This window comes from Streptomyces sp. SID12501 (assembly GCF_010550245.1).
Classification (GTDB): Bacteria; Actinomycetota; Actinomycetes; order Streptomycetales; family Streptomycetaceae; genus Streptomyces.
This window is the reverse complement of record NZ_JAAGLU010000012.1, coordinates 115,344-173,014: the sequence shown is the minus strand read 5'-3', so window position 1 is coordinate 173,014 and position 57,671 is coordinate 115,344. Positions and strand designations below refer to the sequence as shown.

Genomic DNA, 57,671 nt, shown 5'->3' with positions numbered 1-57,671 from the left:
CGGTCCATGATGCGGTCCGACAAGCGGATGCGGGAGCTTCTGGGCTTCTCGCTCGTCGAACAGCTGCTGGCGCCCGACGGCCGCATCGACGACATGGACGTCTTCCAGCCGCTGCTGTTCTGCATGCAGGTCGCCCTGGCCGACGCCTGGCGCTCCCTGGGAGTGGAGCCGGACGTCGTCGTGGGACAGAGCGTCGGTGAGTTCGCCGCCTCCCACATCGCCGGCGCACTCGACTTCGACGACGCCGCCCACCTGGCCGCCCACCACGGCCGGCTCCTCCAGCAACTGGCCGTGGGACACGGCGACGGCATCGTCGTCATGACCGCCGCGGACGAGGTCGGGCAGCACCTGACCGGCGGGCTCACCGTCTCCGGCTACAACGGACCGAACTCCACCCTGGTCACCGGTACACCGCAGGAGATCGACGACCTCGTCCAGCGGCTGACCGACAAGGGCGTCACGAACCACCGGGTACGGATGGGCCACGCACCGCACTCCGCGTTGGTCGACCACGTCCTCGCCCCTCTGAAGGCCGAACTCGCCGGCATCCAGCCCCGCACCACGCGCCTCCCGATGATCTCGACGGTCACCGGCGAACCGGTCGACGGCGCGGAGCTCGGGCCGGACTACTGGGCGGACAACCTGCGCCAGGAGATCCGGGTGGTCGACGCCGTCGAGGCCCTGCGCGGCCACGACATCGACGCGGTGATCGAGCTCAGTCCGCACCCCGTACTGCTCAAGTCCGTGAGCGAGATCCTGTCGGCGACCACCCTGCCCTCACTGCGGCGCGGCGCCGACGAGGCCTCGACCCTGCTGGGCTCGCTGGGCGCGCTGCACGTGGCCGGCCACCCCGTGACGGTCGGTCCGTTCCTGGCGGGTGACCGGGGACGGCATGTCGCACCCGTCCCGGGCGACGTCGCGGCGGACGAGCCGATGCGTCTCGTACCCGTCACGGGGCACTCGGCGGTCGCGCTGACCGACACCTGCCGTGAGCTGTCCAACCACGTCGAACGCAACACGGCCCTGCGGGTGTCCGACCTCGCCCACACGCTCGCGACCAGGCGTACCCACCACAACCACCGGGTGGCACTGTTCGCCCGCAACCGTCAGGAAGTCCTTGACGGACTTGCCCGGGTCGCCGCCGGCCAACCGCACCCCGACGTCGTCACGGGCACGGTCGTCGGCAACAGCGACCGGCGGGTGGCACTGGTGTTCTCCGGCGGCGGCACGCACTGGGTGGGCATGGGACGGGAACTCATGCGCTCGCACACCGGCTTCCGCGAGTGGATGCACGCCTGCGACACCGCCGTACGCGCGGCGGGCGGCTGCTCGGTGCTCGATCAGCTCGCCGCCCCGGCCGAACTGTCCAGGTTCGACGAAACGGACGTCCAGCAACCCGTCCTGTTCGCCCTGCAGGTCTCGCTGGCGAAGGTCTGGCTCGAACTCGGTCTCCGGCCGGCCGCCGTCGTCGGTCACAGCATGGGTGAGGTCGCGGCCTCCTGCGTCGCGGGCGCGCTGTCCCTGGAGGACGCCGCCCGCGTCGTGGTCGCGCGGTCGCACCTGATCGAACGGAAGGCCGCCACCGCCGCCGTGATCTCCGTCGAACTGCCCGAGCAGGAGCTGCTGCGCAGGATCGGCCCGTACGCCGGACAAGTGACCGTCGCCGCGGTGAACAGCCCCACCAACGCGGTGGTGTCCGGCCCGCCCGACGCCATCCACGCCTTCGACACCGATCTCAAGCAGGCCGGTGTCTCGACCAGGCACGTCCAGATCGAGCGGCCGGCGCACAGCCCCGGCATGGATCCGCTGATCCCGCCGCTGCGCGAGATGATCGACGGCATCACCCCCCTGACCGGCACCGTCGACTTCTACTCCACGGCGCTGGCCGGCACGGTGAACCCGGTCCCCGACGTGGACTACTGGGCACACAACCTGCGCGACCAGGTCCGGTTCGCCGAGACGGTCGGTGCGCTGGTCGAGGACGGCGTCGGCACCTTCATCGAGATCGGCCCGCACGAGACCTTGCGCGGCGCGGTCGAGGAGATCGCGCTGGACCGGGGCACCCAGGTCCACGCGGTCAACTCTCTGCGGCGGGGCGAAAGCGACGTCCGGTGTCTGCTGGGGGCCGCCGCGTCGCTGTACGTCAGGGGCGTCGCGTTGGCCTTCGACTCGTTGTTCGCCGACGACGTCGAGGTCGTGGAAACCCCGCTCGTGCAGTGGCAGAAGGACCGCTACTGGCTGGACACCCCGCCCCGGCGCGACGTCGCCCCGGCCCCGGCCGCCGTGATCGTGGCCGACCCGGCGGTGAAGCAGGTGGAGAGCCCGCCGACCGCCGACAGGTCGGTGGCGGAGGTCGTCCTCGCCGAGCTCGCCGACGCGCTGGGCGTGCCGGTGAGCAGGTTCGACGAGAACGCCGGCCTGCGCGACTTCGGCCTGGACTCGATGCTGGCGATCCGCCTCGTCAACAGGTTGCAGGCGTTGTTCGGGCACCGCGTGTCGCCGGTGGTGTTCCTGGACGGGCGGCCGATATCCCAGGTCCTCGCCCACTTCGTCGAGATCGTCGGCGGGCCGGCGCCGAAGGCGGTGGCCGGGCCCGCGCCCAAGGCCAAGTCGCCCCAGGCGTTCCTCGACGACCTGTCCGACCTGGATGCCGAGGACCTGGTGGACGAACTGGCCGCGCGCGGGTTGCTCGAGCTCACCGACGCACCGGCGTCGGAGCAGCTGCGGGCCGACGGTCTCGGTTTCGAACTGGCGCAGGCATCGCACGGCCAGGCCTCGCTGTGGTTCATGCAGCAGGTCGATCCGGACGCGGTGCCGTACAACCTCATGATGACCGCCCGGATCCGGACCACCGTCGACGAACAGAGGCTCGATCACGCCGTGCGGGCCGTGATGGAGCGGCATCCCGCGCTGCGCACGATCTTCGTCGAGGCCGGCGGCCACCCGCACCAGGTCATCCTGGACGAACCGGTGTACGAGTTCATCGTGGTGGACAGTTCGGACCGGGACGACGAACAAGCCCGCGAGGAACTGGCCGAGTACGGGCACCTGCCCCTCGACCTGGACAACGGGCCACTGGTGCGGGTGGTCCTCATGACCCGCGGGGCGGCGGACCACTACCTGCTGGTGCTCGTGCACCACATCGCGTCGGACGCGGCCTCGGCCGACGTGATGTTCCGTGAACTCCAGGAGTTCTACGAGGGTGCCGACCCCGCCGCCGCCAACCCGATCCCCCCGTACACGGACTTCGTCGAGCGGGAGCGGCAGTGGCTGGCCGGCCCGGCGGCCGACGCGGCACTCGACTGGTGGTCGCGGCAGCTGGCCGACCCGCCGGCCCACGTCGATCTGTCCACCAGGGAGCGCCCCTCCGGGGTCACCTACGAGGGCCGCGACCTCCGGTTCCGCTGGAGTGCCGACGAGACCCGTCGGCTCAGGGAGTTCGCGGTCGGCGAAGGCGTGTCGATCAGCACCGTCGTACTGGCCGGTTTCTTCGCCACGCTCAACCGCGCGGCCGGCGTCAAGGACTCCGTGCTGGCCACCGCCATCGCCCAACGCGGTGAGCCCGGCTGGGAATCCGCCATCGGCTACTACCTGAACACGGTGCTGATACGTGCGAATCCCGCCGGCGACCGCGGTTTCCGAGACCTGCTGCGCGAGGTCCACGCGTTCTCGCTCGGCCTGCTCGAACACATGAACTATCCCCTGGATCGGCTGGCATCCGTCCTGAAACCGCCGAGGGCCGAGGGCCGGCCGCCGTGGTTCGACGTCGCGGTGAACTGGCTGTCCTCGGACGCCTTCCCCCGCGCCACCAAGCTCTTCCACGGCATCGGCGACACCATCGCGCCCGACAGCGCCCTGCCGTTCGAACCGCTGCCGGTGCGCAGGCACTTCGCCAAGTTCGACCTGGAGATATCCATTGCGGACATCTCCGGCGAGGCGTGCGGCCACGTCCAGTACAAGCCCAGCTACTTGGAGGAGGAGACCGTGACGGCACTGCTCACCCTCTACCGCACGGTGCTCTTCGACTCGATCGCCCAGCCCGACCTGGCACTTGAGGACATCACGCCGAGCACCGGTCCCGAAGAGACAGACCGGTGACACGGACCCCGCACGCCCGGTTCCTCGATCAAGCGGCCAGGGCCCCCGAAGCGGCCTCCGGGGTGGCCAGGTCGGCCCGCCGCCGCACCACGCCGCGCGACCGCACCACCCGCACCGGAAACTGCGCCCCCACTCAACCCCTCAAGGCAGGAGCCTTCCATGTCCGACAGCCCTGAGCAGACCTACGACCCGGGTGACGTGGCCATCATCGGCATGTCCCTGCGGGCCCCCGGGGCCCGCACGAAGGAACAGTTCTGGGACAACCTCGTACACGGCAGGGAGTCCTTGACCATCCTCGACAAGGACGACATCCACGTCGACGAGACCTTGATCCACAACCCGTTCTACGTGCCTGCCTGCGGCGTCCTCGACACACACGACAAGTTCGATCCGTCGGTGTTCGGTATCAGCGACCGGATGGCGGCCGCGATGAACCCCGAGAACCGGCTGTTCCTGGAGAGCGTGTGGGAGACGCTCGAGGACGGCGGCTACGACCCGAACCGGGTCGACGGCGAAGTGGGCATGTACGGCGCCAACAACGCGCAGACCGCCGCGCTCTACAGTTCCCCGCCGGACCGGGTGTCCACCGGCCCCGAGGCGATGGAGGCCGGCGCGGCGTGGTCGCCGGACACCATGACGTCCAACGCGCTGTACTACATGGGGCTGAAGGGTGAGGCCATAACCCTCGCGGCCGTCTGCGCCGGCTTCCACTATGCGGTGCACCTGGCCTGCCAGTCGCTGCTGCTGGGCCAGACCGACATGGCTGTCGCCGGTGGCGCGATGGTCCGTCTGCCGCACCCCCGCGGTCATCTGTGGGAAGAGAACCGCATCCTGTCGAAGGACGGCCACTGCCGTCCGTTCGACGCCAACGGCACCGGCACAGTGCTGTCCAGCGGCATCGTCACCGTGCTGCTCAAGCCGCTGGCACAGGCCGTCGGGGACCGCGACCACATCTACGCCGTGGTCAAGGGCTCGGCGGTCAACAACAACGGCGTCAGCGCGGTGGCCTACGGCATGGCACAGCCCGAGCGGCTGAGCGCGTGCATCGCCAACGCCATGGAAGTCAGCGGGGTCACCCCGGACACCGTGTCCATGTACGAGGCCAACAGTCTCGGCATGCCGATAACCGACGAGCTCGAGATCAACGCGGCGAGCATGGCGTTCGGCAAGCAGACCGGCATCACCTCGCTCGGTGGGGTCAAGGGCAACGTGGGCAACGCCGGTGTGGTGTCGGGCGGTTTCGGCGCGGTGAAGGCCGCGCTGGCCCTTTTCCACAAGAAGCTGCCGGCGACGATCAACCTGACCGAGATCAACGAGGACCTCGGCCTCTCCAGCACCCCGTTCGTGCCACAGGTGGAGACGGCGGACTGGGAGACCGCGTCCGGCATCCGCCGTGCGGGCATCACCTCGCTCGGTGGCGGTGGCTACAACGCGCATCTGGTGCTGGAGGAGGCGCCGACCCTCGCCGAGCGTGCCCCCGAGGCCGAGGGCAGGCCACGACTGGCCACGCTGTCCGCCCTGGACGACGATGCGCTGGCCCGTCAGCGCGCGAAGCTGAAGGACTGGCTGGTCGCCAACCCCGAGCTGCGCCTGGACGACGTCTGCTTCAGCCTCAACCTGGGTCGCAAGGTGATGGCTCGCCGCTGGGCGGCCGTGGTCCGCAGCCGTGCGGAGCTGATCGCCGCGCTGTCCCACGACGCCCCCCGCGGCGCGGCCACCGAGACCGCCGCCGCGCCTTTGGTGAAGGCCGATTCCCTCCGGCGCAACGACGACGGGCTCGTGCCGTCCGGAAACGACGGACAGGCGCTGTCCGATCTGGCTGTCGCCTGGGTGACCGGCCAGCGGGTGGACTTCGCCTCCCTGCACCTGGGCGAGGCCAGCCATCGCGTGCCCCTGCCCACGTACCCGTTCGAGCCGCGCCGGTTCTGGCGTACGAACTGGTGACCACGAGTACACCGGCGCCGGCCGCCCCGGACCCGCCTCCTCTCACCACCTGAGACGAACGCTGTCGGTGCGCACCCGCCGTACCGACGGTGAGCGCGCGCCGACCGCTGTTCCGGACATGGCGATGACCGGGTCGGGCGCCCTCCAGGTCCGGAGCCGCCCTTGAGCCGGTTCCGCGCCTTGGACGAGTTCCTACCCGTACTGAACAGACAGCCGACCAGCGATCGCCGGGAGTACGAGTGAACATCTACCTTTCAGGACAAGGGGGATTCGCAGTGGAGGTCGCGGATGCTCTGCTGGACGAAGGCCACAAGATAGTCGGCGCGGCTGCCCCCCGCCTGCGCAAGGGGCATTCCGACGAGAGCAACGCGATGTCCTGGGACCGCCTGCGTGCCTGGGCGTATCCCAGGAACATCCAGTGGACGGACTCCGCCGAGCTGCGCGCAATGCATATCCCGGACGGGGTGGACATCATCATCGCCGCGCATTCGCATGCCTTCATCGGCCGCCGGACGCGTGCCAGGGCGGATGTCACCATCGGCTATCACCCCAGCCTGCTGCCGTTGCATCGCGGCCGGGACGCGATCCGGTGGACGATCCGCGACGGTGACAAGGTAACGGGCGGGAGCATCTACCACCTGACCGAGCGTACGGACGCCGGCCCTGTCGCCGCGCAGGAACACCTGCTCGTGCCCCCTGGCTCGACCGCGCGGAGCCTGTGGCGCGATCACCTGGCCCCGCTGGGCGTGCGGTTGCTGCTACGGGTGGTCACCGACCTCGCCGAGGGCAGGCGGATCGAGGTCCCGCAGGACGAGAAGCTGGCGACCTGGGAGCCTGCGATGGACTCGGCACCGCTGTTCAAACCCGAACTCATCGCACTGCCCGGAGCAACGCCCGTCGACGGCAGCAAGTGGGCACTTCACGCACGGTGAAGCCAGGCGTGGCATGGAACCCCCGCTCAAGGAGGGGGAACCAGGCACCGAGACCGCGCCCCGGGAGGCGTCGGTCGGCGGCCTTGAGGCCCTCGGCCGGCCCGGCAGACCGCACCAGGGGCATGGCCGACGCACCCGCCACGGCACTCACCGGCCATCGGGACTGTCGCGGGACAATCCCGGCGGCCGGTCGACCGGGCCGGCTCCTGCCGTCGGACGAGGGACACACAAGGAGGGACCGCTGCTCAGACGGTGGCCGTCGGGGTGTAGATCTGCTGGGCCGTCATACGGAGGGCTGTCACGAAGTTCCGCGCACGCTGGGTCGGTTCGGCGCTCCGCAACATCTGCACGCCGATGGACAGCGGGGGAAGGTCGTCGGTGATGGTCACCAGGGCGGTCCGGCTTCCGTCCGGCGCGTCTCCCGACGGGGGCTTGGCATAGGTCAGCATGAATCCGAGGCCGGCCCCGGTCAAAGCACGCATGGCCTCCAATCCGGTTGCATAAATAACCTTGGGCATGGAGATGTTCGCTTTTTCGAAGGCCTTTTCCACGTACACGCGAATATCGACGAAGGAAGGCGAATCCGACATCAGAAGCGGATACCTCGCCAGATCGGCCAACCTCACCCTTTTTGAATCGGCCAACGGATGATCCTGTGCGGTGAGTGCGTACAGCGTGGGCTCGACCAGTCCCGTGAAAACGGTCTTCTCCGACGAAGTGATGCTGTAGGTCACCGCTAACTCGCAGGTGCCGTTCACCAGCAGGTCTAACGGCGAGTGGACGTCATGGACGTTCACCGTGAGTCGGGGGTCGGAATCGGCGACGCGGGAGATGACTCCCGGCATCAGGCAAGAGGTGATCATGTTGTAGGACGCGACATCAAGGCACTCCGCAGACTCACCCTGGAGCCTGCTGCTGTGTCGGTTCAGGGCGTAGGCCTGCTGCAATATCGCCTGCGCATCCTTGAGGAGTAACTTGCCGGCCGAGGTCAGACTGACCCCCTTGGCGTGGTGGCGTACGAGCAACTGGTTGTCCAGCTGCCGCTCCAGCCGTTGGATCGCGGTGGAAACCGCGGACTGGGACGCGTAGAGGCGCTCGGCGGCTTCGGATATGTTTCCTGTCTCGGCGATGGTGACGAAGTAGAGAAGCTGAGTGAGGCTGAACTCCGGCCGACGGCTCATTCAGGGTCGTCCTTTCATTTCCCAAGCAGAGCGTAGACCGCCGATTTCCACGTGCCGGAAAAGGCGGCCACAGGTTATCCATCAACATTCAACTGTCAGGATGTTCCAGTGTCTACTGGTGAAATCGGGCCGGATCTGGCTGGAACTTTTCCCTATCGGGCCACCAGTGATCGACCGTGGCGATGTCAAACCCGTGGGTGTATAGGAAGGTTGAATAGGCGGTCCGGTTTTCCCGGGCGGTCCGGACTCGTGCTTCCTGGCGGAGCCGCCCGAGAAGTGGAAGGAGGAACCGGTCCGCACGGCCGACGGCACTCGCCCGGCGGCGACATCTGTAAAGCCGTGGATCACAGTGGATCACAATCGTGATCGCCTCGGACCGGGCGGCGAAGTCGGCATCGGCGCCGGGTTCATTGGCGACCAGAGGCTGAACCGGCAATCACCCGTGCCGCGGAATCACTTGTGCAACGGTGGGGAATCGGCAACTCCTGTCCCCTACCGGCACCTCAGGGAGCACCCCATGCTTCGCGGCATAGACGTGAGTGCGTACCAGTCCTCCACCTATGACACGGACGGACTCTCCTTCGTCTTCATCAAGGCGACGGAGGGCCGTTCGTACGTCAATCCCAAGCTCGCGGCGCAGACGGAGCGGGCCCGGGACGCCGGCTGCGTGGTCGGCTTCTACCACTTCCTCTGGCCCGGAAATCTGACCGCCCAGGCCGAGTACTTCCTCAGCAAGGCCTCGGCGAGGGCCGACGCCGACATCCTCGCCGTCGACTGGGAGACGACGGGCGACGGCACCCACGCGTCGAACGCCGAGAAGGACACCTTCATCCGCGAGCTGAAGGAACTGCGGCCGGACAACCGGGTCGTCCTCTACTGCAACAGGAACTACTGGCTGAACGTCGACGTGACCTCCTACTCCGGCGACGGACTGTGGATAGCCGACTACGTGACGGCCGGTGAGCCCCGTATCCAGGCGACGTGGCGCTTCCACCAGTACACCGACGACCCGGTCGACACGAACGTCGGCGACTTCGCGACCAAGAAGGCGCTGCAGGAGTGGGCGGCCTTCGCCTGACGGGTAGGACCGGCATGTCCTCCGCTCCTCCAGCACAGCCGCACAACCCGGACCGGGGGCGCTCCCTGGCCGAGACGGGCACAGGCAGCCGTCGTCCGGCCACCTTCCGGGCGGCCCTGGCGTCCGCGGACCGGGCCGCCGCGCCCCGGGTGGCGACCCGTGTGTCGCTGCCCGCCGACGAGCAGTTCCTGGCGCAGGGCGAGGACTCCGACCATCTGGTGGTACTGCTGTGCGGTCCCAGTGAACTCCTCGGTGAGCAGGCGGGGTTGGAGGGAAGACGCCGCCCGGCCTCGCTCCGCACGACGACGCCGGCCGACCTGCTGCACCTGCCGGCCCGTTCCAGCACCGGGGTGACCGCCGCGCCGGAGCAGACGCTGTCGGGGCGGCTGCGCGAGGCCGACATACAGCGCACGGGCATCACTGAACCGGTCCGGGGCTGGTGCTCAGCTCGCGGGCACGGTGAGCCGGGGGCTGGAGCAATGGCGGGGCGCACCCGCGAGGCGGAGGCCGGCGCGGGAGTCCTGGACACGTTCGTGACCCGCGCGCTCGCGGGGACGTGAGAAGGCGCCCGCCGACGATCCGGCGGGCGCCCCGAACACGTACTGATCAGCGCTACTTGTTCAGGTACGTCCAGAACTCGTCGAACGACAGGAGCTTGTCGCCGTCGAGGTCGCGGGAGGCGATGATGACCTCGGCCACGGACTCGGTGACGTTCCAGTCGCCTGCCTGTGCCAGGGCGGTCTTGAACTCGGCGGCCGTGATGGCCCCGTCACCGTTCGTGTCGATCCGATCGAACTGCTTGCGTGCTTCCTCGATGTCCGCCACCGGGACCCGCCCCTTCATGTACGTACTACTGACGAGGTCAGATTAGCTGGCCGAGCGGGCACGCAGCGCCGCGACCACCCACGCGAACTCCTCACGGTGCGCGGGCAGCGGGTCCGTGCCGCGGACCAGCGCCTTCAGCTCCCGGAAGCGGGCCATTTCGTCGTGCGCCGCGAACTCGACCCGTTCCAGTACGGCGGCCCGGTCGGCGTTGCCGAGCAGCCCGGCCAGCACCTCCTCGGCCTCCGGCTCCCCGGGCTCGACGCCCCGCTCCCGGGCCTCGCCCGCGAGCTGTACCAGCCGGCTCATCAACCACAGGGAAGTACCGGCCCGCGCATCCGGGCCCCGGTCCCCCGCGTTGAACTCGATCATCCGCCGCATGCGCGTCCTGAAACCCTGGTCCTGGATCAGCTCGGCCAGCTCCACCCAGGCGTCCACCTGCTCGGGCGTGGGGTCCTCGGGCAACTCACCGAGACCGAACCGCAGCCGGTTGCGAATGTCCGGGTCCGCGGTGTCGAGGCCCCCGAAGGTCTCCTCCATGAAGTCGTCGGTGATCCGCTTGCGTTCGGCGGCCGACAGCCGCGCCAATTTGTTCATCAGAGTCATCTCCTCAGCGGTCGAGCCGCGTCTCGCCACGGACGACAGCACCGCGCGGGTCACCCGCAGCGTCCGGATCTGCGCGTCCAGCGCCGCCACATGCGCGGCGGCCACCTCCGCGACCGTCGTCTCCCCGGCAAGCACCGCGCGTACGTGGTCCAGGCCGAGGCCCAACTCGCGCAGGGTGCGGATCAGTTCGAGGCGGGCCACGGAACCGGCGTCGTACAGCCGGTAGCCGCCGGACGACCGGGTGACGGGCGGCAGCGCGCCCTCGTCGGACCAGTAGCGGATGGTCCGTACGGTCAGTCCGGTGGCCCGGGCCGGCTCGCCGATGGTGAGATGTCCGGTGCCGTCATCGATCATGATGGCCAGTCTGGGCCTTCCAGTGGGTGGAGACTCAAGAGGCAGGGAGGGGCACTGTGGGGGAAACGCTGAAGGACATTCTCGACTCCGTGGCGCGGGGCGTCTTCCCGCCTCCCGACGGCCGTACGACGATCGTGCCCCAGGCCTCCCACCGCGACGCCGGGGTGCTCTCCTTCACCGCGCACGCGGTCGTCTTCACGGACGAGGACCCCGAGTGGGTACGCCGGACCCTGGCCGGCGTCGACAGCGACGCGCTCTCCGCGCCGATGAACCCGCGCTTCCTGGCCGCCCTCATGGACCGTACGGGCCGCTCGAACGAGACGATCGACCTCCTCGCCGTCGCCTCCCCGGTCCCGGGGGACCCGCCGCTGACGCTGACGGAGATCGACGACCCCGGGCATCACCGGATCGCCCGGGCCCACAAGCACCGCGACGACGTCCGGGTGTGGGCGGCCGACGGAGGGGTGCTCATCCTCGGACGCGGGGTCGCGGGCCGGCTGGAGGCCGCGGTGGAGGTGACGGAGGCGGTACGGCACCGGGGGCTCGGCCGGTCGCTGGCGTCTGCCGCGCGGCAGCTGAGCGGTGGGGAGCCGGTGTGGGCGCAGATGGCTCCCGGGAACGCCCGCAGTGTGCGGGCGTTCCAGGCGGCCGGGTTCGTGCCGGTGGGTGGGGAGGCGCTGCTGCTCGCCCCGTAGACACGGGCACGGCACCCTGGGTGGGCCAACCGGGCGCGGATCAGCGGAAGATGCCCGTGTGGCCGAGTGAATAGCGGCCGGGCTGCGGGTAGACGGCGAGGCCGTGCGGGCCGCGGCCGACCTGGATGCGGGCGAGCTGCTTCCCGGTGCGGGTGTCGATGGCGTACACCTCGTCGTCGTAACGCCCGGACAGCCAGAGGACCTTGCCGTCGGCGGAGACGCCGCCCATGTCGGGGCTGCCGCCGTCGGGCAGCCGCCACTTCTTCGTGACCTCGCCCTTCTCGAAGTCGAAGACGGAGACGGTGCCCTCGCCCCGGTTGGAGACGTACATCTCGCGGGAGTCGCGGCTGACGTACAGCCCGTGGGTGCCCTTGCCGGTGGGCAGGAGGGTGGGCCGGGTGAATGTGTCGCCGTCCAGGACCCACATGCCGTCGGCCATCATGTCGGCGACGTAGAACCGCTTCCCGTCCGGCGAGATCTTGACGTCCTGGGGCATCGCGCCCTCGAAGGGCAGCTTCTGCTGCGCCACGACCTTCATCTTCTCGGTGTCGACCTTGAGCAGTTCGCCGCTGAACTCGCAGGACACGATGAAGTACCGGCCGTCGAGGGAGAAGTCGGCGTGGTTGACGCCGTAGCAGCTGACGGGCACGGTCTTGGCGATCTTCATGGTGTGCGGGTCGCGGAAGACGAGCTCACGGTCGAGGGAGGCCATGACGACGGCGTACTTGCCGTTGGGCGTGAAGTAGAGGTTGTACGGGTCGTGGACGTCGACCGGTTCGCCCGCCTTCCCGGTCCGCGGGTCGATGGGCGTGAGGGTGTGGCCGCGGTTGTTGTTGACCCAGAGGGTCTTCAAGTCCCAGGAGGGCACGACGTGTTGGGGCTGGCGCCCGACGTGGATCGTGTCGACGACCTCGTATGTCTTCGGATCGATGACGGAGACGGTGTCGGACTCGGTGTTGGGCACGTAGACGCGGGACGGGAAGTCCCGGACGACCGGCGACAGCCTGCCCGGCCGGTCGGCGGCGTACACATCACGCGGGTGGAGGACGGGCGGCATCCCGGGCAGTCCCCGGACGACGGGCTCGGCAGGCTTGGCGGGGACGGCGGGCCTGGCAGGCCTGACCGTGCCGAGGGGCCGGTCCGGCTGGTCGCGGGCCTCGGTGCCGCAGCCGGCGAGTCCGGCGAGGACGGTGAGAGCGGCCCCCGTGACGAGGGCGCGGGCGATGACGGTGGTGGCGGCGGGCATCAGGTCAGCAACTCCGTGGTGGTCACCGCGCGCAGGCCGCAGCGGTCGAGTTCGTGCAGGAGGCCGGGGAACGCGGCAACGGTGTCCGCGTAGCCGAAGTGCAGGCTCACGATCGATCCGGCCCGGATGCCGGCCATGACGTTGCGTACGACGGCAGGGGCGCCCGGCGAGGTGAAGTCGAGGGGGTCGACGTCGTAGGACAGGACGTGCGGGTAGCCGGCCCGCTGGGCGAGCCGTTCGACGAGCGGGGAGGCACGGGCGGCCCGCGAGGGCCTGAACCAGGTGCCGATGGACCCGGTGAGCCCCTTCAGCCGCTCGGCGCACCCCCTGATCTCGGCGTCGGCGTCCGCCTCCGGCATGGCGTTGATGTCGAGGTGCCGGAGGGTGTGGTTGCCGAGTTCGTGACCGCCGTCGAGGACGCGGCGAGCGAGGCCGGGATGGGCGTCGAGCCAGGTCCCGACGGCGAACACGGTGATGTGGGAGCCGTGTTTCTCGGCGGCGGCGAGCAGCGCGTGCGCGGTGGCGGGGTCGCCGTTGCCGTGGAAGGTGAGGGCGACCCGGGGGCGGTCGCGCGGGCCGTGGAGGATCTGGGCGGGGTAGCGGAGGAGAGGCGCGGGAGCGGGGGCGGGAGTACGGGAGGCCGGTGCTGGGGAGGAGGCGGCGACGGGGTGAGCGGCGGTACCGCCGGTCGCGGTACCGGTCGCGCACCCGGTGGTCAGCACCCCCGAGGCAACGATTCCGGCGCCCGCGCGCAGCACCGCCCGACGGTCGGTCGTGGTCACCCGCACCATTTAAGGGGAGTTGGTCCGGAAAACGGGCGATTAGCCCGATCGACGGCCCGCCATACGGTCACCGCACATACGGTCAGGCAGCCATACGGTCAGGCGGCACCGCGCCCGGTCACGCGCTCTACCGGTCTGCGACCCGCATCTCGAACCACGTGGTCTTCCCGCGCGGCAGCAGGTCGACACCCCACCGGTCGGAGAGCTTGTCGACCAGCATCAGCCCCCGCCCGCTGATGTCCATCTCCTGGACCGGCATCAGACACGGCAGCCCTCGCGAGGGGTCCCGGACCTCCACCCGGATCCAGCCGCGGCGTCGGCGCATCCGCAGGCCGAACACCCTCGCGCCGGTGTGACGCACCGCGTTGCCGACCAGTTCGGAGACGAGCAGTACCGCGTCTTCCGTCATCTTGGGGGTCAGTCCCCACTGCCGGAGCACGACGACCTGGGTGAGGCGCCGCGCGGTCGCGGCGGACTCGGGGCGGGACGGCAGCGGAACCTCGGCCTCCGTCGGGTTTCCGAACAACTCGAGCGCCTTGAGCGCCCGTTCGTCCTCCACCGCAGGCGACCAACGCGCCGCGGTCGCACGGCCGTGTCCCCGCGGCTGTTCCATGCCCTCCAGCCCCGCCATGCCCCCATCATGGCGGCCCGAGCCGCCCCCGGGGGCCGTTCCGAAGGAATACGCCCCCCGGAACACATCATTCCGAATGAGCCGTTCGGCATATGCCGTTGGCATCGAATCGACCCCTGGAGGCCCTCCGACCTGCGACGGAAGCTCACTTTCGGGCAAGCGACAGGCCCCCTCGACAACACAGACTTAAGGTTGCCTTAAGGCTCCCATAAACCGCCCGATCGAGGGACCCGGATAAGACACCGCGTCAACTGCAAGTACTTTGTTCGACGAAAATCAGTGAAACGCGGTGGAACTCGCTGTAACTCGGTGGAACCCAGCGGGAGTCAGCAGGGGGCAGCGGGAGTCAGAGGAACTTCGCCTTGCCGGGGCCTTCCTTCACGAAGCTTCGCATCCCGATCTCCCGGTCCTCCGTCGCGAACAGGCCCGCGAACCAGTTCCGCTCGATCGCGAGCCCTGTCTCCAGGTCCGTCTCCAGACCCGCGTCGATCGACTCCTTCGCCGCGCGCAACGCGATCGCCGGTCCCTGCGCGAGCTTCGCCGCCCACGCGTGCGCCTCGGTGTACACGTCGGCGGCCGGTACCACGCGGTCCACCAGACCGAGCGACAGCGCCTCGTCGGCCTTGACCATCCGTCCGGTGAAGATCAGGTCCTTGGCCCTGGACGGGCCGATCAGCCGGGCCAGCCGCTGCGTACCGCCCGCGCCGGGAATCACTCCGAGCAGGATCTCCGGCTGACCGAGTTTCGCGTTGTCGCCGGCGATGCGGTAGTCCGCGCAGAGCGCCAACTCGCAGCCGCCGCCGAGCGCGTAGCCGGTCACCGCGGCGACGACCGGCTTGGGGATACGGGCGACGGCGCTGAAGGAGTCCTGCAGGTCCCTGGACCGGGCGACCATCGCCGCGTGGTCCATGGCCTGCATCTCCTTGATGTCCGCGCCGGCCGCGAACACCTTCTCCCCGCCGTACACGACGACCGCCCGTACGTCCTCTCGACGGGTGACCTCCTCCGCGAGTTCCTTGAGGCGGTCCTGGGTGGCGACGTCCAGCGCGTTCATGGGCGGCCGGTCCAGCCGGATCGTGCCGACGCCTTCGGCGACTTCGAGATGCACAGTCATGTACGCAGGTTAACGGGGGCTAACGACAACGGGCCCGGTGCTGTCAGTCACACCGGGCCCGCAGAACGTCGTGGCGAAGGAAAGGAAGGAGGTTACGCCTTCCACTTCTCCCAGGACATGTTCCAGCCGTTGAGCCCGTTGTCCGGGTCGACGATCCGGTCGTTGGAGTTCTTCACGATCACCACGTCGCCGATCATCGACCGGTCGAAGAACCAGGCCGCCGCCACACCGCTGTCGTAGCCGCCGCGCACGTCCCGCAGGCCGATGCAGCCGTGGCTGGCGTTGTAGTTGCCGAAGGCGTCGCCGCCCCAGTAGTTGCCGTGGATGAAGGTGCCGGAGTCGGTCAGGCGCGCGGCGTGCGGGACGTCCTTGATGTCGTACTCGCCGCCGTAGCCGACCGTCTCGCCGTTCATCCGGGTCACTTCGAGGCGCTCGGTGATGACCATCTGGCCGTTCCAGGTGTCGTAGCCGGGCTTGCCGGTGGTGACGGGGATGGTCTTGATGACCTTGCCGTCACGTCGTACGACCATCTTCTTGGTCTTGACGTCGACCGTGGAGACCTGGCTGCGGCCGATGGTGAAGGAGACCTGCTTGACCTGCTTGCCGTAGACGCCGGGGCGTCCCTCGACACCGTCGAGAGCGAGGGCGACGGTGACCTTCGTACCCGGCGCCCAGTACTTCTCCGGGCGGAAGTCGAGACGGTCGTTGCCGAACCAGTGGCCCTCGACGTCGACGGCCGGCTCGGTCTTGACCGTGATGGCCTTCTCGACGTCCTCGGGGTGCGTGATGCCCCGGGTGAAGCGGATCGAGAACGGCATGCCCACGCCGACCTTCGAACCGTCCTCGGGGGTGAACGTACCGACGAACGTGTTCTTCGGGGTGAGGGTGGTGAAGGAGGACTCCTCCGCCGCCGTGCGCCCCTCGGTGTCCTTCGCCACGACGTGCACCTTGTACGTGGTCGACGCGGCGAGATGCGCCGCGGGCGCCCACTTGGTGTTGTCCGCGGTCAGCGTGCCCGCGACCGCGTTGCCCTTCGAGTCCTCGACCTTGACCTCGGTCAGCTTGCCCTTGGCGGCGCTGACGTTGAGGGCACCGCTGGTGTCCACGGACTTCGCGCCGTCCTTGGGCGCGATGGTGACGACCGCCTGCGACTGCTGGGTCGTCGCGGTGGTGGAGTCCTTGCCCTTCGGCTTGGCGTCGTCGGACCCGGAGTCCGAGCCGCTGCTGCCGCCCCCGCCGCACGCGGTCGCGGCGACGAGCACGACACCGGCGAGCAGCGCCAGCGGCCCTCTGCTGCCCCGTATGCCCCGTATGCCTCGTGTGCCGCTTACCCGTACCCCGTCCCGCCGTGCCGCAGCCGAAGCCCCCGATATCGGTCGCGTGTTCAAGCTTTCTCCCCTCCCCGTGGCCTGACTCAGGCCCGCTTCCCCGGCGCGTCCCGCGCACCAGGGCGCATATTAAGCACAAGGTCACGCCCTATGGCGGCCCCTGAAGGTCACCATTCCGTCCCAACATCATCAGATTGTCGGACCCGACTGTTTACGTCGCTCCGGTGACCGTTGCAGCACTTCGGTGATCGCTACATCGTTCGACTTCCCGCTACTTCACGGCACTGCCCGCCGTCCACTCCTTCCAGCCCATGTTCCACCCGCCGAGTCCGTTGTCGGGAGCGACCTTCTTGTCCTTGCTGTGGACGACCTCGACGACGTCCCCGACCAGGCTCCGGTCGAAGAACCAGCCCGCCGGACTGTCCGAACTGCCGCCCTTCACATCCTTCAGCCCGACGCAGCCGTGGCTGACGTTGGTGTTGCCGAAGGCGTCCGGCGCCCAGTAGTTGCCGTGCAGGAAGGTGCCGGAGGTGGTCAGCCGCATCGCGTGCGGCACGTCCGGGATGTCGTACTCACCACCGAAACCGACCGTACGGCTGTTCATCCGGGTCACTTCGAGCATCTCCGTGACCACCATTTTCCCGTTGTACGTCGTGTTCTTCGGCGACCCCGCCGTGATCGGCACCGTGGCCAGCAGGTCGCCGTCGCGCCGCACCTCCATGGTGTGCGCGGCGGCGTCGACCAGCGACACCTGGCTGCGGCCGACGGTGAAGGTGAACGTCCTGCGCTGGATCCCGTACACCCCCGGCGCCCCCTCGACGTCCCGCAGCGCCAGATCGACGGTGACCCTGGTGCCCGGCGCCCAGTACTCCTCGGGCCGGAAGTCGAGGCGCTCGGCGCCGAACCAGTGCGGCCGGATGTCGACGGCGGGTTCCGCGGTGACATGGATGGCGCGTTCGACGGCCGCCCGGTTCCTGACCTCGCGGTTGAACTCCAGCGACACGATCATTCCGGTGCCGACGGTGGCGCGGTTCTCCGGGGTGACGTATCCGATGAACCGCTCATCGGGCACATAGGTGGTGAAGGTCGTGTGCCGGGCCGAACGGCGTCCGTGGGCGTCGAGCGCCACGACATCGACCGTGTACCTGGCGGCCAACGCGAGCCGCGCGTCGTCGGGCCGCCAGGACAGCCCGTCCTCGGAGATCCGCCCGGACACCGCCGAATCCTGCGCGTCCTGGGCCCTGACGACCTTCACCGACTCCAGGCGCCCGCTGGGCACCCGTACGAGAAGGGGGTTGTCGGGGCGTACGGAACGGCTGCCGTCGTCGGGCGAGACGCGGATCACATCCTGCGGCGCCCGGGGTTTCCCGAACACCGAGTCCGCCCCGCCCACCCCCTCCGAAGTGCAGCCGGCGGCTCCGGCCAGCAGTCCTGCCCATGTCAGTACGGCGACCAGCCCGGCTCTCGCGCGCCCAGCGCGCCCTTGTACGTGCCTCACACAGGACCCAACGACGCGGCACGTCCTGGGGAAACGTGAGTGCGAGCCACGCTCTGGGCAGAACAGGGGGAGAAACGACGCGAAGCACGGCACGAAGACCGACACGACAGGGCGCCGCGGCCGGGACGCCGCACACTTGTTCTAGCTGTACTCGCTTCGTTTCACTCGTTCTACTCTTTCCACGAGTCGCGGGAGGCGGAGAGGTGTCCAGCGCAGCTGAGCAGAAGGCGGTCGCGAAACAGCGCACCGTCGAGGAGAGGCACCCCGAAGCCATGATGCCCGACACCGATCTCACGACCGGTACCCATCCGGACACCGAAAGCGACAGCGCGCCGAACAGTGCGCCACGCGCCGCGCTGCCCGCCGTTCCCGTGTGGCCGGGGACGCCGATGCCCCTGGGCGCACGTTTCCGCACGGGCCCGGACGGGGTGTCGGGCACCAACTTCGCGCTGTGGGCGGGCGGGGCGGAGGCGGTGGAGCTGTGCCTGTTCGGGGAGGTGGAGAAAGGCGACGGGGGCGGTGGAGAGGTGGAGACCCGTGTCCCCCTCACCGAGCTGACGCACGAGATATGGCACGGCTTCGTGCCCGGGGTCATGCCGGGCCAGCGCTACGGCTATCGCGTGCACGGCCGCTGGGACCCGTGGACCGGCGCCCGCTGGAACCCGGCGAAGCTGCTTCTCGACCCGTACGCGCGCGCGGTGGACGGCGATTTCGATCTGCCCCCCGAGGTGTACGGGCACGTCCGCGACTGGCCCCAGCAACAGGTCGCGGACACCGTGCGCGACGACCGCGACTCGGCGCCGTTCGTCCCGAAGGGCGTCGTCGTCCACGACGACGCCCCCGACGACGAGTGGGCGGACGACCGCCGCCCGAAGACGCCGTGGTCGGACTCGGTGATCTACGAGGTCCACGTCAAGGGCTTCACCAAGCTGCACCCGGACATCCCGGAGGAGCTGCGGGGCACGTACGCCGGCCTGGCCCACCCGGCCGCGATAGAACACCTGACGAAGCTGGGCGTGACGGCGGTGGAACTGCTGCCGGTGCACCAGTTCGCGCACGAGGACCATCTGCTGCGCCGGGGCGTGAAGAACTACTGGGGCTACAACTCGATCGGCTACTTCGCCCCGCACGCGGGATACGCGGCGACGGGTACGGCGGGCCAGCAGGTCGGCGAGTTCAAGCGCATGGTGCGCGCACTGCACGCGGCGGGCATAGAGGTCATCCTCGACGTGGTCTACAACCACACGGCGGAGGCGGACGAACACGGCCCGACGCTGTCCCTGCGGGGCATGGACAACCGGGGTTACTACCGGCTGCAGAGCGACGCACGCCGGTACACGGACTACACGGGCTGCGGAAACACGCTCCACGTGGTCCAGCCGCACGTACTGCGGCTGATCACGGACTCGTTGCGGTACTGGGTGACGGAGATGGGGGTGGACGGCTTCCGCTTCGACCTGGCGGCGGCCCTGGCCCGCTCGATGCACGACGTCGACATGCTCTCCCCCTTCCTGGCGGTGATCGCGCAGGACCCGGTACTGCGCCGGGTGAAGCTGATAGCGGAACCGTGGGACGTCGGTTCCGGGGGCTACCAGGTCGGCGCGTTCCCACCCCTGTGGACGGAGTGGAACGACCGCTACCGCAACGCGGTCCGGGACTTCTGGCGGGGGGCGCTGCCGGACGTACGGGACCTGGGATACCGGTTGTCGGGGTCGAGTGACCTGTACGCGTGGGGCGGTCGCAGGCCCTACGCCTCGGTCAACTTCGTCACGGCGCACGACGGTTTCACGCTGCGGGACATGGTGTCGTACGAGCGCAAGCACAACGAGGCCAACGGGGAGGGCAACCGCGACGGCACCGACGACAACCGCGCCTGGAACTGCGGCACTGAGGGCGAGACGGACGACGAGCACGTACTGGCCCTGCGGCGCCGTCAGTTGAGGAACCTGCTGACAACTCTGCTGCTGTCGACGGGCGTTCCGATGCTGGTCGCGGGCGACGAGCTGGGGCGTACTCAGGGGGGCAACAACAACGCGTACTGCCAGGACAACGAGATCAGCTGGGTGGACTGGAGCCTGCTGGAGGACCCGGGCTGGCGCGCGCTGACCGAACTGACCGCCCGCCTCATCGACCTGCGGCACCGCCATCCCGTACTGCGCAGGCGGGCGTTCTTCTCCGGCCGGGCCCATCCGGTCGACGGACTGAGGGACCTGGCCTGGTTCACCGCCCTGGGCACGGAGATGACGGAAGGGGACTGGTACGCCCCGGCGGAGACCCTGGGCATGTATCTGTCGGGCCGCGACATCCCGGGCCGGGACGCCCGGGGCGTCCCGATCACCGACGACAGCTTCCTCGCGATCCTCCACACGGGCGACCTCCCGACGAACTTCGCGCTGCCGGGGGCCCCTTGGGCGCAGCGGTACGAGGTCGTCGTCGACACGTCACGGGAGGAGCAGGGGGAGGCGCCGGGGGTGGAGTACCGGGCGGGGGACGAGATCGGTGTGCCGGGGAGGGCTGTTCTGCTGCTGCGGGTGGTCAGGTGAGGGTCGGCCCCGGTGTCACCCGCGTGAGGCGTTGTTCGAGGCCGGCCCGGCAGTCCGGCCACTCCTCCGCGGTGATCGAGAAGATCGCGGAGTCACGGAGCCGGCCGTCCTCGCCCGGTACCCATGAGCGGGACCAGTTCCGCAGTACGCCCTCGAAGCGGGCTCCCGCTCTTTCGATGGCGGCCCGTGAACGGCCGTTGCGCGCGTCCGTCTTCAGGTCGACGCGTGCCACGTCCCAGTTCTCGAACGCGTGCCGGAACAGCAGGTACTTGGCCTCGGTGTTCAGCCCGGTGCCCTGGGCGGATGCCGCGAGCCAGGTGAAGCCGACCTCGATCGCGCACAGGCCCTCGCCCTCCGGCCACGGCCGCGGGTCCCAGTAGGCCGTGACCCCGACCGCACGTCCCGACGCCCGGTCCACCTGTGCGTACGGAGCCAGCTTCCCCTCGGCGGCGCGGGCGAGCTGGGCGTCGATGTACCCGCCGACCTCCGCCGCCGTCGGCACCCAGGTGAACCGGTACGAGCCACGGTCCTCCTCCGCCGCGGCGGCGAGATCCGGCGCGTGACGCCGGTCCAGCGGCTCCAGGCGCACGAGCGAGCCCTCCAGAACTGGGCCGTCCAGCGTGAAACCCATCGATCACCCGTCCAGTGCGCACACGTTGTCGGGGCCCGGCCGGACCCGGCCGCCCACGGTTCCAGAGTCGTGGCCGTCCTGTCGCGCGAATTCAGCGTGGGTTCCGGTCCGTGGACACCTTCTTGACGCCCCCGTCGTCCCCCTGGCACCGTCCATGACCATGAGGACTTCCGCCGATCACCGCTGCGCGTACGTCGCGCTGGTGGAGCGGCGCCATGTCGACCTGTGCCGGCAGTCCAGCGCCATCTGTCGCTGAGCCCACGGTCTCCCCACCTCGTTTCCTCCGTTCTCCCCTTAGGTGTCCCCTTCGCGGGCCCCCTCTGCCCCAAGGAACCACCGCATGCCCGAAATATCCCGCCGTACGTTCGGTGGCCTGGTCGGTGGCGGTGCCGTCACCGCCGTTTCCGCCGCCGGTGCCGCCCCCGCCGCTGCCGCCTCCGCCGAGCGCCCGTTCCAGGCCCGTGACGCCGGACAGCACGGCAGGCGCCGCCCCAACTTCCTGGTCATCCTCGGTGACGACCTCGGCTGGGCCGACCTCTCCTCCTACGGCGCCCCGCACATCAGGACGCCCCACCTGGACCGGCTGGCCCGGCAGGGCGTCCGGTTCACCGATGCCTACTCGGGGTCCGCCACCTGCTCGCCGACACGGTTCAGCCTGTACACCGGGCGCTATCCGGGCCGTACGCCGGGCGGGCTCGCCGAGCCCATCGCGAACAGGACGCAAGGACTCGACCCCGAACACCCCACACTCGCCTCCCTGTTGAAGAAGTCCGGCTACGCCACCGCGCTAATCGGCAAGTGGCACTGCGGCTGGCTGCCCGACTACAGCCCCACCAGGTCGGGGTGGGACGAGTTCTTCGGCAATCACGGCGGTGTGCTGGAGTACTTCTCCAAGCTGGGGCAGCTCGGCGACCACGACCTCTACGAGGGCGACGCCGAGTACCAGGACCTGCGGTACTACACGGAGGTCCTGACCGAGCGGGCCGTCGAGTACGTCGGCCGGGACCACGGTGCCAAGCCCTGGCTGCTCAACCTCAACTTCACGACCCCGCACTGGCCCTGGCTCGCCGAGGGCGACGAGGCGACCGGTGCCGAGATCGCCGCGAAGATCCGGGCCGCGAAGAGCCAGGCCGACGTCACCAAGGCCCTCAACCACTACGACGGCGGCTCGGTCGAGAAGTACACGCAGATGGTGCAGAGCCTGGACGCGGCCGTCGGCGAGGTGCTCGCCGCCCTGCGCCGGTCGGGGCAGGAGGAGAACACGCTGGTGTACTTCGCCAGCGACAACGGCGGGGAGCGCTGGTCGTACCTGTGGCCGCTGAGCGGTGAGAAGTTCGTGCTCCAGGAGGGTGGCATCCGGGTGCCGACCATCGTGCGCTGGCCTGCGGGAATCGACGGCCGTCAGGTCAGTCACGAGCCGAACCTCTCCCCCGACTGGACGGCGACCTTCCTGGAGCTGGGCGGCGCCCGGCCCGACCCTGCCTACCCGCTGGACGGGACGAGTCTCGCCGGGTACCTGCTGCGGGGCCAGGAGCTGCCCGAGCGGGACCTGTTCTGGCGGGTGCGGGCCAACCGGGCGCTCCGGCGCGGGGATTGGAAGTACTACCAGGACGCCGCCAAGACCGACCACCTGTACAACCTGGCCGCCGACCAGCGCGAGCAGGCCGATCTGGCCCCCGACAAACCCGAGTTGCTCGCCGAGCTGAAAGCCGCGTGGGAGACGATCGCGAACGGGCTGCTGCCGTATCCGAGTTAGGGCCTGTGCAGGTTGGTCAGGGTCTGTGCGGGTCAGGTCCTCTGCGGGTCAGGTCCTCTGCGGGTCAGGGTACGACTTCTCGAACACGCAGGTCGTAGGACCTTCGGCCGACCGGGTTCGGGTCAAAACTCGGTAGGCACTGTCAGTGGTGGTTTGTAGGCTCGGATCGATGCCCACGACACGTGCAACCGCAAAGGACCCCGAGGTCCACGCCGGCCGTTCCGCCGTACGCACTCTGCTGCGCCTGTGGCCCTATGTGCGGCCGGTGCGCGCACGGCTGTTCACAGCCGCCTTCGTCGCGGTCCTCGCGTCCTGTATGGGGTTGGTGATCCCGCTCGTCCTGAAGTGGATGGTGGACGGGCCGATCGCCGACCGTGACTCGCGCGGTGTGTGGTTCGGGGCGCTGTGGCTGCTGCTCCTCGGGCTCGGGGAGGCGCTGTTGTTCGGGCTGCGGCGGTGGCTGGTGGCCCGGCCGCTGGCCGGGGTCGAGGCAGCGATGCGGGCGGCTCTGTACCGGCGGCTCCAGCGGCTGCCTGTCGCCTTCCACGACCGGTGGCCGTCAGGGCAGTTGCTGTCCCGGGCGACGTCGGACCTGATGCTGCTGCGGATGTTCCTCGCGTTTCCGCTGACGTTCCTGTTCGTCAACGCGGTGACGATCCTCGTCGGCGTGATCATCATGCTGGCCCAGGACTGGTCGCTGGGGCTGGTGATCCTGGGGCCCGCCATCCCCGTCCTGATCGTGTGCATCGTCTTCGAGCGGCGCTACCACCTCGTGGCCCGGCGCGCACAGGACCAGGTGGGCGACCTGACGACGGTCGTCGAGGAGAGCGTGCTCGGCATCCGGATCATCAAGGGGTTCGGACGACACAGGAGTCAGGCGCGGGCGTTCCGTGAGCTGTCGGGGACGTTGCGCGGGACCGAGTTGCACAAGGCCCGGCTGCTGTCGGCGATCTGGGCGGTGATCGTCACGCTGCCGGAGCTGGCGATCGGGTCGGCGCTCGTGCTGGGGACCGTGCAGGTCGCCGACGGTGATCTGTCGGCCGGCACGCTGGTCGCCTTCCTGTCGACGGCCCTCGCCCTGCGCTGGCCCGTCGACTCCATCGGCTTCCTCCTCGCGATGAGCCAGGACGCGGCCACCGCCACGGAACGGTACTTCGAGGTGATGGACGAGGATCCGGAGGGTGAGGGGGAAATGCTCCACCCCGGTGCTCATCACCCTGCCTCTGCCTCCGATTCCTCGGGCGCCGACCGCGGGCTCCGCTTCCACGACGTCTCCTTCCGGTATCCCGACGCCCCCGCCGACTCCCCTCCCGTCCTCGACCGCGTCGACCTCCACATCCGGCCCGGCGAGTCCATGGCCCTCGTCGGCACGACCGGCAGCGGCAAGACCACGCTCACGGCGCTCGTCCCCCGGCTGCACGAGGTGACCTCGGGGCGCATCACCCTCGACGGGCACGACATCTCCGCCCTGCCCAGGGAAGAGCTGCGTGCCCTGGTCGCCGTCGCCTTCGAGGAACCCACCCTCTTCTCGGCGAGCGTCGGCGCCAACGTCCTCATGGGGGCCCAGGATTCCGCCGGCGAGGCCGAGTTGCGCCACGCGCTCTCCGTGGCGCAGGCCGATTTCGTGCACTCGCTTCCGCAGGGGTCGGACACCCAGGTCGGTGAGCAGGGCCTCAGTCTGTCCGGCGGCCAGCGGCAGCGGCTCGCGCTGGCCCGGGCGGTCGTGGGCAAGCCCCGGTTCCTCGTCCTCGACGACCCACTGTCCGCGCTGGACGTGCACACGGAGGCCGCCGTCGAGGCCGCGCTGCGCCGGGTCCTCGCCGACACCACGGCCCTGATCGTGGCGCACCGCCCGTCCACGGTCCTGCTCGCCGACCGCGTCGCCCTCCTGTCCGGCGGCCGGATCGCCGCCGTGGGCACGCATCACGAACTCCTGCGGACGAACGCCGAGTACGCCTGGCTGATGGCCGGCGCGGACGAGAGGACCGACCGCGGCGACACCCCCCACGGCACCGACAGCACCGACAGCTTCGAGGAGGCCGCCCGATGACGGCGCCCACGACCACCGCGCCGACCCCCGACGACGAACAGCCCCCCGGGCCGAACACTGGCCCGGGCACCAGGCCGGACACCAGGCCGGACGCCGATCTGAACGCCGACCCGGACACCGGCCAGAACGCCGCGCCGAGCACCAGGCCGGACGCCGGACCGGACAACGGGCAGGACGCCGCGCGGCACGCAGGACCGGATGCCGCGCCGAGCGCCAAGCCGAACATCGGACCGAACACCCAGCTGAACGCCGACCCGGACACCGGCCAGAACGCCGCGCCGAACGCCAGGCCGAACACCGCCCCGGACACCATGTCGGACACCCAGCCGGACACCGACCCGGACGCCAAGCTGGTGTCCGACACGGGCACCGCGCCGGACGCCAAAGGCGCCCCCGCCGCTCCCCGGCCCTCCGCCCCCGCCGACCCCTTCGACCAGGACGACCTGCCCACCCCCAAGGGCGCCACCGCGAACCTGCTCCGGTCCCTCCTCGCCCCGATGAAGGGGCGCGTCGCCCTGACCGCCGTACTTCTGCTGCTCCAGCAGGCGGCCGTCCAGGCGGGCCCGCTGCTCGTCGCGTACGCCATCGACCGTGCCGTACCGGCCCTTCGCGACCACGACAACGGGCCGCTCGTCGGCGTCGGGGTCGGTTATCTGCTCTGCGCGCTGGCCTCGGGCGCGCTGCAGTACTGGTTCGTCTCCGCCGCCGCCCGGGTGAGTCAGGACGCGCTGCTCGATCTGCGCGGGCGTATCTTCCGGCACGCGCAGGCCCTCAGCCTCGACTTCCATGAGCGCTACACCTCGGGCCGTCTGATCTCCCGTTCCACGGCGGACGTCGAGTCGCTGCGCGAGCTGCTGAACGACGGGCTCCAGGAACTCGTCACCATCGCCCTGTCGTTCGCCTACATCTCGGCCGTCCTGCTCTGGCTGGATCTGAGCCTCGGCGCGCTCGCCGTCGCCTCCTTCGTGCCGCTGTACCTCCTCGTCCGGCTCTACCGGCGCCGGGCCGGCCGGGTGTACGGACTGCGGTCCACCGCGATCGCCTCCGTCATCGTCAAGTTCGTCGAGACGATGAACGGCATCCGGCCGGTGCGCGCGTTCCGCCGCGAGGCCGCCAACGACGCGGAGTTCGAGGCTCTCAACCGGCATCACGAGCGGAAGAACGGCGACGCGATCCTGGAGATGGCCCGCTATGTCGTCGGCTCCCGGGTCGTCGCCAACTCCGCTGTCGCCGCGATGGTGTTGTGGGGCGCCCACCGGGTCGCGGACGGCACGCTGGAGCTGGGTGTGCTGGCCGCCGCCGTGCTGTACCTGCGCCGGTTGTACGACCCCATCGACCGGCTCGGCATGTTCCTCAACTCGTACCAGTCGGCCACCGCCTCCCTGGAGAAGATCTCCGGGCTGCTCGCCCAGGTGCCCTCGGTCCCGGAGCCGTCGACTCCGCGCGAGCTTCCGGTACTCGAGTCCGAGCACCCGGGTCGTGAGGTCGTCTTCGACGGGGTCCGGTTCGCCTACCGCACCGGCGGCGAGGTGCTTCCCCGCTTCGACCTCACCCTCCCGGCCGGGCAGACCGTCGCGGTCGTCGGCTCGACCGGCGCCGGCAAGTCCACCCTGGCCAAGCTGCTCGCCCGCTTCTACGACCCCACCGAGGGACATGTCCGCCTCGACGGCGTCGAGCTGCGCGACCTGTCGGGCACCGATCTGCGGCGCGGGGTCGTGATGGTGACGCAGGAGGCCTTCCTGTTCTCCGGCAGCGTCGCCGACAACATCGCCGTCGGCGCCCCGGACGCCCCGCGCGAGGAGATCGAGCGCGCGGCCAAGGCGATCGGCGCCCACGACTTCATCACCGCGCTGCCCGAGGGCTACGACACGGACGTACGCAAGCGAGGTGGCCGTATCTCCGCCGGGCAGCGCCAACTGGTCGCGTTCGCACGGGCGTTGCTCGCCGATCCGGCAGTGTTGATCCTCGACGAGGCGACCAGTTCGCTCGACATCCCGGGTGAACGGGCCGTGCAGCGCGCGATGTCGACGGTCCTGAAGGGGCGTACGGCCGTCGTGATCGCACACCGGCTGTCGACCGTCGAGATCGCCGACCGGGTGCTGGTGATGGAGCACGGGCGGGTCGTCGAGGACGGCGCCCCGGCCGAACTCATCGCCGGTACGGGCCGGTTCGCGGACCTGCACCGGGCCTGGCGGGACAGCCTGGCGTGAGGTCGTGAGTGTGTGCGTGATCTTGCAGGCGCAGGACGGGACGGGGACAGGACGGGGGACGAGAAGGTAATGATCGACGCGTACGAGGATCCAGGCACGCCCGACTCCCGCGGCCCCGCCCGCTATCTGGTGTGGCTGGTGCGGCAGCAGTGGCGGCGGTCCGCGGTCGGGGCGCTGCTGGCCAGTACCTGGACGACGTTGATGGCGCTGTCGCCGTATCTGATGTCCCGGGCCGTCGACGACGGTCTCGAACCGGGCGACCAGGCCGTGCTGGCCGGCTGGGCGGGCGCGATGCTCGCCGCCGGGACGTTCAGTGCGTGGCTGAGCATCATGCGGCACCGCACGATGACCCGCATCCGGATGGACGCCAACTTCCGTACGGTCAAGGTCGTGGTCGGGCAGGCCGTGCGGCTGGGGGCCGCGCTGCCCCGGCAGGTCGGGGCAGGGGAGGTCGTCACGATCGGCGTCGGCGATGTGACGACGATCGCCCAGTCTCTGACCTTCGTCGGGCCCGGCATCGGCTCGATGGTCTCCTACAGCGTGGTAGCCGGACTGCTGTTGTCGGTGTCGCCGACGCTCGCCGCCGTGATCCTGCTCGGGGTGCCCGTCCTCGCCGTGCTCGTCGGACCGCTGCTCGGGCGGCTCCAGGGCGTGGAGTCGTCGTACCGGGAGCGGCAGGGCGTCCTGACCGCCCGGATCGGGGACCTCTCGGGTGGACTGCGGGTCCTCAACGGCCTTGGCGGGAAAGGGCTGTTCGCCGACGCCTTCCGGCGTGACTCGCGCCGCCTCCAGGAGCAGGGGTACCGGGTCGGGGCCGTGAGCAGCTGGATCCAGGCGCTCGGGGTCGGGCTGCCCACGCTGTTCCTGGCCGTGGTGACCTGGCTCGCGGCCCGGCTGGCCGCCCAAGGGGCCATCACCGTGGGCGAGTTGGTGTCGGTGTACGGCTATGTCGCCGTGCTGATCATGCCGGTGGCGTTCTTCATCGAGTGCGGTTTCCAGATCAGCCGCGCCCTGGTGGCCGCCCGACGGGTCGTACGGTTCCTGGCACTTGAGCCGGACGACGACAGCGGCGGCCCGGGGGTGGACGCGCCCGCGTCGCCGTCCGAGCTGCACGACCCCGACTCCGGCGTGACCGTCGTGCCGGGGCGGCTGACCGCGCTCGCCGGTGCCCGGCCCGCCGATGCCGCCGCGGTCGTCGACCGGCTCGGCAGGTTCGCGCCGTCGGCGGCGACCTGGGGCGGCGTACGGCTCGACGCGGTCGCCCTCGCCCAGGTGCGCGCCCGCATCCTGGTCGCCGACAACGAGGCCGACCTGTTCGCCGGGACCCTGCGCGAACTGGTCTCCGGGCGCGGGGAGCCGGGCGAGGAGGCCATCGCGCGGGCGGTGCGCGCGGCAGTCGCCGACGACATCGTCCTCGGGCTGCCGGAGGGGCTGGACTCGGCGATCGACGCGCAGGGCCGCAACCTCTCCGGTGGGCAGCGCCAGCGCGTACGACTGGTGCGGGCGCTGCTCGCCGACCCCGAGGTACTGCTCGCCGTCGAGCCGACCTCGGCGCTGGACGCGCACACCGAGGCCGCCGTCGCGGACCGGCTGCGCGCGGAGCGGGGCGAGCGCACGGACCGGACGACCGTCGTGGCCTCCACCTCACCGCTGATGCTGGACCGGGCGGACACCGTGTACTACCTGGTCGACGGCAAGGCGGCGGCCGTCGGCAGTCATCAGCGGCTGCTCGCGGAGGAACCGGGATACCGGGCCCTGGTGGCGCGCGACACGGACGAGCCGGACGAGCTGGACGAGGAAGAGGGCCCGACCGACCTGGCGGGCGACGAGGGCCTGGCGAGTGTCGAGGAGTCCGTACGGTGAGTGCCCAACTGCCCATCGCCTCGGCGGCCGACGTACGCCGGGCCGCCGTCCGGCTGATCCGCGCCGACACCCGTGCCTTCGTCGCGCTTCTGCTGTTGAACTCGCTGGCCGCCGGTGCCGGGCTCGTCGCGCCCTGGCTGCTCGGGCGGATCATCGACGAGGTGCGGGCGGGTGCCGGGGTCTCGGTCGTGGACCGGCTCGGGCTGGTCATCGTGGGGTGCGCGGTGGGCCAGTTGCTGCTGGCGCGCTGGGCACGGAACGTGGGCTACCGGTTCGGGGAGCGGACGCTCGCGCGGGTGCGGGAGGAGTTCGTGGACCGGGCGCTCGCGCTGCCCGCGTCGGTGGTGGAGCGGGCCGGGACCGGCGATCTCACGGCCCGGGGGACGGCCGACGTCGGCACGGTCGGCACGACGTTGCGTGATGCCGGGCCGGATCTGCTCATCGCCTCGGTGCAGTGTCTGTTCATCGTCGGCGCCGTGTTCGCGCTCGATCCGCTGCTCGGCCTGGCCGCTGTGCTCGCGCAGAGCGGCATCTGGTTCGCGCTGCGCTGGTATCTGCGCCGGGCGCGCACCGCCTATCTCGCGGAGGGTTCCGCGAACTCCGAAGTGGCTGAAATTCTCTCGGCGACCGCGTCGGGGGCGCGCACGGTCGAGGCGTTCGGGCTGGCGGAGCGGCGGGTGGCGGTGAGCCGGGAGGCGCTGGACCACTCCCGGCTCAGGCGTCTGCACACGCTGTATCTGCGGACCGTGTTCTTTCCGCCCGTGGAGGTGTCGTACGTCCTTCCCGTGGTCGTCGTGCTGGTGGTGGGCGGCGCGTTGCACGGGCGGGGGGCGATCAGTCTGGGCGCGGTCGTGGCGGCTGCCCTGTATCTGCGGCAGTTGGAGGCGCCGCTCGACGAGGTGCTGACGTGGATGGAGCAACTGCAGTCCAGCAGTGCCTCGTTCGCGCGGGTGGAGGGACTCGGGCGGGCGCCGAAGGGCGGGTCGGAGGCTTCCCCTGTGCCGGTGGGCGACCGGATCGACGTGACGGGGGTGCGGTACGCGTACGACCGTGGGGGCGAGGTCCTGCGCGGGGTCGATCTGACGGTGCGGCCGGGTGAACGCCTCGCGGTGGTGGGGCCGTCGGGTGCGGGCAAGACGACGTTGTGCCGGTTGCTGGCGGGGATCGACGAGCCGCGTTCGGGCACGGTGACGGTGGGCGGCGTACCGATCTCCTCGCTCGGGCCCGAGGAGCTGCGGCGGCAGGTCGTGCTCGTCACGCAGGAGCACCATGTCTTCCTGGGCACGGTCCGGGAGAATCTGCTGATCGCCGAACCGGACGCCACGGACGCCGAGTTGTGGGCCGCGCTGGCCGCTGTCGGCGCGGCCGGCTGGGTGCGTGAGCTGCCGGCCGGGCTGGACACCGGGCTGGGCCCCGACGGGGAGTCGACCGACGGTTCGCGGGCCCAGCAACTGGCGCTGGCCCGTGTGGTGCTGGCCGACCCGCACACGCTGATCCTGGACGAGGCGACGGCGTTGCTCGATCCGGCGACCGCACGTCATACGGAGCGCGCGCTGGCCGCCGTACTCGAAGGGCGGACGGTGATCGCGATCGCGCACCGGCTGCACACCGCGCACGACGCGGACCGGGTGGCCGTGATGGAGGGCGGGCTGATCACCGAACTCGGCACGCACGAGGGTCTGGTGGCGGCGGACGGGGCGTACGCGGCTCTGTGGCGGTCGTGGCACGGGGAGCAGTAGCCAGGCTTCGGCAGAGAAGATCGATTCAATGCAAAGATTGAATAGCCCGTATACCGAACATGACCAACCGGACAACGAACCTTTTCCAGCCAACTTATTGACGCGGTCCTGACAGCGTACGGCCCCGCCTGCCACTCTTCCCACGGCGACTTCACAGCAACTCCACAGCAACACCGCTGTGTTCGTCGTCGCGATCCGCACGCACCTGTTCTGCCCCGAACGGACGACCACCGTTCGGTCCCCCCTGGCCGTTCGACCGGCGGCCACGCAGAAGGAGTCAGTGTTGAGACGCCAGCCCCACAGACGCGCCCCCCACGCCACCTCCACCGAGTTCTCCCGCTCCGCCCAGCGACGGATCGCCACCGGCGCCCTCGTCGCGGTGACCGCCCTACTGGCAGCGGCAGTCCAGTCCGGTGCCGCCACCGCAGCCCCGGTGAAGGCACCGTCGGCCGCGGGCAAGGTCATACCGGGCGCCGAGTCCGTCAAGCTGTCCCCCGCGCAGCGCGCCGCACTGCTGGCCGAGGCCAATTCCACCAAGGTGGAGACAGCCCGGGAACTCGGCCTGGGCGCCAAGGAGAAGCTCGTCGTCCGTGACGTCCTCAAGGACGGCGACGGCACCGTGCACACCCGGTACGAGCGCACGTACGACGGACTCCCCGTCCTCGGCGGCGACCTGATCGTCGACACCGCCAAGTCGGGTGTCACGGAAGGCGTCGTGAAGGCGGCCCGGGCCACCATCAAGGTCGCGACGACGAAGGCCTCGCTGCCCGTCGCGAAGGCGGAGAAGCAGGCGCTGACCGCCGCGAAGGCCGAGTCGAAGAGCCCGAGGCTCACCAAGGAGCCCAGGAAGGTCATCTGGGCCGGTTCGGGCACCCCGGTGCTCGCGTTCGAGACGGTCGTCGGCGGTCTCCAGCACGACGGCACCCCGAACGAGCTGCACGTCATCACCGACGCGGCCACCGGCAAGAAGCTCTTCGAGTACCAGGGCGTCGAGACCGGCACCGGCAACACGGTGTACAGCGGCGCGGTCGCCCTCACCACCACGCAGTCGGGTTCGACGTACAACCTGACCGACGGCGCGCGCGGCGGCCACAAGACGTACAACCTGAACCGCGGCACCTCCGGCACCGGCACCCTCTTCTCGGGCCCGGACGACATCTGGGGCAACGGCCTCGCGTCCAACCTGGAGTCGGCCGGCGCCGACGCCCACTACGGCGCGGCGCTCACCTGGGACTACTACAAGAACGTCCAGGGCCGCACCGGCATCAAGGGCGACGGCGTGGCCGCGTACTCGCGCGTCCACTACGGCAACGCGTACGTCAACGCCTTCTGGCAGGACAGCTGCTTCTGCATGACGTACGGCGACGGATCGGGCAACACCAACCCGCTGACCTCGATCGACGTGGCCGGCCACGAGATGACGCACGGCGTCACCGCCAACACCGCGGGCCTCAACTACAGCGGTGAGTCCGGCGGTCTCAACGAGGCCACCTCGGACATCTTCGGCACCGCTGTCGAGTTCTACGCGAACAACTCCTCCGACGTCGGTGACTACCTCATCGGCGAAGAGATCAACATCAACGGCGACGGCACGCCGCTGCGCTACATGGACAAGCCGAGCAAGGACGGCGGCTCGGCGGACAGTTGGTACTCGGGCGTCGGCAACCTGGACGTGCACTACTCGTCCGGCCCGGCGAACCACTTCTTCTACCTGCTGAGCGAGGGCAGCGGCGCCAAGACCATCAACGGCGTCAGCTACAACTCGCCCACCTCGGACGGGCTCGCGGTGACCGGCATCGGCCGGGACAAGGCGGAGAAGATCTGGTTCCGCGCGCTCAGCACGAAGTTCACGACGACCACCAACTACGCGGCGGCCCGCACCGGCACCCTCGCGGCGACCGGTGAGCTGTACGGCACGACCAGCGCCGAGTACACGGCCGTGCAGAACGCGTGGGCCGGTATCAACGTCGGTACGCGTCCGGGCGGTGGTGGCGGTGGCACCGGCACCTCCTTCGAGTCCGCGACCGTCGTATCGATTCCGGACAACGGCGCTGCCGTGACCTCGTCGCTCGCGGTCACCGGCATCACCGGGAACGCGCCGACCAACCTGGTGGTCACGCCGAACATCACGCACACCTGGCGCGGCGACCTCGTCGTCGACCTGGTGGCGCCGGACGGCTCGGTCTACAACCTGAAGCCGTTCAGCTCCTCGGACTCGGCGGACAACGTGACCGAGGCGTACACGGTCAACGCGTCCTCCGAGGTCGCCAACGGGACCTGGGTGTTGAGGGTCCAGGACAAGGCGGCGCAGGACACCGGCAAGATCAACGGCTGGAAGATCACCTTCCCGTCCGCCTGAACACACAGCGGTTAAGGGCCCGTTCGAGCCCCGTTCAGGACCCGTAATCGGCAGGGCGCCGTCCCGGTGGATCAACTCCCCGGGGCGGCGCTTCCTTTGCGGCCCTTGTACTGCGCTTTTGTTGGCACCGTGCTCGATCTTTGTTCTCGCTTTACCACGATCGCGTCGTGTTACATGCATGAAACGTTCGGCTGACAGTCGATTTTCGGCCAACATCACTTTGGGGTCCTGACATGTACGCGGCCCCAATGTCACTCTTCCAACGCACGCCGCAGCAGCACTCCAACTTCACAAGTACTTCCGGGTGATCACCCCAAGACCGCCCGGAACCCCCACAAAAGGAGTTCGCGTGACCCCCCTCTACGCGCGTCACAAGCGCACCACGCTCGCCATCGCCACCGCCGTCGCGGCCGGAGCCCTCCTCTCCTCCGGTCTGACCACCGGCGCCTCCGCGCAGAGCGAGCCGGCCGGCACCCAGGCCAAGGTCTCCGCCGTCCCGGTCACGCTGTCCCCCGCCGCGCGCACGGCCCTCATCAAGGAAGCCGCCGCCGAAGCCCCGGCGACCGCCCACGAGATAGGCCTCGGCGCCAAGGAGAAGCTCGTCGTCCGTGACGTCCTCAAGGACGCCGACGGCACCGTGCACACCCGGTACGAGCGCACCTACGCGGGTCTGCCGGTCCTCGGCGGCGACCTCGTCGTGCACGAGAACGCGGCCGGTGTGACCAAGGGCGTGACCAGAGCGCACAACGCGGCCATCAAGGTCGCCGACCTCACCCCCGAGGTCACCACGGCCGCCGTCGAGAAGCAGGCCGTCACGCTCGCCAAGAAGGCCGGCTCCACAAAGTCGGAGGCGTCCAACGCCCCCCGCAAGGTGATCTGGGCCGCCTCGGGCACCCCGACCCTCGCCTACGAGACCGTCGTCGGCGGCCTCCAGGAGGACGGCACCCCGAACGAGCTGCACGTCATCACCGACGCGGCCACCGGCAAGAAGCTGTACGAGTACCAGGGCATCGAGACCGGCACCGGCAAGAGCCTGTACTCGGGCACGGTCTCGCTGAGCACGACGCTGTCGGGCTCGACGTACCAGCTGACCGACGGCACGCGCGGCAGCCACAAGACGTACAACAAGGCGCACGCCACCACCACGTCCGCCGGCACCCTGTTCACCGACGCCGACGACACCTGGGGCACCGGCGCGGCGTCCAGCTCGACCACCGACCAGACCGCGGCTGTCGACGCCGCGTACGGCGCGCAGACGACGTGGGACTTCTACAAGAACACGTTCGGCCGCTCCGGCATCAAGAACAACGGTGTCGCCGCCTACTCCCGCGTCCACTACGGCAGCGCGTACGTCAACGCGTTCTGGGACGACAGCTGCTTCTGCATGACGTACGGCGACGGCGAGAGCAACACGCACCCGCTCACCTCGCTGGACGTGGCCGGCCACGAGATGACCCACGGCGTCACCGCCAACACGGCCGGCCTGAACTACTCGGGCGAGTCCGGCGGCCTGAACGAGGCCACCTCGGACATCTTCGGCACGGCCGTCGAGTTCTACGCGGCGAACTCCTCCGACGTCGGTGACTACCTCATCGGCGAGGAGATCGACATCAACGGCGACGGCTCGCCGCTGCGTTACATGGACCAGCCGAGCAAGGACGGCGGCTCGGCCAACTACTGGTCGTCCACCGTCAAGAACCTCGACGTCCACTACTCGTCGGGTCCCGCGAACCACTTCTTCTACCTTCTCTCCGAGGGCAGCGGTTCGAAGACGATCAACGGGGTCAGCTACAACTCCCCGACGTACAACAGTTCCACGCTCACGGGCATCGGCCGCGCCAAGGCCGTCCAGATCTGGTACAAGGCGCTGACCACGTACATGACGTCGACGACCAACTACAAGGGCGCCCGCACGGCGACCCTGTCGGCGGCCTCGGCCCTGTACGGCGCCAGCAGCACGGAGTACGCGGCCGTGAACGCGGCCTGGGCCGCGGTCAACGTCACCGCGTGACAAGTGGCGCGTGACACACGCCGCTCGGTATGAGCGGCAGGTGAGCAGGTGACCGGCGGGGCGGTACCCGGAGCGAAGGCATTTCCGGGTACCGCCCCGCCGTACGTGTGTCCGAATCCCGCACCCCGCCGCACGGCCACCCGCACCCCCCGCCCTACCCTTGGGCCCCATGTCCTTCACGTACGCGGACGTCGGCGCGACGCGCGACCGCGGCTTCCGTTGCCCGCCCGGCTTCCGCCCCATGCATGTGCGCACCCGCCTCGGCGAGGGCGAGGCAGTCTTCCGGCGGGCCGCCGAGGCCGTCCTCACCTGGGAGATGCACCGTGCGATGGGCGTGGGCATCGACGCGAGCTCCGAACGGGCCGCCCCGGACGTCGACGTGACGGTCACCCTCGCCGGCGTCATAAAGGCCCCCTGCCGCGTGGTCTGGACGGTGGAGGAATACCGCCGCGCCGGCTGGGCGTACGGCACGCTGGCCGGTCACCCCGAGTCCGGCGAGGAGTCGTTCGTCGTGGACCGCACGGGCGACGGCACGGTGTGGCTGACGATCAGCGCGTTCAGCCGCCCCGCGAAGTGGTACGCCAAGGCGGGCGGGCCCGCGACGCGTGGGTTCCAGCATGCTTATGCACGGCGGTGCGGGGTGGTCCTGCGGCGGCTGTGCGGGGGATACGAAGAGGACTGACGCGGACTCACACGGACCGGCGGGCACCGGCCGAGCGCTGGTCGAGCACTGACGGGGACTCACACGGGCCGAGACGACCGGGCGACTGCGCGAATTCCGACCCGCGGAACCGGCCCAACCCTTCGTTTCGCACAGGCGTGCTGCGCTAATCTCTCGATCTCACGTGCCACCCGAGAGACCAGGGCCCTCATGCCACCCCAGCACCCCAGCCGCACCGAAGAGTTGGCCTACGCGGCGGCCGGTATGGAACCGCCTCCCGTGGTCCCGCTGCGCAGGAACGATCCGAGGCAGGCCGGCCCGTACCTGTTGGAGTCGTTGCTCGGCAGCGGCGGCATGGGCCGGGTCTATCTGGGCCGGGACACCACCGGCGGGACGGGTCTGGCCGCCGTGAAGGTGATCCGGCCCGAGTACGCGGAGGACCCGCTCTTCCGGAGGCGTTTCGAGCGGGAGGTCGGCGCGCTGGACAGCATCCAGGGCGCGCACATCGTGCGGCTGCTGGGCAGCGGGTGCGAGGAGGACCTGGTCTGGGTCGCCACCGAGTACATACCGGGGCCCACCCTCGCCGACGTCGTCAACGCGCGCGGGCCGATCGATCCGGCGGCGGCCTGGCGGCTGCTCGCCGACGTCGGGCGCGCGATCGAGTCGATCTGGCAGGCGGGGCTCGTCCATCGCGACCTCAAGCCGTCCAACGTGATCCTGGGTGCCGACGGCGCCCGCGTCATCGACTTCGGCGTCGTCCAGGCCCCCGACGGCACCGCGATCACCGTCACGGGCCAGAACGTCGGGACGCCCGCCTACATGTCCCCGGAACAGGCGAGGGGCCGCGAGGTGACCGCCGCCTCCGACGTCTTCTCGCTGGCCTCCACCCTGACGTACGCCGTCACGGGGCACGCGCCGTTCGGTGAGGGGACGGGCGTCGACGTGCTCTTCGGGGTGGCCTTCGAGCCGCCCCGCGAGGAGATCCTCGACCAGGTGGGCGCTGCCGACGCGGAACTCGGCGCGTTCATCCGCACCTGCCTGGACAAGGATCCGGAACGGCGCCCCCTACCGGAGACAGTGTTCAGGACCGCCATCGGGCATCAGTTGTCGGCGCCGGTGCCGTCACCGGCGCCGTCACCCGCGAGCAGGCCCAGACCGAGGGTCCTTCCCGAAGCGCCACCCCGGGCCGCCGAACCCGCCACGCCCGCCACATCCACCACACCCACAGGGCGCGGAAATCGCAGGAGGGTGACGGCGGTTGCCGTCGCCGCGGCGGTCGTCCTGGCCGCCGGGGGCGTCGCCCTGGCACTCAGGGGACTGGACGACGACCCGACATCCGAGGCCACCGGAACCGGTATCGGTACGTCGGCCGCCCCGGAGCTGCTGCCCACCCCGACCACGACGAGGAACCAGGCCGCGTCCGCATCCGCCACCCCGCGCAAGGAACCCTCGCCCACCCCGTCCAAGACGGACGACGCGACGACCCCGCCGGAGTCGAGCCCGACGACCGACCAGAACCCCGCGACACTGGATCTCCGGTCCGCCTCCTGCGCCGCGGAGCTCGCGTCGGGCACCGGCGGTGACTGCGTCGAGGCCCTGCAACTCCTCCTCGGCGGCCACGGCCTGTACGTCACGGTGGACGGCCGGTTCGGGCAGGAGACCCTCGCCGCGGTGAAGGCCTTCCAAACCGAAGCAGGGGTCAGCGTGGACGGCAGGGTCGGCGCCCAGACCAAGGAAGCCCTGTACGCCACGGCCCGCGGGCCGATCCGCACCGGTTCACTGACGGTGGCCGAGAACAACGGCGCCCTGGTCACCAGATGCCTCGATGCCCGCAACAGCCCGACCGTCGGGGTGTGGACCTGCAAGGGCACGTCCACCCAGAAGTGGGCCCTGTACCGCGTTCCCGGTCCGGCCTCCACCTTCCTCGTCGTCAACCAGGGCACCCACCTCTGCCTGGACGCCGACGCGGGCACCGCCGCCCAGAACGGCCAGAAGATCCACGCCCGGCCCTGCGACGGCCTGAGCGCCCAGCACTGGCAGCTCGGCGACGCCGGCGAGTACGTCGGCCAGTCACTGATCAGCGTCCCGGACGGCTTCTGCCTGGACGCGGAGGCCGCCACCTCCGGGCAGGAGGGCCGCGCGACGCAGGGGTGGAGCTGCGCGGACAACTCCAACCAGGCGTGGAACTGGTCCTGACGCATCGCCAGGACCAGTCAGAGCCAGACGCCGCGGGTCACCGCATCAGAACCCCCGCGCCCTCCCCCAGCTCCTCCGAGGGCACCGCCACCAGCCCCATCTCCGCGCTGGACGCCAGCAGCCGGTGCGCCGGCAGAATCCGCACCGTGTACCCGTAGGGCCCTGTCCGATGCAGCGACAGCGGCCCCTCGTACAGCCAGCACCCTTCCGGGTCCGGGCCGCCGACGGCCTTCAGGGGCACCGTCGTCGCGTCGGTGATGCTGTCCTGCGAGTCGACCCGCCCGGAGACCGCCTGGACCTCGACGTCGTCCGGGGTGAGTTCACCGAGCCCCACCCGCACCCGGAGCGAGAGCGTGCTCCCCAGTTCCGCCGTCAGGGCCGGGGCGGTCGCCGCCGAGGTCTCCACGTGGTCGACCGTCACCGTGTGCCAGGCGGAGCGGACCCGGGACTTCCAGGCCGCCAACTCCCTTGCCGTGTCCGGGGTCATGGTGCGGTGGGCGCGGGCCGCGGGGGCGTACAGGCGTTCCACGTACTCGCGGACCATACGGCCGGCCAGGACCTTCGGGCCCAGATGGGTCAGGGTCTCGCGGACCATCTCGATCCAGCGGTCGGGCAGGCCCGTCTCGCCGTGCTCGTAGAAGCGCGGGGTGACGCGCTGCTCCAGCAGGTCGTACAGGGCCGCGGCCTCCACGTCGTCCCGGTGGTCGGGGTCGGTGCCCGCGACGCCGTCCGCCGTGGGGATCGCCCAGCCGAAGTCCGGCCGGAACCACTCGTCCCACCAGCCGTCCAGGACCGAGAGGTTGAGGCAGCCGTTGAGCGCCGCCTTCATCCCGCTCGTGCCGCACGCCTCCAGGGGGCGCAGAGGATTGTTGAGCCAGATGTCGCAGCCCGGGTACAGCTTCTGCGCCATCGCCATGCCGTAGTCCGGGAGGAAGACGATGCGATGGCGGACGCGCGGGTCGTCCGCGAAGCGCACCAGCTCCTGGATCAGCCGCTTGCCGCCGTCGTCCGCCGGGTGCGCCTTGCCGGCGATCACGATCTGGATCGGCCGTTCCGGGTGAAGGAGCAGATCCAGCAACCGGTCCCGGTCGCGCAGCATCAGGGTCAGACGTTTGTACGAGGGGACACGGCGCGCGAATCCGATGGTCAGGACGTCCGGGTCGAGCACCCCGTCGATCCAGCCCAACTCCGCCGTACCCGCGCCGCGTTGACGCCAGGAAGCCCGCAGCCGCTCCCGTACCTCCACCACCAACTGCTCACGCAGGGACCGTCGTAGCTCCCAGATGTCCTGGTCGGCGATGTCCGCGACCGCGTCCCACCGGTCCGAGCCGCCGACCGTCAGGGCGTCCTCGGTGCGCTCCGCGCCGATCTGCCGGGCGCCGAGCCTGTACACCTCCGGCGCGACCCAAGTGGGCGCGTGCACACCGTTGGTGACCGAGGTGATCGGGACCTCGGCCGGGTCGAAGCCGGGCCACAGCCCCGCGAACATCTCCCGGCTCACCTGCCCGTGGAGGAGCGAGACCCCGTTGGCCTGGCGGCCCAGCCGCAGGCCCATCACCGCCATGTTGAAGAGGTTCGGCTCGCCGCCCGGGTAGGTCTCCATTCCCAGGTTCAGCACGCGTTCCACGTCGATGCGCGGGAGTTCGGCGTCGGGGCCGAAGTGGCGGGCGACCAGTTCGCGGTCGAAGCGGTCGATGCCGGCCGGGACGGGCGTGTGCGTCGTGAAGACCGTCCCGGCGCGGACCGTCTCCAGCCCCGCGTCGAAGTCCAGCCCCTCGTCGCAGAGTTCGGCGATCCGCTCCAGACCGAGGAAGCCCGCGTGGCCCTCGTTGGTGTGGAACACCTCGGGGGCGGGGTGGCCGGTCAGGCGACAGTACGTCCGGACCGCGCGCACTCCTCCTATGCCGAGCAGCATCTCCTGGAGCAGCCGGTGCTCGCTGCCGCCCCCGTACAGCCGGTCCGTGACGCCCCGCTCGCCGAGGTCGTTCTCCTCCACGTCCGAGTCGAGGAGGAGGAGAGGCACCCGGCCCACCTGGGCCAGCCAGATCCGGGCCCGCAGCGACCGGCCGCCGGGCAGGGCCAGGGAGACCTGGGCCGCTGAGCCGTCGGGTTCCTTGAGGAGGGCGACGGGGAGTTCGTTGGGGTCGAGGACCGGATAGGTCTCCTGCTGCCAGCCGTCCCGGGAGAGCGACTGGCGGAAGTAGCCGTGCCGGTACATGAGCCCGACGCCGATCAGCGGTACGCCGAGGTCGCTGGCCGATTTCAGATGGTCCCCGGCGAGGATGCCGAGGCCGCCGGAGTACTGCGGCAGGGCGGCCATGATGCCGAACTCGGGAGAGAAGTAGGCGACGGCGGCCGGGAGTTCACCCCCCTGACCCTGGCCCTGGTTCTGCGTCTGGTACCAGCGGGTGCCGGTGACGTAGTCGTGCAGGTCGTCGGCGGCCTCGGTGAGGCGGCGCAGGAAACGGCTGTCCTCGGCGAGTTCGGTCAGCCGCTCGGGCGAGAGGCTGCCCAGGAGCCGTACGGGGTCGCACTCCGAGTCGGTCCAGCGCTCGGGGTCGACGGACTGGAAGAGCTCTCGGGTCTCCGCATGCCAGGACCAGCGCAGATTGCGGGCCAGGTCGCTGAGCGGCCGGAGGGGTTCCGGGAGAACGGGACGGACGGTGAACCGACGGATCGCCTTCACATTCCACCTCGGTGGTCGTGCCTTATCAAACCTGTACGTACCGGGACGCACGACCGTGTGCGTCCCGTCATCATCCCCCTGACGGTATCGGTGAGGGCGCGCGGGAACCATGGCGCGTATTACGCGCCCCCGATGAGGGCCGCCTGCCGATATGGCCGATTCCACCCCCGTAGGCCACCTTGTGACACTTCTCCCCGCACGAGAGGCTGCCCGGAAGGCCGCCGGGTGCCGGCGGCCGAGGAGGGGGAACTCCAGGCATGAAACGGACGTGCACCAGACGTCTGCGCTGGGCGGCGGGCCTGACCACGGCGACCGTGCTTTCGGTGCTTTCAATCACCGCACCCGCGCAGGCCGCTCCGGAGGGCCGCATAGCCGGCGCCGGCGCACCCGGCTCCGTCGGCGGAAGTTACCTGGTGACACTCAAGGGAGGTACGTGGGCTCCGTCGGCGGACGGCAAGAGACTCGCCGCGAAGTACGGGGCGAAAATAAGCCACACCTACAGCACCGTCCTCAACGGGTACGCCGTTCGGGCCAACGAGAAACAGGCCAGGCGCCTCGCGGCGGACTCCCGCGTGGCCTCGGTCGCCCAGGACACCCGGATCACGTACGACCGCGCTTCCGAACGCGGCCGGCAGGTTCCGCCGTCCTGGGGCCTGGACCGGATCGACCAGGCCGGCCTGCCGCTCGACGGCAGCTACACCTGGCCGAAGTCGGCGGGCTCGGGCGTCACGGTGTACGTGATCGACACCGGTATCCGGATCTCGCACAAGGACTTCGGCGGGCGGGCGAGCTACGGCTGGGACTTCGTCGGCGACGACAGATGGGCCGGCGACGGGAACGGCCACGGCACGCATGTCGCGGCGACGATCGCGGGCTCGGCCCTCGGCGTGGCGAAGAAGGCCAGGGTCGTCTCCGTACGCGTCCTAGACAACGCGGGCGGCGGCACGACGGCGCAGGTCATCGCGGGTATCGACTGGGTGACGAAGCACGCCAGGAAGCCCGCCGTCGCCAATGTGAGTCTCGGCGGCCACCACAACACCCAGCTGGACACAGCCGTACGGAACTCGATCGCGTCCGGGGTGACGTACACGGTCGCCGCCGGGAACGCCGGGGAGCCGGCGGAGGCCTACTCACCGGCCGGCGTCAAGGAGGCGATCACGGTCGGCGCGACCGGGCCGACGGACGCCCGGGCCGACTTCTCGAACTGGGGACCGGCTCTCGACCTGTTCGCCCCGGGTGTCTCGATCACCTCTGCGTCCTATGCCAGTGACACCGGCCGGGTGACCTATTCCGGTACGTCGATGGCGACGCCGCACGTGGCGGGCGCGGCGGCCCTCTACTTGGCGGAACAACCGAAATCCAGTCCGGCGCAAGTCGCCAAGGCGCTGACGGCTCTGGCGACGTCCGGGAAAGTATCCGACAAGAAGCCCGGTTCGCCGAACAAACTCCTGCATACACCGCTCTCTTAGGGGCACTATGTCGTTGTCGGCCCCGTCCACCGGACGGGGCCGATGTCGTTCGCCGACCTGGCTGATCCTGGGTGCGGACATACGCGTGAGTAGTTGGCAAAGTGCCGGATTGCCTACCCGAATAGGGTGGGAAGGCTCCCCCGGTACACGACTGGGGTACACCACGCAGGACCCCCTCCCCACATCCATCCGCCCGCCCACGTTGACGCGGACAGGAGCGGTAATGCCCGCCACGCACCACTCGTCACCACCCCCGACACCCACCTCCGGCACACCACCGATACGCCCGACGGACACCGCCGTCCCACCGGCCACCCCGGAGACACCCTCTCCGGCCCCGGAGACCCCGTCCGCCGCCCGGCCCACGGCCCCGGAGCAACCCTCCGCCACCGGCCCGACGGCCGCCGACACACGCCCCGCCAAGGGCAGGTCGACCCCGGGCACACCCTCGCTCACGGGCGCCAAGGCCACCCCGGCCACACCCCCGGTCACAGGCAAACCGGCTTCGGCCACACCGCCTGCCACGGACAAACCGGCCCCGGGCACGCCCTCGGTCAACGGCAGGACCACCCCGGTCACACCGCCCGCCACCGGCAAACCGGCATCGGACACCCACTCCGCCACCACCCCTCCGATCACGAAACCGGCCGCAGCCCCCCGGAGCAGCCCGCCCGGCCCCGCCGTCACAGGCACCGCGGTCGGCCGTATCCCCGTCCTGGACGTCCGGCCCCTCGTCACGGGCGGGCGTCGACCGGCGAAGGCAGTGGTCGGTGAGGCCTTCGAGGTCTCGGCCACCGTCTTCCGCGAGGGCCATGACGCGGTCGCCGCCAATGTCGTGCTCCGCGACCCGAAGGGCCGCCCCGGCCGCTGGACGCCGATGCGCGAACTGGCCCCGGGCACCGACCGCTGGGGCGCCACCGTCGAGGCCGACGCGCCCGGTGACTGGACGTACACCGTGGAGGCGTGGGACGACCCGATCAGCACCTGGCGGCATCACGCGGGCATCAAGATCCCGGCCGGGATCGACACGGAACTGGTGCTGGAGGAAGGCGCGCTGCTGTACGAGCGGGCCGCCACCGGCGTACCGAAGAACAAGGGCAAGCGGGACGTGCTCCTGGCCGCCGCCGAAGCCCTCCGGGACGTCGGACGCCCGGCGCCGGCCCGGCTCGCGGCGGCCCTCACCCCAGCCGTGGACAAGGTGCTGCGCCGGTATCCGTTGCGTGAGCTGGTCACGTCGAGTGAGCCGCTGGCGCTGATGGTGGAGCGGGAGCGAGCCCTGTACGGGGCCTGGTACGAGTTCTTCCCGCGCTCCGAGGGCACGCCCGAGCAGCCGCACGGCACGTTCCGGACGGCGGCGCGGCGGCTGTCGGCCATCGCCGAGATGGGCTTCGACGTCCTCTACCTGCCCCCCATCCACCCCATCGGGCACACCTTCCGCAAGGGTCCCAACAACACCCTGTCGGCGTCCGCGGAGGATGTGGGGGTGCCGTGGGCGATCGGCTCCGAGGCAGGCGGCCACGACGCCGTCCACCCGGATCTGGGGACGCTGGAGGACTTCGCCTTCTTCGTCGCCGAGGCGGCCCGGCACGGCCTGGAGGTGGCGCTGGACTTCGCGCTGCAGTGCTCGCCGGACCATCCGTGGGTGCAGAAGTATCCGCAGTGGTTCCATCACCGTCCCGACGGGACGATCGCGTACGCCGAGAACCCGCCGAAGAAGTACCAGGACATCTATCCCATCGCCTTCGACACCGACCTGCCCGGTCTGGTCGCGGAGACGGTGCGGGTGCTGCGGCACTGGATGGGTCACGGGGTGCGGATCTTCCGGGTCGACAACCCGCACACCAAGCCGGTCCTCTTCTGGGAGCAGGTGATCGCGGAGATCAACGGCACCGACCCGGACGTGATCTTCCTGGCTGAGGCGTTCACCCGGCCGGCGATGATGCACACGCTGGCCCAGGTCGGCTTCCAGCAGTCGTACACCTACTTCACCTGGCGCACCACCAAGCCCGAGCTCACCGAGTACCTCACCGAACTGTCGGGTGAGGCGGCGGCGTACATGCGGCCGAATTTCTTCGTCAACACCCCGGACATCCTGCACGAGTACCTTCAGCAGGGCGGCCGCCCGGCGTTCGAGGTGCGTGCCGTGCTGGCCGCGACGCTCTCACCCACCTGGGGCGTCTACAGCGGCTACGAACTGTGCGAGAACGCCCCCCTGCGCGAGGGCAGCGAAGAATACCTGGACTCCGAGAAATACCAACTGCATACCCGTGATTGGGAGTCGGCGGAGCGTGACGGACGTAGCATCGCGCCACTGATCGGCACGCTCAACGCGGTCCGGCGGCGCAGCCCGGCCCTGCGGCAACTGCGTGACCTCCACTTCCACGACGCGGACCAGGAGGCGGTGATCGTCTACTCGAAACGCCGGGGATCGAACACGGTTCTGGTGGTCGTGAACCTCGACCCTCACCACACCCACGAGGCGACGGTCTCGTTGGACATGCCGCAACTCGGCCTGGACTGGCACGAGTCCTTGTCGGTGCGCGACGAGCTCACCGGCGAGACCTACCAATGGGGCAGGACGAACTACGTGCGCCTGGAACCGGGTACGCGCCCCGCGCACATCCTGACCGTCCTGCGACCGTCCACCCCGCAGATCGGAGGGTCACCCACCACATGATCGTCAACGAGCCTGTCCCGGACACCTTCGAGGACACTCCCGCCAAGGACCGGGACCCCGAGTGGTTCAAACGCGCCGTCTTCTACGAGGTCCTCGTCCGCTCCTTCCAGGACAGCAACGGCGACGGAATCGGTGACCTCAAGGGCCTCACCGCCAAACTGGACTACCTCCAGTGGCTCGGCATCGACTGCCTCTGGCTGCCCCCCTTCTTCAAGTCACCCCTGCGTGACGGCGGCTACGACGTTTCCGACTACACCGCCGTCCTCCCCGAGTTCGGCGACCTCGCCGACTTCGTCGAGTTCGTCGACGCCGCCCACCAGCGCGGCATGCGCGTCATCATCGACTTCGTCATGAACCACACCAGCGACCAGCACCCGTGGTTCCAGGAGTCCAGGAACGACCCCGAAGGCCCGTACGGCGACTACTACGTGTGGGCGAAGACGGACGACCAGTACCAGGACGCCCGCATCATCTTCGTCGACACCGAGGCCTCCAACTGGACCTTCGACCCGGTCCGCAAGGAGTACTACTGGCACCGGTTCTTCTCCCACCAGCCGGACCTCAACTACGAGAACCCGGCCGTGCAGGAGGAGATCATCTCCGCGCTGCGGTTCTGGCTCGACCTGGGCATCGACGGCTTCCGTCTCGACGCGGTCCCCTACCTCTACCAGGCCGAGGGCACCAACTGCGAGAACCTCCCGGCGACCCACGACTTCCTCAAGCACGTGCGCAAGGAGATCGACGCCCACTACCCGGACACGGTGCTGCTGGCGGAGGCGAACCAGTGGCCCGAGGACGTCGTCGACTACTTCGGCGACTACGGCAGCGGCGGCGACGAATGCCACATGGCGTTCCACTTCCCCGTCATGCCCCGCATCTTCATGGCCGTGCGCCGTGAATCGCGCTACCCGGTCTCGGAGATCCTCGCCAAGACCCCGGCCATCCCCTCGAACTGCCAGTGGGGCATCTTCCTGCGCAACCACGACGAGCTGACCCTCGAAATGGTCACCGACGAGGAACGCGACTACATGTGGTCCGAATACGCCAAGGACCCGCGTATGCGCGCCAACATCGGCATCAGGCGGCGCCTGGCGCCCCTCCTGGACAACGACCGCAACCAGATCGAACTGTTCACCGCCCTGCTGCTGTCGCTGCCCGGCTCGCCGATCCTCTACTACGGCGACGAGATCGGCATGGGCGACAACATCTGGCTCGGCGACCGCGACGCCGTGCGCACGCCGATGCAGTGGACCCCGGACCGCAACGCCGGGTTCTCCTCCTGCGACCCCGGCCGCCTCGTCCTGCCCACGATCATGGACCCGGTCTACGGCTACCAGGTCACCAACGTCGAAGCGTCCATGTCGTCCCCGTCCTCGCTCCTGCACTGGACCCGGCGCATGATCGAGATCCGGAAGCAGAACCCCGCCTTCGGTCTCGGCTCCTACACCGAGCTGCCGTCCTCCAACCCCGCCGTGATCGCCTTCCTGCGCGAACACAAGGACGACCTCGTCCTGTGCGTCCACAACTTCTCCCGCTTCGCCCAGCCCACCGAGCTGGACCTACGGGCGTTCAGCGGCGCACACCCGGTGGAGCTGATCGGCGGAGTCCGCTTCCCCGCGATCGGCGAACTCCCCTACCTCCTCACCCTCGCCGGCCACGGCTTCTACTGGTTCCGGCTGCGGAAGGACGCGAAGGACGCCGGGTAGAACCTTGGCTTAACCTGCACGTACGTGGTCGTATGGGCCGAACCCCGGCGGGCCGGTTTCTCCCGTCCCGCCCGGGGCACGCATCAGTCACACCCCGCCCCCGGGGAAAGGACGCGCCGCCATGTCGGAAGCCATCACCCGCTCCGCCACGACAAGTCCCGACCTCCTCACGTCCCTGGAACCACTGCTGCGCGAATGGCTGCCCAGACAGCGCTGGTTCGCCGGCAAGGGACGTCCGGTCACGGACTTCTCCCTGGTGGCGGCCACCGAACTACTGCCGGTCACCACACAGCTCGGCCTGTACCACCTCCTCGTACGCGCCCATCAGCCCGCGCTGCAGGGCCTCGGAGACTGCTACCAGCTCCTCATAGGCGCGCGCGAGGCGCTGCCCCCCCGGCTGGCGCCCGCGCTGATCGGACACGTGGACCGGGGCCCACTGACCGGACGGACGGTGTACGACGCCCTGTACGACGCCCGGCCGGCCGAGGTGCTGCTGGAGGCGATGCGGACCCGGGCCCGGATCGGCGCCCTGCGCTTCGACCGCCACGGGGACGGGGACGACAAGGGCACGGCCGGGGACAACGGCGAGAGCGAGATACCGGCGGGGCTGGTGGCCCGGGTGGTGACCGCGGAGCAGTCCAACTCGTCGATCATCTACGGCGATACGTTCATCCTGAAGCTGCTCCGCCGGGTCGTACCGGGCGTCAACCCCGACCTGGAACTGCCGCTGGCGCTGGCCCGCGAGGGCTGCCCCCGGGTACCGGCCCCGGTGGCGTGGATACACACCGACGCGACCGGGACGACCGATCCCGACGCTGAGCTGAACGCCGAGGACAGTTACGTACTCGGCGTCCTCCAGCCCTTCGTGCGGGGTGCCGCCGACGGCTGGGAACTGGCGTTGCGCGAGCTGGCCAAGGGGGAGGACTTCAGCGCGGAGGCGCGAGCGCTCGGGCGGGCCACCGCCGAGGTGCACCTGGCGCTCGCCCGCGCCCTGCCCACCGTGACGCTGGGCCACGCGCAGCTGCGCCCGCTGGTCGACGGCATGATCGACCGCCTCGACGCGGCGGTCCAGACCGTACCGGCCCTCCACCCGTACGCGTCCGGCCTGCGCTCGGCGTACGAGGCACTGGCCGACCTCGCCGCCGAGGGCCGGACCTGGACGGCCCAGCGCATCCACGGCGATCTGCACCTCGGGCAGTGCCTGCGTTCGCCGTCCGGGGAGTGGTCGCTGATCGACTTCGAGGGCGAGCCGTCCAAGCCGCTCGCGGAACGGCGGCTGCCGCAGCCGCCGGCCCGGGACATCGCGGGCATGCTCCGCTCCTTCGACTACGCGGCCCACTCGCTCCACCCCCGGCCGCCCGGCTGGGCGGCACTGTGCCGGGCCGCGTACTGCGCCGGATACGCGGAGACCGCCGGCCGGGACCCGCGTACCGATCCCGTACTGCTGCGGGCGTACGAGACGGACAAGGCGGTGTACGAAGTGGTGTACGAGGCACGGCACCGCCCGGACTGGCTTCCGGTACCCATGTCGGCGGTACAGCGCCTGGCCGCACCCGGCTGACCTCCCGCGTCACCCCGCTCCACCGCCACTCGCCCTACCTCACCTCCGAAAGGCCCCCGCCCGTGACCCCGCACTCCCCGTCCAGCGGCTCGAAGCACCCGAAGAAGAAGACGTCCGCGAAGAAGGACCCTGGGAAGAAGGCGGCGAAGAAGGCGGCGCGGGAAGCAGCGAAGGAGGGGGCGAAGAAGGGAACGAAGGGGTTGGAGAAGAAGGTGGAAGAGACGGTGGAGGCGAAGGCGAAGGCGGCGGAGGCTGCGGAGAAGGTGGCGGAGAAGGTGGAGATCAAGCCGGACACGACGCCTGAGCCGGTGCCCGTGCCGGTGACAAAGCCGGTGCCCGTGCCGGAGCAGTCGACGGAGCCGGAGCCCGTGCCCGCGCCGGGGCAGTCGACGGTCACGGAGTCGTCGCCCCTACCGGAGCCGGTGCCGGAGCCGGTCACGGAGCCCGTACCTGTGCCCGTACCCGTGGCGGAGAAGTCCGCCCCGCGACCGGTGGTCGAGGTCGCTCCGCAGGAGACCGTTCTGCTCCCCTCCCCCGCGCTGGACGCCTCCGACCGCGGGCGGCTGCTGGCCGGCACGCACCACGACCCGCACTCCGTCCTGGGCGCGCACGCGCTGCCGGGTGGGGTCGCTTTCCGGGTGCTGCGGCCGTACGCCCGGTCGGTGACCGTCGTGGCCGGGGATCTGCGGGCCGAGCTGCACGACGACGGCGACGGGTTCTTCTCGGGTGCGCTGCCACTGCGGGGCGTCCCGGAGTACCGGCTGGTCATCGCGTACGAGGGGCAGGTGCAGGAGACCGAGGACGCGTACCGGCTGCTGCCCGCGCTGGGCGACCTGGACCTGCATCTCATCGGCGAGGGCCGGCACGAGGAGCTGTGGAAGGCGCTGGGCGCCGAGCCGATGACCCACCAGGGCGTCACCGGCACCCGCTTCGCCGTCTGGGCGCCCAACGCGCGCGGGGTACGGGTGACCGGGGGCTTCAACTTCTGGGACGGTACGGCGTATCCGATGCGGTCGCTGGGCGGCACCGGAGTGTGGGAACTGTTCGTGCCGGGCGTCGGCGAGGGCGAGCTGTACAAGTACGAGATCACGCGCCCGGACGGCTCGAAGACACAGCGCGCGGACCCGATGGCCCGCCGGACCGAGATCCCACCCAACACGTCGTCCATCGTGCACAGTTCCCACTACGAGTGGGAGGACGCTCAGTGGCTGGCGCGGCGGGCGGAGGCCCCGGCGCACGAGGCCCCGATGTCGATCTACGAACTCCATCTGGCGTCCTGGCGACCGGGCCTGACGTACCGTCAACTCGCCGACCAGCTCCCCGCCTACGTACGGGACCTGGGCTTCACGCACGTGGAGCTGATGCCGGTGGCGGAGCACCCCTTCGGCGGCTCGTGGGGCTACCAGGTCACCGGTTTCTACGCGCCCACGGCCCGGCTGGGCACTCCGGACGACTTCAAGTACCTGGTGGACGCCCTGCATCGCGCCGGCATCGGCGTACTGATGGACTGGGTCCCGGCCCACTTCCCGCGCGACGAATGGGCGTTGGCCGAGTTCGACGGCCACCCGCTGTACGAGCACGAGGACCCGCTGCGTGCCGCCCACCCCGACTGGGGCACCCTGGAGTTCGACTACGGCAGGCGCGAGGTCCGCAACTTCCTGGTGGCGAACGCCGTTTACTGGTGCGAGGAGTTCCACATAGACGGCCTGCGGGTCGACGCGGTCGCCTCGATGCTCTACCTCGACTACTCGCGTGAGCCCGGCCAGTGGACGCCGAACGAGCACGGGGGCCGCGAGAACCTGGACGCGGTCGTCTTCCTCCAGGAGATGAACGCCACGGTGTACCGGCGGGTCCCGGGGGTCGTGACGATCGCCGAGGAGTCGACGGCGTGGGACGGCGTCACCCGGGCCACGCACCACACGGGCCCCGGCGGTTTCGGCGGCCTGGGCTTCGGGCTGAAGTGGAACATGGGCTGGATGCACGACTCGCTCGGCTACGTCCAGCACGACCCGGTCCACCGCAAGCACCACCACCACGAGATGACGTTCTCCATGGTGTACGCGTACAGCGAGAACTACGTCCTGCCGATCTCCCACGACGAGGTCGTCCACGGCAAGGGATCGCTGGTGTCGAAGATGCCGGGCGACTGGTGGCAGCAACGGGCCACCGAGCGGGCGTACCTGGCGTTCATGTGGTCACATCCAGGCAAGCAACTCCTCTTCATGGGCCAGGAGTTCGCGCAGGGCGCGGAGTGGTCGGAGGTCCATGGCCCCGACTGGTGGCTGCTCGACCCCGCCTACGGGGCCGAGGCCGACCACCGGGGCGTACGGGACCTGGTCCGCGACCTGAACACGGTGTACCGGGACACTCCGGCCCTCTGGCAGCTGGACACGAACCCGTCGGGCTTCGAGTGGCTGGTCGGGGACGCGGCGGAGGACAACGTCTTCGCCTTCGTCCGCTACGACGCGCAGGGCGTCCCTCTTCTGTCGATCAGCAACTTCTCCCCGGTCGTCCGCGACGACTACCGCATCGGCGTCCCGGACACGGTCCCCGCCTGGCACGAGACCCTGAACACGGACGCGTCCCGCTACGGCGGCGCCGACATCCGCAACCCGGACCCCCTGAAACCGGACCCCCAGCCCTGGCACGGCCGCCCGGCCAGCATCCGCGTCACCCTGCCACCGCTGGCGACGGTGTGGCTGCGCCCGGCATAAGGCAGCTCCCAGGGATGGGACGGGGGTGGGCGGCGGGGCGAGACAACCCGCCGCCCACCCCCGTCTCACCGCCCCCCGAACATCAACCTTCGCAACGCGCTCAGCAACCCCTTCACCTGCCCGTCCCCACCGGACTCCGACGCCGCCTCCACGCCACTCGAAGCTCCGCGCCAACCCCCGGCACCGGGACCGACACCGCCGTCCACCCCACGCCCGCTCAACTCGTAGCGAACCGGCAGCAACCGCAACCCCCGCACCACCGGCCCCGACCGCCACGGCAACTGGTCCGGCGGCAAGGTCAGTTCGGCCTTTTCCAGATGGTCGAAGATCCGCCCCACCGCCGTACTCACGATCATCCCGCCCAACTCCCGCGCCGCACTGGGACACTGATGCGGCCCGGCACCCCACCCCAGATGCGCCCGCGTACTCACCGTCGCCCCGACCAGGTGAGACGATCCGATCGCCATCAGGTCCCCGTGTGCCGCCGCGGCCGAGGGCGAGACGATGTCCCCGCCCCGGATCCAGAAGTTCCCCAGCGCCACATCCCGCGCCGCGAACCGGAAGCACATGTTGGCCACCGGCGGATTCACCAGCGCCGCCCTGTTCACGGTCTCCCCGAGCTGCCCAGCCGACAGACTGCGCCGCACCGTCGCGTTTCCGCGCAACACCTCCAGCAGCGTGTTCAGCACCATGTTCCCGGTGATGTCGTTCAGGTACACCGCGTTCATGAACAGCTCACGCCCCAACTGCTCGTCCGACAGCTCCGGGTCGGCCAGCAGCATGTAGGAAGTCAGGTCGTCCCCGGGCCGCGCCCGCCGGTGCCCGGCCAGCCGCGTCATCGCGGCCAGCGCCCGCCCCGTCGCCGGTCCCGCGTCCGGCCCGCCGTCCAGCATCCGCCACAGGTCCATGACCAGCTCGTCCCCGAGCTCGACAGGGCACCCGAACAGCTTCGTGGTGACCATCAGCAGCAACGGCCGCGTGTACTGCGCCCCGAGGTCGACGAACCCCGCCGTGCCCGACTCGGCCGCCAGCATCCCGATCAGCTCGTCGGCGTACCGCGCGACCGTCGCCCGCAACTCCCAGCCCTGCGGGGTCCGTCCGTCCTGGAACGGCCGCAGCGCCGCATGATGCGTGTGCCGGGCGGCGAGATGCTCCTCGTCGTCCATGAACATCGTCTGCCGCACCTCGTAGCCCGCGAGCAGCGGCCAGTCCGGTGGCAGCCGGCCCTGCGCCCTGGCCCTCCAGTACCGCACGTCCCGCCGCCACACACTCTCGTTCCGCAGTACCTCCAGCACCTCGCGGTAGTCGAGAACCAGCCACACCGGTACGCCCATCAGCCCCACCGGCGCCACGGGTCCGTAGGTGCGCCGAAGTCGCGCGTAGACCCCGCCCGGGTCGGCGTCGAACTCCGACGTCAACAGCGGTTCCACGGGCAACGACTCGAGCGCCGGGCTGTCGGCCGGTGCGGTCGTGAACGGATGGGCTTCCATACGCACACGCATACCGCACCGGCCGTGCACGTGCAGTGACCATGGCGCGAACTGTTACGTCTTGGTGACTCTTGGTGCACGCGTCACGCGTTCGGGCCGGGTGCACCCGGTCCCCTCAGATCCCGAGAGCGGACAGCGCCACCGGCAACTCCCCCTGGTGCAGCACGCCGACGCGCTGAGTGGCCCGGGTCAGCGCGACGTACAGGTCACTCGTGCCGAAGGCTCCCGGTTCCACCAGCAGCACGGAGTCGAATTCCAGCCCCTTGGCCTGCCGGGGATCGAGCAGTACGACATCCCGCGTCAGGTCGGGCTCCTCCCCCGCCTCCACACCGTCCAGCCGAGTCGCCAACTCACCGTGCAGCTCGCGCGGCGCGATCACGGCGAGCCGCCCGTCGACGGGCGCCAGCTCACCGACGGCCTTCTCCACGGCTCCCGCGAGATCGGCGAGATCACCGTCGACGGCCCGCACCCACGGCCGTACCCCGGTCGACCGTACGGACCTCGGCGGCTCGAAGTCCGACCGCTCCGCCCGCACCACGGCCGCCGCCACGTCCATGATCTCGGCCGGTGTCCGGTAGTTGACGCCCAGCCGGGCATGCTCCCAGCGGCCCTGGACGTACGGCGCGAGGATGTCCGCCCAGTCCCCGACGCCGCCCGGCTCGGCGGTCTGCGCGGGATCGCCGACCAGGGTCATCGACCGGGTCGGGCTGCGCCGCATGAGGAGCCGCCACGCCATCGGCGACAACTCCTGCGCCTCGTCGACGATGATGTGCCCGAACGCCCAGGTCCGGTCGGCCGCCGCCCGTTCGGCGGCGCTGCGCAGGTCGTCCTCCTCGTGCCGCTCGGCGAACCGCTCCGCGTCGATGATGTCGTGCGCGGACAGGATCTCGGAGTCCTCCGCCCCCAGGTCCTCGAACTCGTACGTCCGGGAGGCGTACGAAACGTCCAGCACACCCTGCGCGTACTCGACTTGGCTGCTGCGCTCGCGCTCCGCCCGCGCCCGGGCGACCCGGTCGTCCGCACCGAGCAGCTCCGCCGCCTCGTCGAGCAGCGGTACGTCCGCCTTGGTCCAGGCCCGGGTGACGGGCCGCCGAATGGCATCGGCGTCGGCCTCCGACACGTACCCCTCGGGTGCGGCGAGGAAGTCCGCGACCAGCCGCCGCGGGGTGACGCGGGGCCACAACTGGTCGATGGCGGCCCAGACTTCGCGGTTGTCGGCCAGATCGTCGCGGATCTGGGTGATGTCGCTGGGGTCGAGGAGATTGCTGCCGTCGTACGGGTCGGTGCCGATCCGCTCCGCCAGCATCTCGGTCAGCGTGTTGAGGATGTGCCCCTCGAAGTGTTCGCGCGCGACGTTGTGCGGCAGCTTCGCCTCGCGCGTGCGCTCCCGCGCCATGCTCACCAACCCGGCGTCGAGCATGAGGACGTCCCGGTCGTGCTCGATGGCGATGACGGGGTCGGGCAGCCCCTGCCGGTCCCGTACGACGGCTGCCAGCACGTCGGCCATCCCGGCCCGCCCCTTGACCACAGCGGCTTCGGGCGTGTCGGCGGCGGTGGCCTTCACGCCCGGGAACAGCTCGCCGACGGTCGCCAGCAGCACACCGGTCTCGCCGAGCGAGGGCAGCACCTCGCCGATGTAGCCGAGGAAGGCGGGGTTGGGCCCGACGATCAACACGGCTCGCTTGGCGAGGAGTTCACGGTGTTCGTAGAGCAGGTAGGCGGCCCGGTGCAGCGCGACGGCGGTCTTGCCGGTGCCGGGCCCGCCCTCCACCACCAGCACACCTCGGTGCGGGGCACGGATGATCTCGTCCTGTTCGGCCTGGATGGTCTGCACGATGTCGTGCATCCGGCCGGTGCGGGCGGAGTCGAGCGCGGCGAGCAGCACCGCGTCGCCGGAGGGGTCCTCGTAGCCGGTGCGCGTCCGGTCCCCGAGGTCGAGGATCTCGTCGTGGAGTCCGGTGACGTGCCGCCCGTCCGTAGTGATGTGCCGCCGCCGGCGCAGCCCCATCGTGGTGTGCCCGGTGGCGAGATAGAAGGGCCGGGCGACCTCGGCCCGCCAGTCGATGAGCATCGGGGTGCGCTCCGCGTCGTCGGCGCGCAGTCCGATACGGCCGATGTGGTGGGTGACACCGGAGGTGAGATCGATCCGCCCGAAGCAGAGCGAACCGTCGACGGCGTTCAGCGCGGCAAGCAGCCCGGACCGCTCGGCGACGAGCACGTCCCGTTCAAGCCGGGCCTGCATCGGCGTACTGCCCTGCGCGAGCGCGTCCGTGACGGAGTGCTCGGTGTCGCCGCGCAAGGCGTCGACGCGGGTGTAGAGCCCGTCGACGAATTCCTGCTCAATCCGCAATTCATCGCGAGTTGATTCCGTGTTTGCGCCCCTGTTTGACAATTCCGCTCCCGCTCGGATATACTCTGCTCATTGAACTTGTCGCGACCCAATTACAACAAAGTCGCGAACCATTGAATATACGCAAAGAAATCCCCCGAGCGCAATCGCTCGGGGGATTTCTTTCTTCGTCTGCGGCTCGGAGTGCGTCAGAGTACGTCGGACAGCTCCTCCAGCAACCGCCTTTTCGGTCGGGCCCCCACCATCGACCGCACCGGCTCTCCGCCCCGGAAAACCATGAACGTCGGCATGGACAGGACCCGGTAGGCGTTGGTCGTCAGCGGATTGGTGTCCACGTTCAGCTGGACCACCTTCAGGCGGTCGGACTCCTCCGCCGCGAGGCTGCTCAGTACCGGGGCCATCTGGCGGCACGGTGGGCACCAGTCGGCCGTGAACTCCACCAGGACCGGCAACTCCGCTCCGATCACCTCCGCCTCGAAGTCCGCGTCCGTCACCTCGGCCACGCCCGCTGCCCTGATCATCGTGTTCGTCCTCCCCATTCGCATGCCGGTTCCGGACCGCCCGGAACCGTCGCCTCGGCCGCCAACTCGTCGCGCGCCTGCTCGGCCCGCGTCAGCTGTTCGCCGACCTTCGCCCGTACCGACTGCAACTCGCCGATCAGCGCGTCGAGTTCGTCCAGCTTGCGGCGGTAGACGGCGAGTGACGCGGGGCAGGAGTCGCCCTCCGGGTGGCCCGCCCGCAGGCAGTCCACGAAGGGCCGCGTCTCCTCCAGGTCGAACCCGAAGTCCTGGAGCGTCCTGATCTGCCGGAGCAGCTTCAGGTCGTCCTCGTCGTAGGCGCGGTAGCCGTTGTCCGTGCGCCGCGCGGGCAGCAGCCCCCGCGACTCGTAGTACCGCAGGGTCCGTGTGGTGGTCCCGACCCGCGCCGCCAGCTCTCCGATTCGCATGCCGATTCGCATACGTACGAACGTAGTCCTTGACGCCGACGTCAAGGCAAGACTGGGCCCGGCCCGGCACGGCCCGGTCGGCCGGCTCACCCCGGGGGCAGCAGTGGCTTCCCCTCCACCGGGGACGACAGGACGATCGACGTCGTCGTCCGGCCCAGCGCCGACGTCTGTTCGAGGACGTCCTCCAGGTGGACCGTGTTCTCCACGGCCACCTTGAGGATCCAGCAGTCCTCGCCGACCACGTGGTGCGCCTCGGTGATCTCGGGGCGGGCGAGCAGCTCCAGGGTCCTGGGGTGCTTGAGGGTGTAGCCGCCGTGCGGATTGACCCGGATGAAGGCCTGGATGCCGTAGCCGAGGCGCGAGGGGGCGACACGGGCGCCGTATCCGGTGATCGCGCCCGCCGACTCCAGCCGGCGTACTCGCTCCGTGACCGCCGCGGGACTCAGCCGCACGCGCCTGCCCAGCTCGCTCAGCTTGATCCGGCCGTCGGTCTGGAGGAGCTCCAGGATCTGCCGGTCCAACGCGTCGAAGGCCGCCGACGTTTCGTCGGCGGCGGCTCGCGACTTCCGTGGTTCTTTCGGTACTCCGGCCGGATGTCCCATGACTCCCCCTTCAGAACTCACTCTTGCGCCGGGACAATTATGATCGCAAGGTCCACAACGGGGAGGGGACGTCATGCGTGACGTATTGGTCATCGGCGGTAATCGCTATTTCGGAAAACGGGTCCTCGGCCGGCTGATCGCCGCCGGAGACCGTGTCACCGTGCTCAATCGGGGTTCCGCTTCACCGCCCGCCGGGGCAATTCACCTAGTCGCCGACCGCGACGACGAGGCCGCCCTGAATTCCGCTCTCGGTGACCGTGCCTTCGACGCCGTCGTCGACCAGGTCTGCTACACGCCCCGCCAGGCGGCGATCGCCCGGCGCGCCTTCGCCGGCGGCCGTACCCGCCGCTATGTGATGACGTCCACGATCGAGGTGTACGAGTACGAGGACTCCCTCGTCTACGAGGACACCGTCGTCCCCGTGCGCGAGGACGCCGTCGATCCGCGTACCATCCCCGTCCGGCTCGAACTCCCCTGGCACAAGCCGGAGTTCCGCGAGACGCACTACGGCGAGGGCAAGCGCCAGGCCGAAGCGGTCTTCGCGTCCACCGACGCCGACGACAACGATGCCACCGATGAATCCGGCGACACTGCGGCCGGCGGTACGGGGTTTCCGTTTCCGTACACCGCCGTACGCGTGGCCCATGTCCTCGGCGGGGACGACGACTTCACCGGCAGGCTCGACCACTATGCCCAGCGCATCCGTAGCGGCGCACCGATAGCCGTACCGACCGAGAACCGGCCCGCGACCTACATCCACGTCGAGGAGATCGCCGACTTCCTGTTCTGGGCGGTGGGCGAGAACTTCACCGGGCCGGTCAACGCCGCCTCCCACGGCCTGCTGACCACCGAGGAGTTGTGCGCGGCCGTGGCCCGGCACATCCCGAACGGCCGGACCGTCTTCCAGAACGTCGACGTCGGCAAGGTCTCCCCGTTCTCCTTCTCGCGCTCGTACGGCATGGACAACTCCCGGGCCACCGGGCTCGGTTTCACCTTCGGCCATGTCCAGGAGTGGCTGCCCCGGGCTGTCGCCGAGACGCTCGGGGCGGAGGTGGGGAAGCGCGAGGGCGGGGACGGGTAGGTGACGTGCGGTACGGCACATAGCGGGCCCGCGGGAAATCGGCATGCTTGGAAGGGGAGCC

The 57,671-nt window shown here is 70.1% G+C and carries 39 protein-coding genes (1 of these 39 only partly in view); 23 read left to right on the top strand and 16 right to left on the bottom strand.

Annotation, left to right across the window (positions count from 1 at the left end; genetic code table 11):
* The 3 genes from G3I71_RS16665 to G3I71_RS16655 all read left to right on the top strand — a co-directional run.
* Positions 1–4,098, top strand: the 3' portion of a protein-coding gene (locus tag G3I71_RS16665) for a type I polyketide synthase (RefSeq protein WP_164315504.1). Its footprint begins 1,875 nt before the window's first position; 4,098 of the gene's 5,973 nt are visible here — the last part of the coding sequence; its start codon lies off the left edge, out of view; the stop codon is at positions 4,096–4,098.
* Between the two features lie 159 nt (positions 4,099–4,257).
* Positions 4,258–6,042, top strand: a complete 1,785-nt coding sequence (locus G3I71_RS16660) for a type I polyketide synthase (RefSeq protein WP_164315503.1) — start codon at positions 4,258–4,260, stop codon at positions 6,040–6,042.
* Positions 6,043–6,317: 275 nt separating this feature from the next.
* Positions 6,318–6,974: a formyltransferase family protein gene (locus tag G3I71_RS16655; protein WP_164315500.1), complete on the top strand. Its 657-nt coding sequence runs from the start codon at positions 6,318–6,320 to the stop codon at positions 6,972–6,974.
* 245 nt (positions 6,975–7,219) lie between these two features.
* On the opposite strand, the gene G3I71_RS16650 is transcribed toward G3I71_RS16655, so the two are convergent.
* Positions 7,220–8,155 carry a LysR family transcriptional regulator gene (locus tag G3I71_RS16650; RefSeq protein WP_164315498.1) on the bottom strand — a complete coding sequence of 312 codons (936 nt, stop codon included), beginning with the start codon at positions 8,153–8,155 and terminating at the stop codon, positions 7,220–7,222.
* 517 nt (positions 8,156–8,672) lie between these two features.
* On the opposite strand from G3I71_RS16650, the gene G3I71_RS16645 reads away from it, so the two are divergent.
* Positions 8,673–9,233, top strand: coding sequence for a glycoside hydrolase family 25 protein (locus tag G3I71_RS16645; protein WP_164315496.1), 561 nt, complete (start codon positions 8,673–8,675; stop codon positions 9,231–9,233).
* 14 nt (positions 9,234–9,247) lie between these two features.
* Complete coding sequence (locus G3I71_RS16640) at positions 9,248–9,793, top strand: cyclic nucleotide-binding domain-containing protein (RefSeq protein ID WP_164315495.1); 546 nt, start codon at positions 9,248–9,250, stop codon at positions 9,791–9,793.
* A gap of 52 nt (positions 9,794–9,845) precedes the next feature.
* On the opposite strand, the gene G3I71_RS16635 is transcribed toward G3I71_RS16640, so the two are convergent.
* Together G3I71_RS16635 and G3I71_RS16630 are read right to left on the bottom strand one after the other, a co-directional pair.
* Complete coding sequence (locus tag G3I71_RS16635; RefSeq protein ID WP_164315606.1) at positions 9,846–10,058, bottom strand: EF-hand domain-containing protein; 213 nt, start codon at positions 10,056–10,058, stop codon at positions 9,846–9,848.
* A gap of 42 nt (positions 10,059–10,100) precedes the next feature.
* On the bottom strand, positions 10,101–11,015 hold the full coding sequence (locus tag G3I71_RS16630) for a MerR family transcriptional regulator (RefSeq protein ID WP_164315493.1): 915 nt from the start codon (positions 11,013–11,015) through the stop codon (positions 10,101–10,103).
* A 56-nt stretch (positions 11,016–11,071) separates the two neighbouring features.
* Here G3I71_RS16630 and G3I71_RS16625 point away from each other — a divergent pair, with 56 nt between their 5' ends.
* Positions 11,072–11,710, top strand: a complete 639-nt coding sequence (locus tag G3I71_RS16625) for a GNAT family N-acetyltransferase (protein WP_164315491.1) — start codon at positions 11,072–11,074, stop codon at positions 11,708–11,710.
* 40 nt (positions 11,711–11,750) lie between these two features.
* Here the strand turns inward: G3I71_RS16625 and G3I71_RS16620 are convergent, their stop codons facing one another.
* The 6 genes from G3I71_RS16620 to G3I71_RS16595 form a co-directional block, all read right to left on the bottom strand.
* A complete protein-coding gene (locus G3I71_RS16620) occupies positions 11,751–12,956 on the bottom strand; it encodes a YncE family protein (protein WP_164315489.1) in 1,206 nt (401 codons plus the stop codon).
* Positions 12,956–13,747 carry a polysaccharide deacetylase family protein gene (locus G3I71_RS16615; RefSeq protein WP_164315487.1) on the bottom strand — a complete coding sequence of 264 codons (792 nt, stop codon included), beginning with the start codon at positions 13,745–13,747 and terminating at the stop codon, positions 12,956–12,958. Before G3I71_RS16615 ends, G3I71_RS16620 begins: the two co-directional genes overlap by 1 nt.
* A gap of 118 nt (positions 13,748–13,865) precedes the next feature.
* Complete coding sequence (locus tag G3I71_RS16610) at positions 13,866–14,369, bottom strand: ATP-binding protein (protein WP_164315485.1); 504 nt, start codon at positions 14,367–14,369, stop codon at positions 13,866–13,868.
* Positions 14,370–14,715: 346 nt separating this feature from the next.
* Positions 14,716–15,483: an enoyl-CoA hydratase/isomerase family protein gene (locus tag G3I71_RS16605; protein WP_164315483.1), complete on the bottom strand. Its 768-nt coding sequence runs from the start codon at positions 15,481–15,483 to the stop codon at positions 14,716–14,718.
* 92 nt (positions 15,484–15,575) lie between these two features.
* Entirely contained in the window at positions 15,576–16,787 is a 1,212-nt protein-coding gene (locus G3I71_RS16600; protein ID WP_164315605.1) for an Ig-like domain-containing protein, read from the bottom strand.
* 295 nt (positions 16,788–17,082) lie between these two features.
* Positions 17,083–18,309: an Ig-like domain-containing protein gene (locus G3I71_RS16595; RefSeq protein WP_164315481.1), complete on the bottom strand. Its 1,227-nt coding sequence runs from the start codon at positions 18,307–18,309 to the stop codon at positions 17,083–17,085.
* A gap of 203 nt (positions 18,310–18,512) precedes the next feature.
* Here G3I71_RS16595 and glgX point away from each other — a divergent pair, with 203 nt between their 5' ends.
* Positions 18,513–20,852 (top strand): glycogen debranching protein GlgX, encoded by a 2,340-nt coding sequence (gene glgX / locus G3I71_RS16590; protein WP_164315479.1) that lies wholly within the window; start codon positions 18,513–18,515, stop codon positions 20,850–20,852.
* Here the strand turns inward: glgX and G3I71_RS16585 are convergent.
* Positions 20,845–21,483, bottom strand: coding sequence for a GNAT family N-acetyltransferase (locus tag G3I71_RS16585; protein ID WP_164315477.1), 639 nt, complete (start codon positions 21,481–21,483; stop codon positions 20,845–20,847). The genes glgX and G3I71_RS16585 overlap by 8 nt on opposite strands.
* Positions 21,484–21,643: 160 nt before the next feature.
* Between G3I71_RS16585 and G3I71_RS52695 the strand changes: the two genes are divergently transcribed.
* The 10 genes from G3I71_RS52695 to G3I71_RS16540 all read left to right on the top strand — a co-directional run bounded on the left by G3I71_RS52695 (position 21,644) and on the right by G3I71_RS16540 (position 38,328).
* On the top strand, positions 21,644–21,739 hold the full coding sequence (locus G3I71_RS52695; RefSeq protein WP_343242974.1) for a putative leader peptide: 96 nt from the start codon (positions 21,644–21,646) through the stop codon (positions 21,737–21,739).
* 84 nt (positions 21,740–21,823) lie between these two features.
* Positions 21,824–23,239: a sulfatase gene (locus tag G3I71_RS16580; RefSeq protein ID WP_164315475.1), complete on the top strand. Its 1,416-nt coding sequence runs from the start codon at positions 21,824–21,826 to the stop codon at positions 23,237–23,239.
* 169 nt (positions 23,240–23,408) lie between these two features.
* Positions 23,409–25,289 carry an ABC transporter ATP-binding protein gene (locus G3I71_RS16575; protein WP_164315473.1) on the top strand — a complete coding sequence of 627 codons (1,881 nt, stop codon included), beginning with the start codon at positions 23,409–23,411 and terminating at the stop codon, positions 25,287–25,289.
* Positions 25,290–25,600: 311 nt separating this feature from the next.
* Complete coding sequence (locus G3I71_RS16570) at positions 25,601–27,499, top strand: ABC transporter ATP-binding protein (protein WP_164315604.1); 1,899 nt, start codon at positions 25,601–25,603, stop codon at positions 27,497–27,499.
* 69 nt (positions 27,500–27,568) lie between these two features.
* Positions 27,569–29,362 (top strand): ABC transporter ATP-binding protein, encoded by a 1,794-nt coding sequence (locus G3I71_RS16565; protein WP_164315471.1) that lies wholly within the window; start codon positions 27,569–27,571, stop codon positions 29,360–29,362.
* Entirely contained in the window at positions 29,359–31,101 is a 1,743-nt protein-coding gene (locus tag G3I71_RS16560) for an ABC transporter ATP-binding protein (protein WP_164315470.1), read from the top strand. Before G3I71_RS16565 ends, G3I71_RS16560 begins: the two co-directional genes overlap by 4 nt.
* Positions 31,102–31,456: 355 nt before the next feature.
* Positions 31,457–33,460: a M4 family metallopeptidase gene (locus tag G3I71_RS16555; RefSeq protein ID WP_343242982.1), complete on the top strand. Its 2,004-nt coding sequence runs from the start codon at positions 31,457–31,459 to the stop codon at positions 33,458–33,460.
* A gap of 349 nt (positions 33,461–33,809) precedes the next feature.
* Positions 33,810–35,471, top strand: a complete 1,662-nt coding sequence (locus G3I71_RS16550; RefSeq protein ID WP_164315466.1) for a M4 family metallopeptidase — start codon at positions 33,810–33,812, stop codon at positions 35,469–35,471.
* Positions 35,472–35,640: 169 nt separating this feature from the next.
* Entirely contained in the window at positions 35,641–36,153 is a 513-nt protein-coding gene (locus G3I71_RS16545) for a DUF1990 family protein (protein WP_164315464.1), read from the top strand.
* A 189-nt stretch (positions 36,154–36,342) separates the two neighbouring features.
* Positions 36,343–38,328 carry a protein kinase gene (locus G3I71_RS16540; protein ID WP_239149175.1) on the top strand — a complete coding sequence of 662 codons (1,986 nt, stop codon included), beginning with the start codon at positions 36,343–36,345 and terminating at the stop codon, positions 38,326–38,328.
* A gap of 37 nt (positions 38,329–38,365) precedes the next feature.
* Here the strand turns inward: G3I71_RS16540 and glgP are convergent, their stop codons facing one another.
* Positions 38,366–41,014 (bottom strand): alpha-glucan family phosphorylase, encoded by a 2,649-nt coding sequence (glgP, locus tag G3I71_RS16535; protein ID WP_164315462.1) that lies wholly within the window; start codon positions 41,012–41,014, stop codon positions 38,366–38,368.
* Between the two features lie 257 nt (positions 41,015–41,271).
* Here glgP and G3I71_RS16530 point away from each other — a divergent pair, with 257 nt between their 5' ends.
* The 5 genes from G3I71_RS16530 (at position 41,272) to glgB (ending at position 51,141) form a co-directional block, all read left to right on the top strand.
* Positions 41,272–42,483: a S8 family peptidase gene (locus tag G3I71_RS16530; RefSeq protein WP_164315460.1), complete on the top strand. Its 1,212-nt coding sequence runs from the start codon at positions 41,272–41,274 to the stop codon at positions 42,481–42,483.
* 223 nt (positions 42,484–42,706) lie between these two features.
* Positions 42,707–45,160: an alpha-1,4-glucan--maltose-1-phosphate maltosyltransferase gene (locus G3I71_RS16525; protein ID WP_239149174.1), complete on the top strand. Its 2,454-nt coding sequence runs from the start codon at positions 42,707–42,709 to the stop codon at positions 45,158–45,160.
* A complete protein-coding gene (treS, locus tag G3I71_RS16520; protein ID WP_164315458.1) occupies positions 45,157–46,866 on the top strand; it encodes a maltose alpha-D-glucosyltransferase in 1,710 nt (569 codons plus the stop codon). The genes G3I71_RS16525 and treS overlap by 4 nt, the downstream gene beginning before the upstream one ends.
* Before the next feature lie 121 nt (positions 46,867–46,987).
* Positions 46,988–48,427, top strand: a complete 1,440-nt coding sequence (locus tag G3I71_RS16515) for a phosphotransferase (RefSeq protein ID WP_164315456.1) — start codon at positions 46,988–46,990, stop codon at positions 48,425–48,427.
* Positions 48,428–48,489: 62 nt separating this feature from the next.
* Complete coding sequence (gene glgB, locus G3I71_RS16510) at positions 48,490–51,141, top strand: 1,4-alpha-glucan branching enzyme (RefSeq protein ID WP_164315454.1); 2,652 nt, start codon at positions 48,490–48,492, stop codon at positions 51,139–51,141.
* A 65-nt stretch (positions 51,142–51,206) separates the two neighbouring features.
* On the opposite strand, the gene G3I71_RS16505 is transcribed toward glgB, so the two are convergent.
* The 5 genes from G3I71_RS16505 to G3I71_RS16485 form a co-directional block, all read right to left on the bottom strand.
* Positions 51,207–52,631 (bottom strand): cytochrome P450, encoded by a 1,425-nt coding sequence (locus tag G3I71_RS16505; RefSeq protein WP_164315452.1) that lies wholly within the window; start codon positions 52,629–52,631, stop codon positions 51,207–51,209.
* Positions 52,632–52,746: 115 nt separating this feature from the next.
* Positions 52,747–55,041 carry a UvrD-helicase domain-containing protein gene (locus G3I71_RS16500; protein ID WP_164315601.1) on the bottom strand — a complete coding sequence of 765 codons (2,295 nt, stop codon included), beginning with the start codon at positions 55,039–55,041 and terminating at the stop codon, positions 52,747–52,749.
* 128 nt (positions 55,042–55,169) lie between these two features.
* Positions 55,170–55,484, bottom strand: coding sequence for a thioredoxin domain-containing protein (locus tag G3I71_RS16495; protein WP_343242981.1), 315 nt, complete (start codon positions 55,482–55,484; stop codon positions 55,170–55,172).
* Between the two features lie 14 nt (positions 55,485–55,498).
* Positions 55,499–55,927: a MerR family transcriptional regulator gene (locus tag G3I71_RS16490; RefSeq protein ID WP_164315600.1), complete on the bottom strand. Its 429-nt coding sequence runs from the start codon at positions 55,925–55,927 to the stop codon at positions 55,499–55,501.
* A gap of 86 nt (positions 55,928–56,013) precedes the next feature.
* Complete coding sequence (locus tag G3I71_RS16485) at positions 56,014–56,529, bottom strand: Lrp/AsnC family transcriptional regulator (protein WP_164315448.1); 516 nt, start codon at positions 56,527–56,529, stop codon at positions 56,014–56,016.
* Positions 56,530–56,602: 73 nt separating this feature from the next.
* Between G3I71_RS16485 and G3I71_RS16480 the strand changes: the two genes are divergently transcribed.
* Positions 56,603–57,610, top strand: a complete 1,008-nt coding sequence (locus G3I71_RS16480) for a reductase (RefSeq protein ID WP_164315446.1) — start codon at positions 56,603–56,605, stop codon at positions 57,608–57,610.
* The last annotated feature ends 61 nt before the right edge of the window (positions 57,611–57,671 follow it).

Excerpts from the sequence above, each read along its gene's own strand:
- G3I71_RS16620 (WP_164315489.1), bottom strand. The coding sequence starts at position 12,956 with ATGCCCGCCGCCACCACCGTCATCGCCCGCGCCCTCGTCACGGGGGCC.
- G3I71_RS16615 (WP_164315487.1), bottom strand. The coding sequence starts at position 13,747 with ATGGTGCGGGTGACCACGACCGACCGTCGGGCGGTGCTGCGCGCGGGC.
- G3I71_RS16515 (WP_164315456.1), top strand. The coding sequence starts at position 46,988 with ATGTCGGAAGCCATCACCCGCTCCGCCACGACAAGTCCCGACCTCCTC.
- G3I71_RS16660 (WP_164315503.1), top strand. The coding sequence starts at position 4,258 with ATGTCCGACAGCCCTGAGCAGACCTACGACCCGGGTGACGTGGCCATC.
- G3I71_RS16565 (WP_164315471.1), top strand. The coding sequence starts at position 27,569 with ATGATCGACGCGTACGAGGATCCAGGCACGCCCGACTCCCGCGGCCCC.
- G3I71_RS16490 (WP_164315600.1), bottom strand. The coding sequence starts at position 55,927 with ATGCGAATCGGAGAGCTGGCGGCGCGGGTCGGGACCACCACACGGACC.
- G3I71_RS16485 (WP_164315448.1), bottom strand. The coding sequence starts at position 56,529 with ATGGGACATCCGGCCGGAGTACCGAAAGAACCACGGAAGTCGCGAGCC.
- G3I71_RS16645 (WP_164315496.1), top strand. The coding sequence starts at position 8,673 with ATGCTTCGCGGCATAGACGTGAGTGCGTACCAGTCCTCCACCTATGAC.
- G3I71_RS16570 (WP_164315604.1), top strand. The coding sequence starts at position 25,601 with ATGTCGGACACCCAGCCGGACACCGACCCGGACGCCAAGCTGGTGTCC.
- G3I71_RS16580 (WP_164315475.1), top strand. The coding sequence starts at position 21,824 with ATGCCCGAAATATCCCGCCGTACGTTCGGTGGCCTGGTCGGTGGCGGT.
- G3I71_RS52695 (WP_343242974.1), top strand. The coding sequence starts at position 21,644 with ATGAGGACTTCCGCCGATCACCGCTGCGCGTACGTCGCGCTGGTGGAG.
- G3I71_RS16545 (WP_164315464.1), top strand. The coding sequence starts at position 35,641 with ATGTCCTTCACGTACGCGGACGTCGGCGCGACGCGCGACCGCGGCTTC.
- G3I71_RS16650 (WP_164315498.1), bottom strand. The coding sequence starts at position 8,155 with ATGAGCCGTCGGCCGGAGTTCAGCCTCACTCAGCTTCTCTACTTCGTC.
- G3I71_RS16640 (WP_164315495.1), top strand. The coding sequence starts at position 9,248 with ATGTCCTCCGCTCCTCCAGCACAGCCGCACAACCCGGACCGGGGGCGC.
- G3I71_RS16540 (WP_239149175.1), top strand. The coding sequence starts at position 36,343 with ATGCCACCCCAGCACCCCAGCCGCACCGAAGAGTTGGCCTACGCGGCG.
- treS (WP_164315458.1), top strand. The coding sequence starts at position 45,157 with ATGATCGTCAACGAGCCTGTCCCGGACACCTTCGAGGACACTCCCGCC.
- G3I71_RS16480 (WP_164315446.1), top strand. The coding sequence starts at position 56,603 with ATGCGTGACGTATTGGTCATCGGCGGTAATCGCTATTTCGGAAAACGG.
- G3I71_RS16610 (WP_164315485.1), bottom strand. The coding sequence starts at position 14,369 with ATGGCGGGGCTGGAGGGCATGGAACAGCCGCGGGGACACGGCCGTGCG.
- G3I71_RS16575 (WP_164315473.1), top strand. The coding sequence starts at position 23,409 with ATGCCCACGACACGTGCAACCGCAAAGGACCCCGAGGTCCACGCCGGC.
- G3I71_RS16525 (WP_239149174.1), top strand. The coding sequence starts at position 42,707 with ATGCCCGCCACGCACCACTCGTCACCACCCCCGACACCCACCTCCGGC.
- G3I71_RS16585 (WP_164315477.1), bottom strand. The coding sequence starts at position 21,483 with ATGGGTTTCACGCTGGACGGCCCAGTTCTGGAGGGCTCGCTCGTGCGC.
- G3I71_RS16505 (WP_164315452.1), bottom strand. The coding sequence starts at position 52,631 with ATGGAAGCCCATCCGTTCACGACCGCACCGGCCGACAGCCCGGCGCTC.
- G3I71_RS16605 (WP_164315483.1), bottom strand. The coding sequence starts at position 15,483 with ATGACTGTGCATCTCGAAGTCGCCGAAGGCGTCGGCACGATCCGGCTG.
- G3I71_RS16530 (WP_164315460.1), top strand. The coding sequence starts at position 41,272 with ATGAAACGGACGTGCACCAGACGTCTGCGCTGGGCGGCGGGCCTGACC.
- G3I71_RS16630 (WP_164315493.1), bottom strand. The coding sequence starts at position 11,015 with ATGATCGATGACGGCACCGGACATCTCACCATCGGCGAGCCGGCCCGG.